The sequence below is a fragment of the Streptococcus sp. 27098_8_186 genome (genome assembly GCF_041432055.1).
In the GTDB taxonomy this organism is placed as follows: domain Bacteria; phylum Bacillota; class Bacilli; order Lactobacillales; family Streptococcaceae; genus Streptococcus; species Streptococcus dentalis.
Window position 1 is genome coordinate 1 of the sequence record NZ_JAPVYV010000001.1, and the last position, 57,671, is coordinate 57,671.

At 36.5% G+C, this 57,671-nt stretch carries 47 protein-coding genes, 1 pseudogene and 1 other annotated feature (1 of these 49 running past the window's edge); of the genes and pseudogenes, 10 read left to right on the forward strand and 38 right to left on the reverse strand.

What is annotated here, in order from left to right; all coding sequences use genetic code 11:
- From O3602_RS00005 to O3602_RS00115, 23 genes are all read right to left on the reverse strand, one after another.
- Positions 1 to 1,045, reverse strand: a 1,045-nt coding sequence (locus tag O3602_RS00005; protein WP_371610882.1) for an ATP-binding cassette domain-containing protein, incomplete at its 3' end; no start/stop codon positions are given.
- A 101-nt stretch (positions 1,046 to 1,146) separates the two neighbouring features.
- Positions 1,147 to 1,485 carry an ATP cone domain-containing protein gene (locus O3602_RS00010; RefSeq protein ID WP_003001449.1) on the reverse strand — a complete coding sequence of 113 codons (339 nt, stop codon included), beginning with the start codon at positions 1,483 to 1,485 and terminating at the stop codon, positions 1,147 to 1,149.
- A 178-nt stretch (positions 1,486 to 1,663) separates the two neighbouring features.
- Positions 1,664 to 2,599: a 4-hydroxy-tetrahydrodipicolinate synthase gene (gene dapA / locus O3602_RS00015; RefSeq protein ID WP_151379360.1), complete on the reverse strand. Its 936-nt coding sequence runs from the start codon at positions 2,597 to 2,599 to the stop codon at positions 1,664 to 1,666.
- A 139-nt stretch (positions 2,600 to 2,738) separates the two neighbouring features.
- Positions 2,739 to 3,815 (reverse strand): aspartate-semialdehyde dehydrogenase, encoded by a 1,077-nt coding sequence (locus O3602_RS00020; RefSeq protein ID WP_003001372.1) that lies wholly within the window; start codon positions 3,813 to 3,815, stop codon positions 2,739 to 2,741.
- Between the two features lie 145 nt (positions 3,816 to 3,960).
- Positions 3,961 to 4,515 (reverse strand): LemA family protein, encoded by a 555-nt coding sequence (locus O3602_RS00025; RefSeq protein ID WP_151379361.1) that lies wholly within the window; start codon positions 4,513 to 4,515, stop codon positions 3,961 to 3,963.
- Positions 4,516 to 4,517: 2 nt separating this feature from the next.
- A complete protein-coding gene (locus tag O3602_RS00030; protein ID WP_151379362.1) occupies positions 4,518 to 5,519 on the reverse strand; it encodes a DUF3137 domain-containing protein in 1,002 nt (333 codons plus the stop codon).
- A gap of 363 nt (positions 5,520 to 5,882) precedes the next feature.
- Positions 5,883 to 6,542 carry a DNA alkylation repair protein gene (locus tag O3602_RS00035; protein WP_371610883.1) on the reverse strand — a complete coding sequence of 220 codons (660 nt, stop codon included), beginning with the start codon at positions 6,540 to 6,542 and terminating at the stop codon, positions 5,883 to 5,885.
- A gap of 15 nt (positions 6,543 to 6,557) precedes the next feature.
- A complete protein-coding gene (gene cls / locus O3602_RS00040) occupies positions 6,558 to 8,132 on the reverse strand; it encodes a cardiolipin synthase (protein WP_371610884.1) in 1,575 nt (524 codons plus the stop codon).
- 105 nt (positions 8,133 to 8,237) lie between these two features.
- Positions 8,238 to 8,747 carry an N-acetyltransferase family protein gene (locus tag O3602_RS00045; protein WP_371610885.1) on the reverse strand — a complete coding sequence of 170 codons (510 nt, stop codon included), beginning with the start codon at positions 8,745 to 8,747 and terminating at the stop codon, positions 8,238 to 8,240.
- A 142-nt stretch (positions 8,748 to 8,889) separates the two neighbouring features.
- Complete coding sequence (locus tag O3602_RS00050; RefSeq protein WP_371610886.1) at positions 8,890 to 10,668, reverse strand: ABC transporter ATP-binding protein; 1,779 nt, start codon at positions 10,666 to 10,668, stop codon at positions 8,890 to 8,892.
- Positions 10,669 to 10,681: 13 nt separating this feature from the next.
- Positions 10,682 to 12,418, reverse strand: coding sequence for an ABC transporter ATP-binding protein (locus O3602_RS00055; RefSeq protein ID WP_371610887.1), 1,737 nt, complete (start codon positions 12,416 to 12,418; stop codon positions 10,682 to 10,684).
- Between the two features lie 178 nt (positions 12,419 to 12,596).
- A complete protein-coding gene (locus O3602_RS00060; RefSeq protein ID WP_371610888.1) occupies positions 12,597 to 13,046 on the reverse strand; it encodes a hypothetical protein in 450 nt (149 codons plus the stop codon).
- A 108-nt stretch (positions 13,047 to 13,154) separates the two neighbouring features.
- Positions 13,155 to 13,607, reverse strand: a complete 453-nt coding sequence (locus tag O3602_RS00065; RefSeq protein ID WP_371610889.1) for a hypothetical protein — start codon at positions 13,605 to 13,607, stop codon at positions 13,155 to 13,157.
- A gap of 147 nt (positions 13,608 to 13,754) precedes the next feature.
- Complete coding sequence (locus O3602_RS00070; RefSeq protein WP_023918201.1) at positions 13,755 to 14,198, reverse strand: hypothetical protein; 444 nt, start codon at positions 14,196 to 14,198, stop codon at positions 13,755 to 13,757.
- Between the two features lie 304 nt (positions 14,199 to 14,502).
- The gene (locus tag O3602_RS00075) at positions 14,503 to 15,714 is read right to left on the reverse strand and encodes a site-specific integrase (RefSeq protein ID WP_049473198.1); all 1,212 of its coding nucleotides are present in this window, start codon (positions 15,712 to 15,714) and stop codon (positions 14,503 to 14,505) included.
- Positions 15,707 to 15,955, reverse strand: a complete 249-nt coding sequence (locus tag O3602_RS00080) for a DUF3173 family protein (RefSeq protein WP_013903600.1) — start codon at positions 15,953 to 15,955, stop codon at positions 15,707 to 15,709. Before O3602_RS00080 ends, O3602_RS00075 begins: the two co-directional genes overlap by 8 nt.
- A gap of 96 nt (positions 15,956 to 16,051) precedes the next feature.
- On the reverse strand, positions 16,052 to 17,983 hold the full coding sequence (locus tag O3602_RS00085; RefSeq protein ID WP_371610890.1) for a DnaB-like helicase C-terminal domain-containing protein: 1,932 nt from the start codon (positions 17,981 to 17,983) through the stop codon (positions 16,052 to 16,054).
- Positions 17,984 to 18,268: 285 nt separating this feature from the next.
- Positions 18,269 to 19,192 carry a hypothetical protein gene (locus O3602_RS00090; RefSeq protein WP_371610891.1) on the reverse strand — a complete coding sequence of 308 codons (924 nt, stop codon included), beginning with the start codon at positions 19,190 to 19,192 and terminating at the stop codon, positions 18,269 to 18,271.
- Positions 19,193 to 19,793: 601 nt separating this feature from the next.
- The gene (locus O3602_RS00095) at positions 19,794 to 20,087 is read right to left on the reverse strand and encodes a hypothetical protein (protein ID WP_049473201.1); all 294 of its coding nucleotides are present in this window, start codon (positions 20,085 to 20,087) and stop codon (positions 19,794 to 19,796) included.
- 164 nt (positions 20,088 to 20,251) lie between these two features.
- A complete protein-coding gene (locus tag O3602_RS00100) occupies positions 20,252 to 21,382 on the reverse strand; it encodes a hypothetical protein (protein ID WP_049498806.1) in 1,131 nt (376 codons plus the stop codon).
- Positions 21,383 to 21,418: 36 nt separating this feature from the next.
- Positions 21,419 to 22,309 (reverse strand): C39 family peptidase, encoded by an 891-nt coding sequence (locus tag O3602_RS00105; RefSeq protein WP_049498805.1) that lies wholly within the window; start codon positions 22,307 to 22,309, stop codon positions 21,419 to 21,421.
- Between the two features lie 14 nt (positions 22,310 to 22,323).
- Positions 22,324 to 23,487 carry a hypothetical protein gene (locus O3602_RS00110; protein WP_371610892.1) on the reverse strand — a complete coding sequence of 388 codons (1,164 nt, stop codon included), beginning with the start codon at positions 23,485 to 23,487 and terminating at the stop codon, positions 22,324 to 22,326.
- 499 nt (positions 23,488 to 23,986) lie between these two features.
- A complete protein-coding gene (locus tag O3602_RS00115; RefSeq protein WP_371610893.1) occupies positions 23,987 to 24,835 on the reverse strand; it encodes a helix-turn-helix domain-containing protein in 849 nt (282 codons plus the stop codon).
- 170 nt (positions 24,836 to 25,005) lie between these two features.
- Here O3602_RS00115 and O3602_RS00120 point away from each other — a divergent pair.
- The 4 genes and pseudogenes from O3602_RS00120 to O3602_RS00135 form a co-directional block, all read left to right on the forward strand.
- A pseudogene (locus O3602_RS00120) lies at positions 25,006 to 25,173 on the forward strand (lactococcin 972 family bacteriocin); the annotation flags it as partial.
- A 47-nt stretch (positions 25,174 to 25,220) separates the two neighbouring features.
- The gene (locus O3602_RS00125) at positions 25,221 to 27,230 is read left to right on the forward strand and encodes a DUF1430 domain-containing protein (RefSeq protein ID WP_371610894.1); all 2,010 of its coding nucleotides are present in this window, start codon (positions 25,221 to 25,223) and stop codon (positions 27,228 to 27,230) included.
- 2 nt (positions 27,231 to 27,232) lie between these two features.
- Complete coding sequence (locus tag O3602_RS00130; RefSeq protein WP_003003180.1) at positions 27,233 to 27,868, forward strand: ABC transporter ATP-binding protein; 636 nt, start codon at positions 27,233 to 27,235, stop codon at positions 27,866 to 27,868.
- An 818-nt stretch (positions 27,869 to 28,686) separates the two neighbouring features.
- Positions 28,687 to 28,917 (forward strand): hypothetical protein, encoded by a 231-nt coding sequence (locus tag O3602_RS00135; protein ID WP_371610895.1) that lies wholly within the window; start codon positions 28,687 to 28,689, stop codon positions 28,915 to 28,917.
- Positions 28,918 to 29,704: 787 nt separating this feature from the next.
- On the opposite strand, the gene O3602_RS00140 is transcribed toward O3602_RS00135, so the two are convergent.
- Positions 29,705 to 30,325 carry a tetratricopeptide repeat protein gene (locus tag O3602_RS00140; protein WP_371610896.1) on the reverse strand — a complete coding sequence of 207 codons (621 nt, stop codon included), beginning with the start codon at positions 30,323 to 30,325 and terminating at the stop codon, positions 29,705 to 29,707.
- A gap of 672 nt (positions 30,326 to 30,997) precedes the next feature.
- Between O3602_RS00140 and O3602_RS00145 the strand changes: the two genes are divergently transcribed.
- Complete coding sequence (locus O3602_RS00145; RefSeq protein WP_371611095.1) at positions 30,998 to 32,293, forward strand: MFS transporter; 1,296 nt, start codon at positions 30,998 to 31,000, stop codon at positions 32,291 to 32,293.
- A gap of 185 nt (positions 32,294 to 32,478) precedes the next feature.
- Here the strand turns inward: O3602_RS00145 and O3602_RS00150 are convergent, their stop codons facing one another.
- Complete coding sequence (locus O3602_RS00150) at positions 32,479 to 32,787, reverse strand: hypothetical protein (protein WP_371611096.1); 309 nt, start codon at positions 32,785 to 32,787, stop codon at positions 32,479 to 32,481.
- Positions 32,788 to 33,796: 1,009 nt separating this feature from the next.
- On the opposite strand from O3602_RS00150, the gene O3602_RS00155 reads away from it, so the two are divergent.
- Complete coding sequence (locus O3602_RS00155; RefSeq protein ID WP_037608378.1) at positions 33,797 to 34,003, forward strand: hypothetical protein; 207 nt, start codon at positions 33,797 to 33,799, stop codon at positions 34,001 to 34,003.
- A gap of 182 nt (positions 34,004 to 34,185) precedes the next feature.
- Here the strand turns inward: O3602_RS00155 and O3602_RS00160 are convergent, their stop codons facing one another.
- Both O3602_RS00160 and O3602_RS00165 read right to left on the reverse strand, forming a co-directional pair.
- Positions 34,186 to 34,356 (reverse strand): hypothetical protein, encoded by a 171-nt coding sequence (locus tag O3602_RS00160; protein ID WP_003004837.1) that lies wholly within the window; start codon positions 34,354 to 34,356, stop codon positions 34,186 to 34,188.
- Positions 34,357 to 34,504: 148 nt separating this feature from the next.
- Positions 34,505 to 36,079, reverse strand: a complete 1,575-nt coding sequence (locus O3602_RS00165) for an ATP-binding cassette domain-containing protein (protein WP_371610897.1) — start codon at positions 36,077 to 36,079, stop codon at positions 34,505 to 34,507.
- Positions 36,080 to 36,682: 603 nt separating this feature from the next.
- Here O3602_RS00165 and O3602_RS00170 point away from each other — a divergent pair.
- Positions 36,683 to 37,150, forward strand: a complete 468-nt coding sequence (locus tag O3602_RS00170) for an 8-oxo-dGTP diphosphatase (protein ID WP_003004973.1) — start codon at positions 36,683 to 36,685, stop codon at positions 37,148 to 37,150.
- A gap of 287 nt (positions 37,151 to 37,437) precedes the next feature.
- On the opposite strand, the gene O3602_RS00175 is transcribed toward O3602_RS00170, so the two are convergent.
- Both O3602_RS00175 and O3602_RS00180 read right to left on the reverse strand, forming a co-directional pair.
- Positions 37,438 to 37,809 carry a hypothetical protein gene (locus O3602_RS00175; protein ID WP_003004846.1) on the reverse strand — a complete coding sequence of 124 codons (372 nt, stop codon included), beginning with the start codon at positions 37,807 to 37,809 and terminating at the stop codon, positions 37,438 to 37,440.
- Between the two features lie 142 nt (positions 37,810 to 37,951).
- Positions 37,952 to 41,791 carry an SEC10/PgrA surface exclusion domain-containing protein gene (locus tag O3602_RS00180; protein ID WP_371610898.1) on the reverse strand — a complete coding sequence of 1,280 codons (3,840 nt, stop codon included), beginning with the start codon at positions 41,789 to 41,791 and terminating at the stop codon, positions 37,952 to 37,954.
- 160 nt (positions 41,792 to 41,951) lie between these two features.
- Between O3602_RS00180 and O3602_RS00185 the strand changes: the two genes are divergently transcribed.
- A complete protein-coding gene (locus O3602_RS00185; protein ID WP_013903620.1) occupies positions 41,952 to 42,278 on the forward strand; it encodes a helix-turn-helix domain-containing protein in 327 nt (108 codons plus the stop codon).
- Positions 42,279 to 42,347: 69 nt separating this feature from the next.
- Here O3602_RS00185 and O3602_RS00190 read toward each other — a convergent pair whose 3' ends face one another.
- Positions 42,348 to 42,767, reverse strand: a complete 420-nt coding sequence (locus O3602_RS00190) for a hypothetical protein (RefSeq protein ID WP_049496916.1) — start codon at positions 42,765 to 42,767, stop codon at positions 42,348 to 42,350.
- Between the two features lie 792 nt (positions 42,768 to 43,559).
- Between O3602_RS00190 and O3602_RS00195 the strand changes: the two genes are divergently transcribed.
- Both O3602_RS00195 and O3602_RS00200 read left to right on the forward strand, forming a co-directional pair.
- Positions 43,560 to 44,525 carry a hypothetical protein gene (locus O3602_RS00195; RefSeq protein ID WP_371610899.1) on the forward strand — a complete coding sequence of 322 codons (966 nt, stop codon included), beginning with the start codon at positions 43,560 to 43,562 and terminating at the stop codon, positions 44,523 to 44,525.
- A 150-nt stretch (positions 44,526 to 44,675) separates the two neighbouring features.
- A complete protein-coding gene (locus O3602_RS00200) occupies positions 44,676 to 44,975 on the forward strand; it encodes a tryptophanyl-tRNA synthetase (RefSeq protein WP_371610900.1) in 300 nt (99 codons plus the stop codon).
- A 204-nt stretch (positions 44,976 to 45,179) separates the two neighbouring features.
- Here O3602_RS00200 and rplL read toward each other — a convergent pair whose 3' ends face one another.
- The 8 genes from rplL to O3602_RS00240 form a co-directional block, all read right to left on the reverse strand.
- The gene (rplL, locus tag O3602_RS00205; protein ID WP_003001622.1) at positions 45,180 to 45,548 is read right to left on the reverse strand and encodes a 50S ribosomal protein L7/L12; all 369 of its coding nucleotides are present in this window, start codon (positions 45,546 to 45,548) and stop codon (positions 45,180 to 45,182) included.
- 75 nt (positions 45,549 to 45,623) lie between these two features.
- Positions 45,624 to 46,124: a 50S ribosomal protein L10 gene (rplJ, locus tag O3602_RS00210; protein WP_003001722.1), complete on the reverse strand. Its 501-nt coding sequence runs from the start codon at positions 46,122 to 46,124 to the stop codon at positions 45,624 to 45,626.
- Between the two features lie 37 nt (positions 46,125 to 46,161).
- Positions 46,162 to 46,296, reverse strand: a sequence feature (ribosomal protein L10 leader region).
- A 61-nt stretch (positions 46,297 to 46,357) separates the two neighbouring features.
- A complete protein-coding gene (locus O3602_RS00215) occupies positions 46,358 to 47,155 on the reverse strand; it encodes a formate/nitrite transporter family protein (protein ID WP_371610901.1) in 798 nt (265 codons plus the stop codon).
- Between the two features lie 166 nt (positions 47,156 to 47,321).
- The gene (locus tag O3602_RS00220; RefSeq protein WP_003001855.1) at positions 47,322 to 48,026 is read right to left on the reverse strand and encodes a glucosaminidase domain-containing protein; all 705 of its coding nucleotides are present in this window, start codon (positions 48,024 to 48,026) and stop codon (positions 47,322 to 47,324) included.
- A gap of 149 nt (positions 48,027 to 48,175) precedes the next feature.
- On the reverse strand, positions 48,176 to 48,778 hold the full coding sequence (yihA, locus tag O3602_RS00225) for a ribosome biogenesis GTP-binding protein YihA/YsxC (protein WP_003016353.1): 603 nt from the start codon (positions 48,776 to 48,778) through the stop codon (positions 48,176 to 48,178).
- Between the two features lie 11 nt (positions 48,779 to 48,789).
- Complete coding sequence (clpX, locus tag O3602_RS00230; RefSeq protein ID WP_003001797.1) at positions 48,790 to 50,022, reverse strand: ATP-dependent Clp protease ATP-binding subunit ClpX; 1,233 nt, start codon at positions 50,020 to 50,022, stop codon at positions 48,790 to 48,792.
- Between the two features lie 208 nt (positions 50,023 to 50,230).
- The gene (locus O3602_RS00235) at positions 50,231 to 50,740 is read right to left on the reverse strand and encodes a dihydrofolate reductase (RefSeq protein ID WP_003011321.1); all 510 of its coding nucleotides are present in this window, start codon (positions 50,738 to 50,740) and stop codon (positions 50,231 to 50,233) included.
- A 146-nt stretch (positions 50,741 to 50,886) separates the two neighbouring features.
- Positions 50,887 to 57,671 carry the 3' portion of a CshA/CshB family fibrillar adhesin-related protein gene (locus O3602_RS00240; RefSeq protein ID WP_371610902.1) on the reverse strand. It continues 2,788 nt past the right edge of the window, so 6,785 of the gene's 9,573 nt are visible here — the last part of the coding sequence; its start codon lies beyond the right edge, outside the window; its stop codon occupies positions 50,887 to 50,889.

Sequence of the window (57,671 nt, forward strand, 5' to 3'; positions counted from 1 at the left end):
TGACCATACTCCCATCGACACCAGAATCCGGCTCATCCATAAAGAGGATTTCAGGGCGCGTGATGTATTCCATAGCAATCGTGAGTTTTTTCTTTTGTCCGCCAGATAGAGAAGAACACTTGGATCCTTTGACAGATTCTAAGTCCAGTTTTCTCAGAACAGATAGCACTTCTTCTTTACGAAGTTCAGGATTGTCTGCTAATTCGGATGGACCGTAGAGCTTTGCTGCATCTTCGAGATTCATATAGACCGTGTCTTCCATGCGGTAATGCTCGTCAGGGGATTGAGGAGCCAGGGTGATGACACCTTGTTTTTTTCCATCATTTAACAGATCCACGCCATGAAAATAAGCACTGGTATTTGAATGAACAAGTCCTGTCACTGCTTCCATAAAGGTTGATTTTCCAGCACCAGAACCACCCAGAATTAAAATCATTTCCTTGGGTTTAAATTCAACCTGAATATCCTTGAGGATGGTCTTACGATTTAAGAGATTTCCGACCGTTACATCTTGAATAGCAATCGTTAGTGATGAATGGGAAAAATCATTGTGCTCCCTCGTTGAAACAGATGAATCTGCAGCTGCTGCCTGAAGATCCTGGTAAATGATCTGATCTCCTAATCGGACAACCAACTGATTTGATAAGACTGCACAATCAATCCTAGCAAGCGAGGACAGATCCATCGGAAATGCATCTTTTGCAATGGTCTTCCACTCTAGAGATTGCATTTCAACAATAATGAATTTTGAGCGAAAAACATGGCCGTCGGCGTCACAAAGGTGGATAATGGAACGATGATTTAATAAAGCTCGTTCATTTTTCGGATAGGTGACACCATCCACTTCGATTATCCCTGATAAACACTCAAGCAGCCATTGACCGTTTAGAAAATGGAAAACAGCCTCAGAGGGGGACTGAAAATCATCAGCCAGATGCAAATCTGCCTGACTTCCTTGAGAAACACCATCGACGCTCAATCCATCAAAAAGTGGAATAGCTGTAAAATCCTGATTGAGATAGGTATAGATGGTTGGGTTTTGCATACATGTAAACCTTTCGAAATAAACTAATTGGCTAGACAGTCAAAACCACCCTATAAGGGTGGTTCAAACACGATGGCGTTACCTCGTGAGCACTATCTAGCTTATCGAATTTGCTCAAAATGCAAATGCACGGCGATGTGATCACCATAACCACTCCGTTCCAAATCGCGTTGCAAGCGATAAGAAATGTAGTGTTCTGCAATGGTAATATAACCTGCTCCCAGCAAGCGTTGTTCCACTAATGATTGGATCATACTGATGGTTGCGCGTTCTACTTGAGCTTCATCTAAATCCATAGCAACTTTCTTGGTCACTTGAGCTAGGTTTTGTCGCAAATCATCTGTCAAAACATAGACAACTTGCGCAGCTTTCAAAATAGCTTGGTAAATTTTATCTGGGTTGAATTCAACCACTTCTCCACTACGTTTAATGACTTCCATCGGAGTCTCCTTTATGTTTAAATTTTCATGAATACTCCATTTCCATTATAAAGAAATGAAGACCTACTACTTTATTATATAATTTTTTTGTCAAGAATCAAAGCTCTTTCAAAAAATAGCTTCATTCATTGAGATGTTAATTTATTCATGTTCAAACAAAAAATTCTGCAATTAAACATTAATAATCCGGTCTTAAAACTCCCGTAATGATCTCTTTAGATGCATGGTAATCCCCATCTACTACAACCTTGATAATGCGCTTCGCTTCTTCTGCTGGTGCTGGCACCAATGGCAAACGAGTTGGCCCTGCTTCAAAGCCCATATAGTTCAAGACAGCTTTGACAGGAGCTGGACTTGGATATGAGAAGAGAGCGTTGACTTTAGGGATAAACTGACGTTGGATAGCCGCAGCCTTTTTAATATCGTTGTGTTCAATGGCTTGGAACATCTCATGCATTTCATCTCCATTTGTATGAGAAGCCACTGAGATCACTCCATCAGCCCCAAGGTTCATCGCGTGGAAAGCATCTCCATCTTCCCCTGTATAGATGAGAAATTCTTCTGGCTTGTGTTCAATCAAATAGGCCATATTAGCAAGGGTTGTACACTCTTTGACCCCGATGATATTTGGGTGCTCTGCCAAACGAAGCATGGTTTCAGGTGTCATTTCTACTACCACGCGCCCTGGAATATTGTAAATAATAATCGGAAGATTAGATGCATCCGCAATCGCTTTAAAGTGTTGATACATTCCTTCTTGGGATGGTTTATTGTAGTAAGGGACGATAGCCAATCCTGCTGCAAAGCCACCAAAAGCATCCACTTCTTTAACGAACTCAATCGAGTCGCGGGTTTCATTGGTTCCGACACCAGCGATCAAAGGGACCCGTCCATTGACAATCTTTTGAACGGCCGCAAAGAGTTGCAATTCCTCATCGTGGGTCAGAGTTGGACTTTCTGCAGTCGTTCCAGCTAAGAGAATCCCATCTGTATGATGTGCCAAGAGGTGCTCGATCAAGGCAGGAAGAGCGTCAAAATTAATGGTTCCATCTTCATGGAAGGGAGTGATAAATGCAGTGATGATTTTACAATCTTTCAAATCATTATAAGACATAGAAAAAACCTTTCTCTATATAAGAAAGAGGCTGGGGCCTGCTTGCCTTTGCCTCATGATCTGTTTATAAAACAAGTTGATTTGCTAGTTAGCTAAGGAGAAATCAAACTCTTCGAGTTACTGATTTCTGTTTTGCTCCCTATTTCAATTCAAACTTCAATTCAGCTGTTGGTCGTACGAGTCCACGTTCATGAAGGGTTTCTGCGATTTGGACTGAGTTCCAAGCAGCTCCTTTAAGAAGGTTATCTGAAACCACCCACATGTGAATTCCTTTTTCAGCATCCAAGTCTTTACGAATCCGTCCAACGAAAGTATCGCGTGAACCGACCGCATTAACGGCTTGTGGGTAGATTTGGTGAGCAACATCGTCTTCAAGGACTGCACCTGGGAAGGCAGCAATAGCAGCTTTCACTTCGTCAATTGGTGCCACTTCTTTTGTTTCAATGTAGACTGACTCTGAGTGAGCTGACAAGACTGGAATCCGCACACAAGTTGCTGAAACGGCAATGCTATCATCTTCCATGATTTTCTTGGTTTCATTCGTCATCTTCATTTCTTCGTAAGTATAGTCATTTTCTGTGAAGACGTCGATTTGTGGAAGAGCGTTGAAAGCAATTGGGTAATGTTTTTTATCACCACCGCATGGCAAGATTTCCGCTTGGACATCGCGTGGGTTGACACCATCATTCAAAACTTCCTTCAACTCACGTTGGGTTTCAAGAATAGCTCCCATACCAGCCCCTGATACAGCTTGGTAAGTAGACACGATGATACGGTCCAAGCCCCATTTTTGACGAACCGGCTCAAGAGCGACCATCATTTGGATGGTTGAACAGTTTGGACAAGAGATAATTCCGTTATGAGCATCAAGCGCATGTGCATTCACTTCAGGAACAACCAATGGGACATCCGGATTTTGACGGAAATATGAAGTGTTATCGACCACTACTGCGCCTGCTTTCACCGCATAAGGTGCATATTTGGCAGATGTTGAACCACCAGCTGAGAAAAGGGCAATATCAACCCCTTCAAAAGCATCTTCAGTCGTTTCTTCAATGGTCACGTCTTGCCCTTTAAATTGCAAAACTTTTCCTGCAGAACGTGCAGACGCAAGGTAGCGAATCTTATCGATTGGAAGAGTAGATTCTTCCAACATTTTGATCATTTGAGCACCAACGGCACCTGTAGCACCGACAACAGCAACTGTGTATCCCATAGTAAATCCTCTTTCAAAATTTTCTAAAAATTGAGTATTTGTACTATTATACAATTTTTTGTCATAAATGAAAAGTACCAACAGTAGGAAAAAATCCTGATTCTAAGACCAGGATTTTTGATGGTTAATTATAATAAATATCTATTTAGTCAAGGTCATAATTCAAATCACTTAAATCCTTCTTACCTTGAGTATCTTCCAATAGAAACTGGACCTGTTGCATCCCTTTGATACCCGCAACTACTGAAGTTGGGAAGGTTACAATGGCTTGGTTGATTTGGCTAATATTGCTATTGACAATGCGTTTAGAAGCTGCCAAATCTTCATTTTCGTCTGCAATTTCTTTTTGCAAGGCCAAGAATTGGTTAGAAGATAAGAGCTCCGGATAATTCTCACCCACTGCTCGGATTTGTGCCAAAACATCATTTTGATTGGCAATAACTTGATTGGATTCTTGGATAGAGGCACCTTGGCGAAGGGCTACCAATTCGCTAAAGACTTTCTCTTCATGTTTGGCATAAGCCTTAGCAACCTTCAACATTTCCGAAATGGTGTCGTAGCGTTTAACCAAGGTGATATCAACCGTCCTCTTTGATTCTTCAATCATGACCTGATAACGGTTCAAGCGATTGCTTTCTCCGATAAACCACATAACAACTACTAGTGCAAAAACAATAAGTGCAATAATGAAACCTGACATCGTCATTCTCCTTTAAAAATATTGGTTAATTCATCAATGATATCAATCTCCATACAGAGTTTTTGATACTCTGCAGCTAAGGAAAGATTCTCAACAGCTTGTTTCTTTCTTGGTGTTGGAAAAATATAGCGATTGGTATACAAGGAAATATAGAGACGATCCTCTACCAAGTAGACACACATCGCATTTTGAGCAATCTGCTTGTCGAACCAATCTAACACCTTAGGCTTCAAAAATTTTCGAGCAGCAAATTCATCCGTACAATAGATATTGTAATTCTCGTTGTTCTGGATATCTTCTGTTTCAATTTGTACCTCATTTTTTCCAGGACCTGGATAGGCTCCTTTGACTTCTCTTTTGAAAAAGAGGGATTTCTTGGTCGGAACTACCCGCATATGTCCTGGGAAGGGACTCGGAGCCTTTAGAGAAAAGAGTTGACCAACGAAATCCGTCACTTCTTCTTGGACGGTTCTGGTGTGTCCATTTGAGTCTGTTTCATACCTGGTCTCTGTATGGTGAGCATAAAGGTTGGCGACTGTGAGATTACTTTCATCATGGAAGGACAGTTGATTAAAGAGATTAAACTTGGTTGACCGAGGACTAACTACCTGTAAAGCATCCATAGCATAGTTAGCTGTCAAGGTTAACTCTGCTTGAGGAAAGACTTCTTTCAGAATAGGACAGAGAAAATCGTTAATATAAATTTCATCATTGGACCTAACATTATCCCCGAATAAAGCCTGCCTTTTTTTGTATTGAGGTAAATAATAGAAAACGAGAACAGGAAGAATGATAATAACTGCTCGCAATCTAAAAAGTAGGAAAGATAGTATAGCTAAAATAATACCAAGAATGGTGACGGCCCTCCAATGAAGATTGCTCTTCATCTGTTCCTTCATAAGAAACAGCCGGTCTTGATACTCTTTTGAATTTTCCAGCTCACTAATTCGCTGAAATTTTTCTTGCGACCATCTAGTCTTTGACTGGTTTTGTTCAACTTCCATAGACATCTCCTTTCCATGGGTGGTATGAAAGATAGGGCTATATCTTTTCACCTATTATACCACTGTGATAAAATTAGAGCAAACATACTATGGTAGTCTCTTCTTTTTTAGAAGGGTTTATTGGACAACAGATTAGATAACCAATCTAATCGAAAAGCTCCTCAGCTAAGGAACAAACAAAAAAATCCCCTACCAAATGGTAAGGGATTCGAGGCACCTTTCGATGAGAACAGCCGGTTCACACAACTGCTCAAGGTCCGCTCCTGCGTTACAATTGAATGTAGACCTCCTCAGCGCAAAAGGCTCCTAAGAGCCAATCGACTCATCGCATAAAACTAGTTTACCATGAACGGCCAAAAAATGTCAAGAGGGTAGGTACTTGCTTCCTTCTCGAATGCTCAAAGGAGACAACTGATCTCGATAGCGGTCAATAAAGGCCCCTACCCAATCCGGATTAACCTTGGAATAATTGCGTAAACTCCAGCCAATTGCCTTATTTATAAAGAACTCGCTTTGACCTAGATTATTGAGGATCACTTTTTCTAACAAATCCGTATCTGTTTTTTCTTTCATCATAAGCTGGTGGTCAATGGCAATCCGCATCAACCAAAAGTCCTGATCCTTACTCCAATCCAGCATAACCTGCTTAGTTTCTGGATAGTGCAAAGTAATCTCTCCGATGATAAGGTCCAATTGATCTATACTGTCCCACCATGATTTGGTTAGAGCCAATTCCTTTAGCTTTGGAAAATCTTCAGGTCTAAGCTCCTTCTTCTTTTTATCCAGATAATCCATAGCAATATATTGAAACTCTCGGTAAGGTTGCTGCCAACATTCTTCCACAAAAGTCCAATCAATTGTATCCTTTATGAAAGGTTTAAAAAATTCTCTTTCAATCTTTTTGAGAATTGGTTTTTGAACGCCAAGAAAGCTGAATTTATTTTTCATATAAGCTTCCATTGCTGGGACTTTCGCTAGATCAGCTTGGTCTTCTAACAATTTCAAAAGAATTTTTGTATCCATATGATTCCTCCTTTTTTACATCAAAGGCCCAATTAAAGAAAAGAGATAGCCACCCAGACGATGAGCCATAGGAATTTTAGATAAACTTTCTAGAGTGACTTCCTCTGAGAGCGCCTGGGTTCTCTCAAAATCTTGTTCAATATGAAGCACTTCCAGATTTTTGTAGAGAAAAACCCCATCTTCAAAATTTTGATAGAGACTTCGGTAGTCTGTATTAATGGTTCCTACCACAGCTTGTTGGCTATCAGAAACATAAACTTTAGCATGGACAAAGCCTGGGGTATAACGGAAAATACGGACGCCAGCATCCAAGAGGGATTTAAAATAGGTCGTCGCAATATCAAAGGCATACTGTTTATCTGGAATCCCTGGCATAATGATACGAACATCCACACCTCGTCTGGCCGCAAAGGTCATGGCTCGAACCAATTCATCATCCAAAATCAAATAAGGCGTCATGATATAGACATAATTAGTTGATGTATTCAGAAGATGTAAATAAACATTTTCTGCAACCTTGTGGTAGGTCAGTGGCGAATTGCCATAAGGGAGTACAAAGCCCTGGCCCTTTCTTTGCTGAGGTTTTTCTTGTAGATAGTGTTCCATATCCCTTTTATCTTCTATTCCAATCACTGTCCACATGGTCAAAAAGAGAGCTTTCAGTGTTTGAACTGCTGAACCATCTAAGCGAAGGGCCGTGTCCTTCCAATGACCAAAGCGTTCTCGTTTATTGACATACTCATCAGCGATATTAACGCCACCAGTATAAGCAACTTGACCATCAATTACTGTAATTTTTCGATGGTCTCGGTAATTGTAATAGGTTGATAGAATAGGCTTGACTGGTGAGAAGGTCTGAGCTTTTATCCCAGCCTTGTGCAAGCGCTCGATATAATCATAGGACAAGGTAGTCATCTCATTCATCCCATCAAACATGACACGAACGTCCAGACCTGCATTGGCCTTCTCCTCTAAAATGGCTAAAATCTCACCCCACATGATCCCTTCGTCAATGATGAAATATTCCATGAAGATATAACGCTCGGCCTTTTTCAAATCCTCCAACAAGGATGGAAGCATGTCATCTCCAAGCGGAAAATAGGTAACCTCTGTGTTGCTGTAGATAGGAAACTGGGCTGGACTATGCTCCAAAAAATAAGCTAATTTCTGTAATTGGCGATCACTTTGGGATAAATAATCAGCAACTTCTGGATCGGTACTTAGATAGTCAGATGCCTGCACTGTAGCATCCTCAAGCCGTTTCTTCAAGCGTCTTACACCCAAATCAGCTAACGAAAAATAGAGCAGAGCCGTCCCAAAAATTGGAAAGAGGGCAATGATAATTATCCAGGACAGTTTGGAACGAGAATCCATGGAACGATTGAGCAAGTAAAAGAAGGTAAAGACACTCAACAAGTGTTCCCATAAGATAATGGACGGGAAATGCTCTTGTAGGCTGAGATATGAAAAGACAAGAAAGGCCAATTCCAGTAAGAAGAACAGGAGAATGGGAACCTTTCGGTTAAGTAGAATTTTGGCCCATCTGGAGGGCTTTTGGGGTAACAGTCTAGCACTTTGTTCTTGAGTCATAAAAACCTCTTTCGTATAAAAACATCTTCTATGCTGAATAATTTATGGATTGTTTCAAGTGATATGGAGCGTTCATTTCATTTAGCTACTACTCCTTAACAGCTCTTACTTGATTTTTCTCACAGGCCCTTCGATCGTCTTTTGCATCCAGACGATATCATGCCATTTGTTAAACTTATAGCCAATCTTTGGGGAATGAGCCACTTGGACATAGCCTCGCTTTTCATGCATGGAAATGCTCGCTTCGTTCGGGACTGCGATACAGGCCAGAAAGCGTAAGTAGCCTCGTGCTTGCAACTCCTCTTCTAAGGCAGTATAAAGGTCCGATCCAACCCCTTGTCCACGCGCTTCTTTTGATACATAAATAGACAATTCAGTGGTCCAATCATAGGCAGCGCGTGCATAATAGGTGGAGGCATAGGCATACCCCACAACTTTCCCATCCACTTCTGCTACCAAATAAGGAAATTGGGGCAGCGTTTTTGTGATGCGGCTTTCAAATTCCTGGACAGTCGGCACATCAACCTCAAAGGTAATGGCTGTCTCTGTCACATAAGGTTGGTAAATCGCTCGGATAGCTGCTGCATCGCTGAGCTGAACGGGTCGAATCATCATGATGGCCTCCTAATTAGATTATACCTAGTATACCGATATGCCTTCTCACTGTCAATGAAGAGAGGCAATGATCTAATAGTTTCATTTTTTGCAAAAGGACTTATAGAAAATAGGTTGAGAAATCTATCTCAACCTATTTAGCTTATTCCGCTTTTTTATTTGAAAATTGGCTATTGTAGAGCTCATAGTAGAATCCTTTATCTGCTAACAAGGATTGGTGATTTCCTTGCTCGATGATTTGGCCATCTTTGAGGACAAGGATTTTATCTGCTTCTTGAATGGTAGACAAGCGGTGAGCAATGACAAAGCTAGTCCGCCCTTTCATCAAATTCTTCATGGCTTTTTGAATCAATAGCTCTAAACGCGTATCGACAGAAGACGTCGCTTCATCCAAAATCAAGATTTTAGGATCCGCTAGGAGTGCACGCGCAATGGTAAGGAGTTGCTTTTGCCCTAGAGAAATATTGCTAGACTCCTGGTTCATTTCCATATTGTAACCACCAGGAAGCGTCCGGATAAAGTGATCGACATTGGCCGCCTTTGCGGCTTCAACAATTTCTTCATCCGTTGCCTCGAGATTACCAAAGCGAAGGTTTTCTTTGATGGTTCCTTCATATAACCAAGCATCCTGAAGCACCATTCCGAATTGTTTACGGTAATCTTGGCGAGATAGATGACGAATATCATGACCATCCACCGTAATCGATCCTGCAGTCACATCGTAAAAGCGCATGAGCAAATTAATCAGGGTTGTTTTCCCTGCTCCGGTTGGTCCGACAATGGCCACCATTTCACCTGGTTTGACTTCTAGTTTGAAATCACGAATCAAGGGTTTGTCCGCTACATATTGGAAATCCACGTTTTTAAAGCTGACTTGCCCTGTCAAATCTCCAGAGAGGGTTTCTGTCACATCTGCTACTTCATCTGGTTCATCCATGACTTGGAAAATCCGGTCTAGAGACGATTTGGCACTTTGTAGCTGACCTGCCAATTGGGTCAAGTTTTGAATGGGTTGGTTGATCTGCCAAACATATTGAACGAAGGCCTGCATATTCCCCACAGTCAAACGACCTGCCAACACTTGCAAACCACCCATCAAAGCGATAATGAGATAAGTTAAATCTGAAATCCCATTTAAAATCGGCATCATTAAGCCAGAAATGAAATTAGCCTTGAATCCTACTTTTTGAAGGTGATGGGTAATATCATGAAACTCTTCCTGAGAAGATTTTTCCCGAACATACAGTTTGAGGACATTAAAGCCTGTTAAATTTTCTTGCACAAAGCCGTTCATTGCTCCCAAAACATCTGCCTGCTCTTTAAAGTAAGGCTGAGATTTTTTCATGATAAATCGAGCACTGAAATAAGTGATCGGAATGGACAAGATGACCACTAGCCCCAGCTGGATGTTTAAGTACAAGACCATGCTGATGACAAAGAGCAAGGTAAAGATAGCATTAACGATTTGTAAGAAGGACTGTTGCAAGGCATTCGAGACGGTTTCGACATCGCTAGTAAAACGTCCTAGCAAATCTCCAAACTGATGCCGGTCAAAATAAGAAACGGGAATGTGGTTGATTTTATGAGACAAATCATTTCGCATGTCCTGAACGGTCTTTTGAACAGCATTAGTCATGAAATAGTTGGAATAATAAGATCCCAACTCATAGAGGACCCCACGGAATAGATAGAGCGTCATAATGATCGCGATATAGGAGGTGTTAAGACCAGCTCCCGCAAGGCCTTTTGCCATATCCATGAGATTTTTTGTCAACTCAGTAATCGCAAGCCCCAAAACAAAGGGTTCGACAACACTCATGACGACACTCAGAATTTTTAAGAAAATGGACAAGCAAACTTCCAATCGATAGGCTCTCAAATAAGTCCATAGTCTACTAAAACTGTTTTGTTCTTGTTTCATCTGCTTCTCCTTTCTATTCTTCTGTTAATGACGGACTATCGAGCTGCGAATTGGCAATTTCACGATAGATCTCATTGCTTTCCATCAATTCATCGTGGGTTCCTCGACCGACGATTTCCCCTTGGTCCAAGACAATAATTTGATCCGCATCCATAATGGTTCCCACGCGTTGCGCTACGATTAAGACGGTCGCATCTCCTGTGACTTCTTTGAGACGCTTCCGCAAAGTGGCATCCGTCTTGTAGTCTAGGGCTGAGAAGGAATCATCAAAGATAAAAATAACAGGATCTTTGACAACGGCACGAGCGATGGACAAGCGTTGTTTTTGGCCACCTGAAAGGTTGCTACCACCTTCTGCCAAATGCGTGTCAAAGCGTTCCTCGCGACTGTCAATAAATTCTTTGGCTTGGGAAATTTCAGCCGCTTGTTCTAGCTCTTGTACAGATGCATCTTCTTTCCCATAACGAAGGTTTTCAGCAATGGTTCCTGTAAAGAGCAAAGCCTTTTGCGGAATAAAACCAATCTTTTGGCGAAGGGCTTTCAGATTGTAATCTCGGACATCCACACCATCGACCAAAATTTTTCCTAAGGTGACATCATAGAATCGAGGAATCAACTGCACAAGCGAAGATTTCCCAGAACCAGTCGAGCCGATAAAGGCAATCGTTTCACCAGGTTTGGCTTGAAAGGAAATGTTGTGAAGAACCGGACTTTCTGTCTCACCTGGATAAGCAAAGGTGACATTGTCAAATTCCAAATAGCCACGAGACGCTGTTTCTGTTACACCATTCTCATTTGGATCAATCGAAATGGGCATGTCCATGATTTCCTTGAGACGACGGCTAGAAACCGCAGTCCGAGGATACATAGTAAAGAGATTGGCTAAAAAGAGGAAAGATAAGAGCGCGTGGAAGCTATACTCAATAAAGGCAACCAGATCCCCAATTTTCAAACTACCGTCATGAAGAGGATCCAAGGCAAACCAGACAATCGCCACAATCATAGCTATGATGATCTGCACAAATAGGGGTTCTGTCAAACCAGTTAGTTTGAACAATTTATTCGAGTTTTCTGCGTAGACTTCATTTTCAGCCGCAAATTTATCCTCTTGGAATTCTTCACGGGCAAAGGCACGAATCACACGAAGTCCAGTCAAATTTTCACGCGCAAATTGATTGAGATGGTCGAGGGTCTTTTGTTGTTTATCAGAAAGAGGACGTGTCTTAACTGCCACATACCAGACGACGACCGCAAGAAATGGTACAGAAACCGCTACAATCCACGCTAAAGAAGGACTGGTTGTCAAAATCAAGAGAACACTGGAAACCATCATCAAGGGTGTGATGACCCCCATCTTCAACATAGAATCCGCAAACTGCATCAAAACAAAGGCATCCGAAGTCAAGCGAGTGACCAATGACGATACCCCAATTTGCTCATACTCGCGATGCGAGTACTCCTGTAACTTAGCATAGAGGTCATTGCGCATATCGCGGACCATGGTGGTCGTTAGCTGACCAACCGCGTAAGACAAGATAATCCGCCCCACAATCCCAAGCAAAATAATCGCAAACATGACCCAGCCCCAGAAATACAGCCGGTCCACATCACGCGGGTTAATCCCTTCATCAATCATGCGAGCTAGAACCGTTGGCAAGCCCAAATTGACAATAACAAACAGGACCGCCGAAAATAGATTCAGGGCTAGCCACTTGGGATACTTTTTCAAGTAAGACCAAATATAAAGCATAGATGATTCTCCTTTTCCATAAATAATAACCTTGATCACACAGAAAAGAGGGAGCGAGACGAAATCATTTTCAAAGAAAATCATTCCTGCCCCAGTCCCATCTGTAGTCTCATTCATTATACCAAACTAGGCATAAAAGTAAAGCAAAAGAGCAGGTTTCCCCCGCTCTTCACTTGCATTATTTCGTGCGTTTGAGTTTAGCGTTTTTAAGAATCATAAGATCCCCTTGGTTGCTATTACTTAACTTAGAAATATCAAATGTCAAATAGTCACCATCGACCTTGTATGTAATCTTTTCTCCTCTACCATCATTTGACGAGATTGTTTTCTCTTTTTGATTGATTTTGACATCATAAGATCGCTCATTCTTTTGACCAGCGACTTCACCCGCGATGCTGAGGGTTCCTTTAGAATTTTTGATCTTAATAGAAACTTCAAAATTAATAACGTCTCCAATAGACTCTAATTGACTACCTGATAAGCCTTGATCTTCAAGAATTTTCTTGAGTTCAGTTTTTGATGGTTTGTAGACATAAGTCCCATTATCACTTTTGGCACCACATGCCACCAAGAGGACTGCTGCAAAAACTGCAACGAAAGCTAAAAGAATACGTTTAATATTTTTCATAATCAATCTCCTAATGTATTTTATAATCAGATTTTACCACTATTTTAATACCGATTCAAGATGTTTTAAAGAAGAAAAAGAGCAGATACTCTCTGCCCTTCTCTTGTATTATTTTGTACGTTTGAATTTAGCGTTTTTGAACATTTCCAAAGCGGCTTCATGACCTGAACTCTTTTCACCAGATAAATCAAAAGTGAACACATCGCCTGAAACTTTGTATTTAACCTTTTCACCTTTACCTGTTTTAGATTGAAGAGTTTTCTTTTGTTGGTCAACTTTCATATCAAATGATTGGTCTGTTTTTTGTCCCATCATTTCACCTTTAATTTTAAGGCTACCTGTTTTATCTTTAATGGTCACTGAAACTTCCAATTTAACATTGTCGATCAATGCATCTACACTTGAACTTGGAGCACCTTGTTCTTCAAGGATTTCCTTCACTTCAGTTTTTGATGGTTTGTAGACATAAGTCCCGTTATCACTTTTGGCACCACATGCCACCAAGAGGACGGCTGCAAAAACAGCTACTACAGCCAAAAGAATACGTTTAAAGTTTTTCATAACTTCTCCTTTTTAGTTAGATTCACCCTATTATATCAACAATTCAGGCACACGGCAATGAACGTTTATAAATGTCATATCCTTGTAATATTTCTTGTATCAACAAAGAAATATTACAAGGCGGAATTTAAATCCCGCCATGATTGCTTATTTAACTTTTTTGAACTTAGCAATTTTCATGTAGTTATTAAACATGTCTGTGTCACCCATCAAAGAATTCTTCACATCCTTAATCGTTAACACATTTCCTGAAACTTGATAAGTAATTTCCGCTTTCCCATACTCATTTTCTGAGACAAGAGTTTTAGCTTTTTGGTCTACTTCCAAATCAATCACTTGATTTACATTTTGACCACCTGCATTGGTGTCTACTTTCATCTCACCTTTCTTATCATTGATTGTAATCGAAATAGTGAATGAGTAATTATCACCTATCAAAGATTGAAATTCACTTGGCATAATATCTTTGATCTCATCCTTAGTAGGCTCAAACACGTAAGTCCCATTATCGCTTTTAGCGCCACAAGCTACCAAAAGGACGGCTGCAAAGACAGCTACAACAGCTAACAAAAGACGTTTAAAATTTTTCATCATCTTCTCCTTTATGATATGATTTATAGCCATTATAGCAACAAATTAGCAACATCTCAAGGGAACATAGCAAATGTAAAATCATTGTAACATCATTAAAACTGCACTATTTAGTAGGTTTAGAGAAAATAAAGAGAGCTACACATGTTAGCATTATAAAAGCCCTCTATTCACATTCTATCATCATTATTTTCAACGACAAAAAAACCGAGGCCTAAACCTCGGTTTTCATTTTGATTGGAAACTCGATTATTTAAGAGTAACTGAAGCGTCGTTGCTTTAGTTGTTCTCACACAGCTATTTTTTACTTGGTTTCTTTACTTGGCGGGATTGTGGCGGGATTTGCAATTAATCCCAGCTCTCCTAATGCCTCTGTTATCTCAGCACCACCAGTAACAACTTGTCTATCATAGAAATGAGAATAGGTGTTTAGTGTTGTAGCCTTGTCTGTTCTTCCTGAGCGGGCCGATACATACAAAACATCTTTTTTTAGAACGTTTATCATAAATGAATCATGACTATGACGTAGACCTTTCCCAGTAATAACCGGAACCTTTGCCACTAGTGCATGCCTTTTTAACATTCGACTTAAGGTAGATTTGTTCATGGGAGAGTTAAACCGTGCTAATACGAAATTATCTTCTCTATTATACACTTGTACAGTTCTCCAATTTTTCAACACTTTAACAGTTTCGTCATCTATTTCTAAGAAACGCATTCCTGCCCTAGTTTTTGTCTGCTCTTTTCGAACGTATTTCCCATTCCCTTGATATTCGAGGGTAGACTGAATATGAATAACCTTATTTTTAAGATCTATGTCTGACCACTTTAAACTAAGACCCTCAGAGACTCGCATCCCCGTCATAAAATAGAGCCAGATAGTCGTATAAAACTGCCTCTCTTCATAAACTGTCTGATCAAAAGTTTTTAAAACCTTATCAAGTTCCTCTACAGTCCAAAATTCAGTTTTCGGTTTTTCTCCTTTAGGATTGTCTAACTTTCGACAAGGATTATTCTCGATGTATTCCAAGCGTTCTGCATAATTTAAGCACTTCTTCAGTTTACACCAAAGTCCTTTTGCGTAGTTTGGAGAGTAGTCTTCCATTAAAGATAATCTAAAATCCTCGCATTCCCGAATATTGATTTCAGACAGTTTCTTGTCAGCAAAAACCTCAATAAAAGTCTTATACTGAGGATAAGCAGTTTGATAGGTTACGGACTGAACAGTTTTCTTATAATAAGGCAAATAAACATCTTCCATAAATTTTGAAAATGGAATATCTAATTGTGGCCTATTTGCACTGGCACTAGCTATTTTAGCATTGTATTCAGTTCTTATCCTACAGACTTCGTCAAAGGCTTGCTTTTCTGTTTTAAAATCAATTCCAAATTGATCTTTATAAGATTTAACCCTAAACCTCTTTCGGTCACCCGTAGAAGGATCTACACTGAATTCAACTTCATAGTAAATTTTTCCTTTCTTATTTCGACTTACGCATTTATATTTTTTACTCATTTTGTTCCTTTCTTTCAGAAAGCAACTTAAAGCCGAGTAATTCTTCTACAATATACGTAGGAGCTAAATTAAGACGAGAATTATCAAATGGTGATTTACTTAATTCTACCACATTATTCGATAAAGCTCTAGATTCTTCAAATTGTCGAACAGCAATTAACTTTGCTTGTCTTATAATATCCCGTGCCGTATGTTCAGGAAAACCTAATTTCATTAATTCTGTATGATTTATTGTTTGCATTATCTCTTCCTTCTAATTCTTAATTACAGAGATTTCCATCTTTTGATAAGGCTTATAATAGTTCAACAAATTAGATCATTAACCAAAAGCCTTAAACTACTTTTCTTTAAAATAATTGTACATCGCATAATAGTCAAATTCCATCTTAATGCCAGTTCTTCCATTACGATTTTTTAAAACCACTAACTCAATCTCTCGTGGATTTCTCGATTTAGCTTCATTAACATCAAAGTGTTCTCGTCCAGTACCTTTAAGTTGAAGTCCAATTAAAACATCACTAGAGTATTCGATGGCTCCACTTTCCTTGAAAGACTGCATACTTACAATAGATTTGTAGTTTTCTCTATTAAAAGAAGAGATAGCGATCACTGGTGTTTTAAAGTCTCGGCTGATCCTTTTCAATTCTATTACCGATCTATCTGTATTTTGTTTTTCAGTTAATCGTACATCCACCGGATATAGAATTTGTAAGTAATCAATAATAACCACGGGTACTTTTCCAGTATATTTGATATGCTTTTCAACAGTTTCCCGAATTAGTCCCACACCAATAAGTCCAGTACCTTCTACAATGTAAATATTTTTGCAGTATTGAGCGTAATTTTCTCTAGCTTTTTTAATCAAATCAATCTCTGGGGTGCTGTAACCTGCATATCTACTCCCCTCAGTAATTCCTCGTGCTGTTTTTGCATTCCTGATATCACTATTAGAGGCAATAGATTCGATAACAGTGTGACGACTAATACTTTTACTAATTATTTCCCACCTAGACATTTCAATACTAAAAATCAAAACATCTGTTCCCTGTGCTGCAATTTGATCAGCAATCTGAGTTACAAATGTTGTCTTTCCAAGGGAGGAAATTGCACCAACACAATACAAGCCTTCGTAAAGACCACCTTCTAACAGATCATCTAGACCTTCAAAATTTGTTTTAATACATGTATTATTAGAACCATTCGTAATGCCATTAAAAAACTTCGAAAGATGATTAGCTGTTGAATATTCAAGATACCGTTCTTTTTCACTTTTTGTTTGATTGATTGCATTTTCCACCATTTTGTTAAATACTCCTTTATTTTTCACTAACATTTCGTTAGGATCTTTTACATCATCAATAGTTAATTTGTAAGAAATAAATTTTATCTTCTTACTTCTAAATTGCTCTGCTAATTTTAGTTCAGCCTCTCTCCCCTTTTCATCTTGGTCCAATGAGAGAATGAATGTACGATCAACTTTTAGATCAGAAATAAGATTAATTAATTTATTTATATTTCCAATGCTCCCAAGTCCTACTGCCTTTCCACCAACTTCAACGATGCTCATGGCATCTATTTCGCCTTCTACAATAAAAATTGGATCCGTTGAATTTTTGAAGAGTTCACTTTTATTAAAAAGATCGCTTCCTCCCACTTTCTGTTTAGTATAGTTCAATTGATATTCTGGTACAATTTCTCTTGTATCACGAGCAAAATAACAACTTTCACTTAAAGGAATAATTAACCGAGGTGTTTCAGGAACATTAGGATTAGTCACATGAGGATGTTTCCATTTTTTTACGTAGCCAACTTTAAATCGGTGGACTGTTGAAAAACTCAACCCTCGTTTAAGAAAAAAGTCAGTTTCACAGAGATGCTTTGTGGCCTCATTATAAAAGCTTAAATAATTATCTTTTTTCTCTTCTTCCTTTAAAGGAAAGATAACATTGGAATTCAAACATTCAGTCCTCTGGTCCTTGAATTCATCACATTCAGTTGATAGATTAAACAACTCTCTGACACGCTTCAATTGATCCTTAAATTTATCAATTCCTTCTACATAGCCGATAAGATCAAAGATATCTCCACCTCTATCGCAAGAGAAACACTTCCATTGGGTTTCAGCGTAAATATGAAAAGCACCAGTTCTGTTTCTTCCTTCACCACTGTGGCAGAGGGGGCAAATATATGCTCCTTTACCACCTTTACGACTTGATTCAGAGATTTGTTCAATGTATGCTTTCAAATAAGATTTTTCTTCTTCAAACATTTTTTTCTCCTCTTGTAGTTTCCAGTAAAAAAATAAAATCCGGACTTTTTTTCTTACAGGCAAAATTATAGCATTGCCTTCAATACGAAAATTGAAGGCATATGCTGCTTATTAATATTATTAGTATTGAAAATCAGAGATGCTAAAATATCAGTTATACCAAGGGTGAAAAATTTTTTTACAAAATCAACATACCCCAAATTCTAATTCAACATACCCCAAATTCTAATTCAACATACCCCATAAATCCTGATTTAATCGAAGTAAATCGATAAATCAGTAAATTTAAATCCCTAAAACTTTAAAACGAATTCTAAAATTTTTAAATTCAAAAAATGATTCCATTTCTAACTGTTTATCCGATAAAGGATTGTTATTAGAATCACAGTATTCCCAACTTATCAGGATTTTATCATTGACTAGTTTAGTAAGTGAATTATCAAGGCTCTCCTCAATTCTTGAATTCCAACCACCTTTTTTCAATCTAACTTCTTCGATTGCAGGAATTTCAGGACATACATTCAATAGAACTTCAACTGATATGACTTCATTAGTCTTTTTTCTTCGATTATTATGGTTACTTTGATGGTAGATTAGTTTCTTTGCAAGAGAATAAACATTTTTACTACGCTCATCAATTTTAAAAAGTCTGATGGGGAAATTAGTAACATAAGAAGTAATTAAATATCTAACGAATTTTTCAGTCAATTGAACTGTATAAACTTCTTTTTTGCATTTGAATTCCTCAATCAGTTTCATATCTTTGAATTCTTTGATTTCCGATTTTCTCTTTTCGGCGGTACTAATAGAAAGATCGTTTAGCAAGCTTAATGCCTCTTCGATGATACGACGTACATTTTTCTTCGTTGAAGTACTTTTTGGATTATTTTTCCCCATCAGTTCTGCATACTGTTTAATTGAAAATTCAACAAAGCAGTCAACAGCCTCTTCTTCACTTAGTCTATATTTGTTCTTCTTCCCGACAAGAAGAATCAATAAATCCAACATCTTCAAAACTCGGAGTTTGAAATAATCTTTGTTAGCGTCAAAGTTTTCAATATGAATCGTACCAGTCCCTAAATGAATCGAGGTTCGATTAGTGATCGGATCCCTCACTTTGTCAACTGTTTTCGAATTAACAGAAGGTAGCAAATTCAAAGTCGGTGTATTTAAAATCTTCTCGATTTTCTTGTTTTTATCAACAGGCATTATATAACCTCTTTTTTACTTATTTGAAAAGATTTTTGAGAGCAAAAAAAAGAGTTGTAGCGATGAAGCTACAACTCTCTTGCACTCAATAAATTTTCTTTTCATACTTATAGTCTGCCATTTTTTGATGAAAGTAAAAAAAAGAAAAATCAAAAAAAGTCGCTTTTTCTACCAAAAATTGCTCAATTTTCTACTAAAATTTAAAAAGGACACTTTACAAAGTGCCCTTTAAAATAGCGGAAATAGCGATATTTTAAGGATTTTAATACACATTATAAGATCTTCCATATAGGATTAAAATTTTTTTAAAAAAATTTTTAATGACCAAATTAAAAAAATTTTTTAATTTCATACCTAGGATTATAGTTTCAACTGAAGAACACTAAATCATTCCTATACGGAGAGACAATTTGTATAGTTATTTATGATTTATTTCAATCCAAAGCCTATTTTTCTTCTAATTCCAAGATTTGATTTTACCTGAAAAAGAAAGCTGATAAATTAACATTCTATTTATGTTCACGGTGAAAAAATAAAACATTTTGTCTGTTTAGCTACCAAAATGATACCAAACACATTTTGGTAGCTAAACAGAATTTAATTATACTACAAACACATTTTTACTTATCTCAACCGCCTCCAATATTTCTTTCTCAGTAATTCTTTCTCTATCTTTTATGACAGATTCCACATGTTTTTCAATAAAATCTCTCGCGTACTTTCTACTTTCCTTTTTCTTCTGAAACATATTTTTAAGTAAGTTGTCTAACTTATCGTTAAAAATAGCTTTCTGAACTTTTTCTAATTCATCTTCTGACAATGCAACAATAATTATGATATCAATAAATTCTTCTTTTAATTGAGCAAACATCTCTACTCTATCATCTACAATCATTGAATTTCCCAAAGTTAAATTATCTCTCAGTGTCCCTTCAAATACATAGGGATCCTGACTAACGTATGCTAACTTACTTCTTATATGAAGGAGAGAACCAATTTAGTCCTCTCCAGATTGTAACTTTTTATCAAGCCACTACAGTTGACAATGAGCCTTTATTATTAATTTGACCCTAAGTCTTTTTCTACGATTCTTAATCCGATTGGAAAATCATCTTTTCCCAATTTTAATTTCTGTTTCTCAATCAACTTAGCATCCTTGAGACTATATTGTAATAAATGTCGACCAGTAGTTAGATACAACATATTTTCATTTGAAATTGTAAGAGAATTTATTTCTTTTGGTGTTTCACCTGAATCGTCATCCAACACAATGGCTTTTATAGTTTCATTTTGTAAATCAAGAACAGATAAAATATTCTTTCCTTCTACCTCGTGCTTGACGACAAGGTAATGATTATCTGGACTTGGATAAAGCATATTAGGATAAGGATTGGGTAAGGTAAATAATTTCCTTTCTCCAGTGTGCAAATCGATTGACAACAATTGGTTTCCTGCCACCTTCTCAAAAGTATCTGTATCACGAATTGCAGAGATACTTACGAATGCCCTATCTTTGACAATTGCCAAGCCTTCTAACATTTCAACCTTTTTACCATCTGAAGTTAATCGAATTCTATCTTTTTCTTTCCAATGCTCTTTTTCATTTAGAACTATTAAGTCTGAATCCAACACGCCTTCTGGACGATTTCGTTTTGGATCTTGATAAGCAATCTCAGCATATACGTTAGAATTATTTGCAACAATCTGACTCGAAATTGCTGTCATTTGGTTAAATTTTTTCTGAAAAACTTGCTTTCCATTAAGAGAAAAGACTGTTAATATTCCTGAGTTTGCATCTGTTTGAGCAGTATAAAAGTAATTAGAAGAGATACCTGATCCCATCATTGCATAATTCTTAGTATGATTTTTCCTCATCTCACCTTTAGAAAAATCAATTGAAATGATATTTTGATGATCTATTGGTGCAAAATCATCACCTTCCGTTACGATCATCTTATCACCACTGTTTAAACACGAAAACCAGAGATTAACATACGTTGCTACATCAATTTTTTCTACTCGATGTAACTCAAGCTTATTCTCTTTCTTAGTATATGATTGAATACTTTTTGAGGTGACCAAGTAAAGATTCGATTCTGGATCAACTTGAAACATTGGTGTTTGGACCTTAGAACAAGAAAGCAAAAGGAAGAATAGAAATAAAATCCCAAAAAGATAAGAGCGTTTCATAGGTTATCCCTCCTATCCATTTCACGACTCACTTTCTCACCAAGCATAATTTTTCTCACCGCATGTGACCATGGCTGCTAATAACTCCTCTGGTGTCAGTTTCTTCAAGCCTCCATAGTTTGGATCCTGTACATGTGTATCGGGGTCTAGATAATAGATTGCTGAGATGTCCTTACCATCTGCTGTCAATTCATAGCCTACTCCAATCACATTATGTTCCCCACTTTTTCCAGGATAGATTTGTGCTACATTGAAGGTGTAATAGAGAGGATACCCATCATCAATATCTTTGCGAACACGTTCTTTAAAGAGCCGGATATCTTCAGAACCTGGACGAGCATCTGTTACAGTAACCAGTCGATAACCTGCTTGGTTTCCACTTGGTTCTGGATAGCCAAATAGATTCTGATTCAAGACGCGAATGGCATCTCGATTATGCGTCCCATAGGGATTATAAGTCCCCATTTCCTTAGCTAATTGATGTTGAGAGACGCTAACTCCTCGACTAGCCAGCATCATATGGACTGTCGCAGGAGCACAGAAATACCATTCTTCTTGAAGTTTTAAAGAAATAGGCAATAGTTTTCGGATTCCTTGATTCTCTTTTGACGATGTTTCTTTTTTGACCGACTGAGAAGGTTGCGTATTCTCTTTCAATGAAGCTTGTTCCTGTTTTGAAGATGGCAATGTTTCCTGACCACCGGCTTCCGTATTGCCTTCCTTAATTTTTAATCGCTCTGCTACCTCTGCTGGCATTGGAGGATTAGGTTCTGTACGCTCCTTTGTTTTTACACTAACTGTTGTTGATGAGGAGGATGTAACCTTACGAGAGCTGGAAGGACTTGTTTGGCTTTCTTTTGGTGTCTCTGTACAGCCAGATAAACCAAGCAAAGTCAGAAGTACAAGGAATAAATGAACTTTTCTCATGATTTTTCTCCTTTCTACCATTCTTGATAGCGCATTACGGAGTTTTCATTTCGATAGATTTCACCTTTTGGAATCTCACTATCTTTCTTTTTGAATTGAATCCATAGAATCCCTTTATCCGATAGTAAAATGGGGCCATGATCATATAAATAATGAATCCGATGCCTCAAATCCCACAAATAATATTGAGATTTAACACGCTCCTCATTTCTTCTTTCTCCCATATATGTGAGATAAATATTGCGATATATGGAGGTTTCTGCCTGTGAAGTAGAAAATATCTTTTTATGGTTTTTATTTTCGAAGGTAAACGAAGCATCTTTATTATTTGCAACCAAGTAAAGGAGATTGTGCCCGTTCGTCAATAAATCGACATAATAGCGTTGATCATCCTTTGTTTGATCTATAACTTTTTTCTGCCCATCATTTAAGGAGTAGGCTACAATTTTTGTAGTTAAAGCTGTGTTATCAATTTGTACATAATACAAGTGATCTTTAAAGACAGTCGGAAAACCGCTATTTTCTGATTCAATCGTCTGATGAGTCCCTGTTTCAAGGTCAAATTCTTCAATTTGATATAGGCTATCGCCTACTTCATAATTTATAAAGAGTTTCTGGTTGGATCGAGCTACTTGAGTAACTGGAACCGTTCCAATAGGTCTCCTATCGATCAGTGTCGTTAAAGATTTGTCTTTTATCTTCCAAAGATAGTAGATCCCTGTCTGATTGAGTTGATCATACTCTTCAAAAACAACAATATCATGATCTACATAGCTAACAGCTACATGAGTCAGATTGGATGTCCTTTCAACATCTTTTATCTTTTGAAATTCCTTGGTATGTAAATTCATACTGGCAAGATAATTCTGATCTTCGTGTCCTTGGTCAACAGCCTCGCCATAAGCAATCCCATCATTTGACAGCGCGGTAGGTGTAAAGATTTTCGCATCTGGATAAGGGATAGAAATAGAATTTTTTAATAAATCTTCTGCCTTTCTTTCCTCGAATCCTATTTTCCTAGACACATTGGTACTACCGGAAGGAGATTTTTTTGTGGTCCTACAAGAGTGCAGGTTGATAAGAGGTGGTCCTACAAGAGTGCAGGTTGATAAGAGAATGATAATACCAAGGATGATAAAAGTTAAAAATTTTTGTTTGACAAGATCTTTTTTCTTCATCAGCCTATACCTCCTGACTTAAGCATTACTTCATTACCTATTTATCTACAATAAAAAGATAACGAACGATTTTAAAATTGAAATCTTTTTTTCTTTCTAGAATAATAATACACAAAATAAAAAAGCAAATGTCAAATTGTCTCTTATATACACATTTTATACTTAGATAAATGAACTCAAAATATTTTCCTCAGTATTTATTGGTTCAAACTATGCTATCAAAGTCTTCTGAACGGAAATCTCTTTATGTGATAATTGAAAATAATTGTATTTCATATTAAAATCACCTCAAATATTAGATGAACTCTAACATTTGAGGTGCAATTCAAAATTATTATTTGTTAAATTAAATGATCATTTTTTCAAATATTGCTTAACTAGCTGATCTAACGGGATAATGTGTAGGTTGCCATCCCTTACCCAATAACCATTGAGCATGGATACAACAATATGTCGATTATATCTTCAAACCGTTTTATGACTAAATCCATTTAGAAACTCATTCCTTGAAAAAACGATTCACATCTGACTGACATGCTTCCAATAGTGTTTGTTCATCCGTTAATTCGAGTAGTTGCAATCCTTCATCAACTAGCTTTTTATCACTTAAACAAATTCCAAGTGTCACTTTGGCATTTCCTAGAAAATCATATCGCTTACTTTTTTTTGCCGTATCTAACAATAGATAACTGATCCTCGTACATTTCTCCATCAAACCATTCCACAGAAAAATACTGGCTAAATTTGAGAGTAATTTATACTTGGTGGGAAGAATCTCTGTATAATCAGAGTAATCATTGAGCCTATCTATCACTTCATCACAGATAGAAATCACTGTTTCTAGTGGAAGTGTAAATAAAATAACGACAATTAATTTGAGGTCACTATGATACCAGACATCCTGATTTTTAATTTCGTTCCAAGCTTCCGTTGCCATCATTCTTACCTTTTCATTTGGACCAGATTCTCGTAAACAAAGAATGACCTCTACTCTCTTTAGTATATTTGACACAGGAATATCATTAGGATGTTTTCTTAAATAAGCTACACTCTTATTCTTCAGTTCCAATAATTTATCATTTGATTGGTAGGCATTGTTATCTTCTGCCAATAAGATAATTTCTTCTCTATCGGAATGGTGGTAAGAATGACATATATATCGAAATTCTTCGAAATCTAGGCCAACTTGCTTTAGAAGATGCTCCATCAACTCAAAACTAGGCACTACTTGGTTCGATTCAATACGCGACAAGTGCGCTCTTGAAGTGTAATCCTGGCAAACTTCCTCTTGACTAATATGTTTTGATTTCCGTATTTTTTTATAGATCGTACCGTAATCCCAACGCATAACAACTTCACCTCTAATTATGTGTATAAATGTTACATTTTTACACTTCGTTATGTATTTAGTATATCATATATATAGAAGAAGGAGGTTCAGATATGCAAAAGAAAATCACTATTTATTTTTTGTATTAATGCTTTCACAATCCAAATAACTGGGGTGCATTTTCAAATTATTACCATGATTACAAATATCACTGGTCAAGCGTAACTCGTGCAAGAGATAGTAAATCATCATATGCTTACGCTCCTTCTCATCAGACCTCAAGAGCTTTTATAAATAGAAATTTTGGTGAAACAGTATATTTTAACTACGGATTTAAAAAAATTCATAGCTCATAGAAAAGATTATATTACTATTCATGAAAATTTTAGAAAGTGAGTAAAGTATGAAGCGCTTATTTGTCATCCTTTCAAATATCTTTATAACAAGTTTTCTACTTTGGATTTGTTTTTCAACCTCATATGTGGTTATTCACAATAGTTTTCCAGCTATTAGTATTTTTTCCCAGAACAAAGAGGTATCAAAAGATCAGGTAAAATACAGTTTAGATCAATTAGCAAATGAAACAGACAGTGTGATTGGTGAACAAATTGAAACAATAGACGATAAAGGTAAGGTTCATTTTTCCTATGCAATATTTGGATCTGGCCATATCCCAAACGGCCTTGTTAAAGCTAGTGAAGAAGATTTTTACAATAGTGGCTTATTGTCCAATTATTATATTTTATCTGGAAATCTCACTCTAGATAGATTAAATCATGAACTTCAATCATTGGGTTTCACACAAACATTTGTTTCATATCCAAATATTTTTCTTAGCTTATTTACGTATATGGGAAATGGTAGTCAATTACTCGTTTTGGTCATTTTTCTACTAACTTTTATAGCCTTAATGATTATTCAAAAAACCAAGGAAATGCGAACAGTTGGGATTCGATATATTTCTGGATTGCACCTAACTCAGATTTTTGGAAACTCAATGATTAGTGATTGTGGAGATTTACTTTTAGGGATAATTACAGGGGTTTTTCTTGGAATCTGTGGTGTAAGTCTATTCCATATCACACCATTTTCTATTCCAGTTATTTTTTCAGCTAGCATAACTTATAATTTGTTACTTTTGTTCCTTTCTATACTCTTTAGCTTTCTTTATGTTTTAAGTATTAAAGCGGTACATTTGGTTTCTTTACTCAAAGGAAAGTTACCTTTGAAACAGATTATGGGTATTCTTTACTTGGGGCAATTGGTTGCTTTTCTTTTAATAGTACTTACCATTCATAGAACAAGTATCTATTCAACTATTTGGCAATTGCATCAGTCTGGAGATACAGCATGGTCAAATCAAAAAGATTGGGTATTGCTTTCAACAAATAGGGAGTTTGGGGCAGAGGCTAGAAATCAGGATAGTAGAAAAATGTTGGAAGAACAATGGAAAAGCTTCATAGAAACTGGCATTCAGAATGGAGGAATGCTTGTTCAGCATCCACTTGCATCATTCGATCTAAAAGGTCTGTCTTCACATCCCTTAATGGGAAAAATGTCGATAAATGACTACAATCCGTATGCTAATAGCTTATATGTGACTCCTAATTATCTAGATGTTCAGAATGTAGAATTAAATGAAGAAGATAAGAAGAGCATTAATAGCCTTGGAGAAGGAGAATTTGGACTACTATTGCCTGAAAAATTAAAAGATCAAGAAGATAAATTGCGTCAAATTTATGAAGATTTCCTAGCGATTCGAAACGATAAGGGAAATAAAATTCAACAGGCTATGAAAGCTCGTGTTTTCTATATTTCAAACAATAAGAAGCGTTTCGTATATAATTCTACACCAATCTCATATCAACAATTTCTAAGTGATCCTATACTTATTGTCCTTAAACCAAGCTCTTTTGGAAAAAATCGAAATGATTTCTTCACTTATCCATCTGATTATCTGTATTTTAAAGGTTTGGATGCCACTAAAAAACTAGTTGAACAAGGTGGAATAAAGAAATATATCAGTCAGTATGATCTTGCCTATTATGTTTATCGTGGTATGAGTCACAACATTCAAGTTGAAATATTGACAATCATTGCTGGTGGTTTTCTAGGTATTGCTACCTCAATTCTACTCTTTAATACAATGACAATCCTCTACTTTGAAGAATTTCGTAAAACTATTCTTATTAAGAAAATATCAGGATTAAATTTTTTTGAGTTACACCAGAAATTTTTTATCTGGCAAATAGTTATCTTCATTTTGGGAGGGGCTATTGGTCTTTTGCTAACAAATAAACTTTGGGTAGTCTTTCTAACCTCTTGCGTCTTTGGTTTGAATTCTATTTTAATACTAATGCATCGTTCTCGTAAGGAAGATAGGATGGCTAGTATTATATTGAAAGGAGCATAGAAATGATTAAAATCCATCAACTAACAAAAACCTTTGGGGACCGGACGGTATTTAGTGATTTGAACTTAAATTTTGATGCAGGTAAAGTCTATGCTCTTATCGGAAATAGTGGTTGTGGCAAAACAACCTTACTAAATATGGTAGCCAAGCTAGAACCTTATGATCAGGGAAGTATTCAATATAAAGGAAAAGATTTACGAAAGATTAAACCAACAAACTATTTCAGAAATGAACTCGGTTATCTCTTCCAGAATTTTGGACTAATTGATAATAAAACTGTTTCAGAAAATTTAGATTTGGGATTAATTGGTCATAAATTAGACAAACAAAAAAAGAGAGAGACTAAAGAAGAAGTATTAGATAGAGTAGGACTATCTTATATTCAACTAGATCAAAAAGTATATGAGCTTTCTGGAGGAGAAGCACAACGTGTAGCCTTGGCAAAGATCATTTTAAAAGATCCTCCTCTAATTTTGGCAGATGAATTAACTGCCGCTCTTGATCCTGAAACCTCACAGGAGATTATGGACTTACTCCTAACATTAAAAAATAAGGAACGTCTGATCATTATTGCAACACATAATCCAACCATTTGGAAACAAGCTGATCAAGTGGTAAGCCTAAAAATTAGTCAATGAAGAATAGGGTAATAGCACAGATTTTCATTACGTTACATATTCATTTCCTAACAAAACATCCCGAAAGTTAAGTGCACCCAAATAGTTAGATTAATAATTTATCCAAAGGATTTAGTTCTGTATTGCACAGGACTGAGTCCTTTTCTACTATTTGTATAGAAGTGTATACATTTTTAATCTATAGTCGTAGAGATTTAGTAAAACTACAGCGCAAACTTCCTCTTGACTAATATGTTTTGATTTCCGTATTTTTTTATAGATCGTACCGTAAACCCAACGCATAACAGCTCCACCTCTAATTATGTGTATATATGTGACATTTTTACATCTCGATATATGTTTAGTATATAATATATATTAAAGAAAGATGTAGAAAACGTGAAAAAAATCACTATTTATTCTTTATAGCATCACTCCCACTCTTCAACTTGTTAGATAGTTGGCGATGGTGGGGATTCCATTCATTGAAGGGATGTGTCCATAGATGAATAAAAGAAGCTTCAAAAAAATGTTTCCAATATTTATTTTAGGTATCATTGTAGGTCTATTCTTAATCCCATTACTTAGACCACTTATAGTTGATTGGCTAAAAACTATATTTGGTTAATAGTAACGATAACCTTATTTAACAAAAAAGTTTTCCCTTTTATTTTTTAATAGCATTGTTTTGACAAATTAACTTCCACGTTTATTGGCGGTAGAAGTTGGTTTGAGAATTTAGCACTTTGATGACCTTAGATCATTATAATCCTACAAGTACAGGTATGACTTTTAGTTTTAGATATTCTCATTAGTTTAATTAAAGGAGGGACTGTGTTATGGTAACTAAGTATTACAAGTATATTCCTTGGTTGGTCTTAGGAGCTATTGGATCTTATGAGTCCGCAACTTATTTTGGACATAGTACATTTGATATGCTGTATTTATCTATTGTTTTTATGATTGTTTACGTAGCTTTGTTCATTCTACACGAAAAATATCTGAAATATAAATATAAAGAAATATTTACACAGATTATGAGCAATCCTGAAAAAGATCATCATCATTAGTAAGATAAAGCATAATAAAGCCCTAGCAACCAGATTGTACTGACCCAAAAAAAGTTAGGCAAATAGGCTATCCAAAGGATTTAGTTCTGTATTTTACAGGACTGAGTCCTTTTCTACTATTTGTATAGAAGTGTATACATTTTTAATCTATCTTTGTGTAACCAAAAATGTTTTTGAGCTAATCATTGTCAATTATATACTCTATTTAAGTGAACACTGGAAATTTTAAATGCTGGTCTTATACTGTAAAATGTACTTTATTTAAGGGAAAACTAAAAATTTTTCAAATGTACATTCATACAAAAACACGGCTCATGAATCATGGCCGTGTTATATTTTACTTAAGTTAGTTAACTAATTCTCTTAGTTAATATTTACTTACATTTTATTTGCTTTAATTCCTTCATCTCTTTTAGAATACTAAAAATATAGAAACTAAATAGAACTACACCTAAAAAAGATAAAACAAAGAAACCAGACGTAAGTTTTTCGCCTCTAACAGCTAGTACTCCAAGGGAAAAAATACCGATAGCCATTATGGAAATTATGAGGATAAACCACAAGTAAATCATATAAAACTTATAAAGATAGCAAAAGGACTTATTTTTTTGTTTAGGCTTATCCTTCCAATTTAAATAAAAGAAATAAGGCATATAAATAATTAAAATAAATAGAAATCTCATCTATAGCACAACCTCTCATCTTATTCCCCTTAATCAAATACATAATTTATAGCATATTAAAACTTTTTATTTAGGCAAACTAATGACAAAATCTAAATGCAAAATCATCGATTAATCAATTCCTCAATTTCCTTTACCCCTTCAAACTCTCCAACACTTTCGAAAAGTTCTATAGCTCGTTTGAAATGTGTGTTGGCTAATCCTTTATCTTCCAAGGCTAAATAGATTTCACCTAACCCTCTATAGCTACAAGCCTGAGAAATCACATCATCAGTCTCTAAAGATTGTTCCAGTGAAAGATTCATGAATGTAAGAGCTTCATTAAGATTGTTTAATTTCAATCTCAAATAGCCTTGTTCGTAGTTATTTATAGCTTTCTTTAGATTATCATTGGGAAAATACTCTTCAATTATCTTCTCTTCATCTTCAATGAGCTTTAAAGCCTTATGAAAATCACCCTGATCTCTGTAGATCATCGCTAATTGATGTAATCCAATGTGTTCATGTTCTTTATCTTCATTTTGTTGAGCTAATAAAATGTATTTCTCAAATATACGGGTACACGAGGCATAGTCTTTTTCTGCCAATAATAAATACCCCATCAGATTTAAAAGGCTAAAATCTGTACAGGTATCAATGGAAAAATCTTGTTCAACCAACTTTTTAGCTTCTGATGTTTTTCCCTCCAGAAACAAGTTCCAAGCTATATCAATTTCAGAGACCATCTATTTCCCCCTTTCAACTATAAACAACCTTCATTAAATAAAATCACTCTAAAAGAAGATGCTAAACACTAGTTTTATAGATTTAATCCACTAGGCTAAAATATAGCAAAAAGTCCAAATAACTACTATTTGGGCAAAATGTTACTTAGTTTCTTTTTAAACGAGCAATGAGTAACTTAATAAGATAAGCTAGAACTACAAGTGCTACTACGCGTGATAATAGATAGAAAATAGAATAAACAAAATAGATTTGCATATCTGACACCTCCCAAATAAAAGAGATAAACCATCTTGCCCTCAAAATTATTATACTCTCGTTCGAAAGCGGTGTCAAGAATTGTGACAAATAGTATCAACATCTAGAATGAAGTTAAAGCCTATAAAAAGTAAAATAAAGCAATCTGTTCCATTTTGAAATCCTTTAACGATTGTAAAATATATCCTATTTTAGAAGAGGTACGTAAGAAGTTATCAATTTAGATAATGTCAAAGCAAGAGAGAAATATAATGAGTAAACATAAATACAATATTTTCTACATTTTTTAATATACTTTTATTAGTATAATTGGTAAAATCTTAATTAACAAAAATTATGTTTTATCTACTATCCCGATTACCTTACAACACAGGTTGATTGAATAGGATTAGATAACCAAAGCAATGTTGACACGAATGGAGGGGATGAATATTAAGAATTTAATAAGTGATCAGATGTCAAATAGACAAATTATCAAAGACTTTATTAGTAGTTTTATTAGTTCTTTAAGTGGAAAAGCTTTTAATTTCGCTTTAGGATTAATGTTACTGGACCAAACAAAATCGGCAATGAGTTTTGGAATCAATATGATCATCTATCCTTTAGTTAGTTTGATTTTCTTAGTTCCAATCGGTAATTTAGTAGACCGATACCGTCATAAAAAGATCTTAATTTATAATTTTATCTTTAGACTTATAACCTTTCTTCTGTTTTATGCTTTTTATTTTTTAACGAATTCATCTACTATCTTATACCTCGTAATCCCGTTTGTCATACTCCACTCTATTACAGTTAACATCAATGATACTTGTTATTCAGCCTCTATCCACGAGTTAGTAAATGATACAAAAATTCAACGATTAAGCTCTGTTACACAAACTGCCATTGCTATCGCAACCATGCTTTCCCCAGCTATTGGAGTCATTCTTTATAATTGGTTAGGCTTCTCAGGCTTTATTCTTATAGAAATCATTGCAAATATCCTTTCTTTAGGTGTCTTACTTACCATGAAATTCTTCTATGAACATGAAGAGCAAGAAGCTAAGATTAAACAGAATGAAAAGCATCAACAGGGGTTCAAAGAAATTATCCGATTTTTAAAAGAAAATCAGATTGTCAAATATATTATTCTTGTTAGTGTTGTACTGAATTTTTTCTATACTTCCATTAGCATTGGAGTACCATTTGTAGTTAAAGAGCAACTCTTATTAGATAATGCAACAGTAGGTATCCTAGAAACTATGTCTGCAGTTGGAATGTTATTAGCCAGTGTGTCGATGTCGCTACTGCCAGACAAAAAAGAAAATAACACACTTCTCTCTAATAGAATTCGCATTCCACTTTTTCTTCTAACCATCGCTATCGTTGGTTTGGGTATTACATTTGCAACTAGTAACACCCAAGTGATTATTTCTTCCGTTGGCGGTTTATTTATGGGAATTATCGCATTCACTCTTGTTATTCTAAATATTGTCGTCATGACCTATCTTCAAAGTAGTATTGAAACAAATTATTTAGGAAGAGTAATGAGTACTTTGTTCACACTAAATACGTCTATCATGCCGATAGGTACCATTGTATTTACTTATCTATTTCAAAAGGACATAAACGGAGGTCTGATATTCATATTTGGAGGTGTTTCTCTCCTGATCTATACCATGATAATGTTACCTCGAATATATAGAATACTCCAAAAAGAACACACTTATTGACATTGAAACAAAAGCAATACTAAAATGAAAAAGACAAGGATAAAGCACCTTGTCTTTTTAAAATACTAGCAACTTAGACTAAAAATAAGACTTTTTTCATAATTTAGCACCTTTTTAGTAACCCAATAAAAATACGGATGTATAGTCCAGATAAAGACAATTCAAATTAGATTACGTCTATCTATTTACTTACCTTTTATTTGCTTTAATTCCTTTATCTCTTTTAGAATACTAAAAATATAGAAACTAAATAGAACTACACCTAGAAAGGATAAAATAAAGAAACCAAACGTAATTTTTTGTCCCATACCAGCTACTACTCCAAGGGATAAAATACCGATAGCCATTATGGTAATTATGAGAATAAACCACAAGTAAATCATGTAAAACATATAAAGATAGCAAAAGGACTTATTTTCTTGTTTAGGCTTATCTTTCCAATTTAAATAAAAGAAATAAGGCATAGAAATAATTAAAATAAATAAAAATTTCATCTCTAGCACAACTTTTTACTTTCTATTTTGGATTTCCCACAAGATCTCCCAACTTCCAAATACCAAGCCAAAAAGAAATTGTTAGCATGATAAAGAATGTAAGGAACATATTATCGACTAGATTTTTACTCATCAAGCATAGTTCTCTAGCTATATAAGGAGACACGGGAAACAAAATGCACTGTACTATGGTAATTATTTTTTTCATGATTCATTAACAATACTGTCACATATGATACAGTATACTCCTTTCTAGGAAGATTTCTTTTTATCCCTATCTTTATTATAGGACTACAGCAATTTAGATTCAATTTTTTTATATGAAAGTAGTTTCAGAATTCGAACTTTAATTTTTTTATTATACCTTGATTATCATTGAAAAAAATGTACAAATCAATTTCTTAGATTTGATAATATGATGAACTATAAAATATACAAAATACCACTCCAGAATAATATACAAAACGAAAATAAAGTACACTTTTTAACGAATGTACTTTATGCTTCTAATTCAGTTGTATCAATGGTTTAGCTCTAGTTTAGTCAATTGTACACAAATTTTTAGTTTTACAGAAAAGGAATGATCTTATACCAGATCATTCCTTTTCTCTCTTTTTCTCTAAGTAATTATATACAATGTACGACGAAGTCGTCATTGCAATGCTCATCCACCACCTAAAGGGAACTTTAAACAACATTGCTAAGATAAAGAATATAAACAACGAAAATACGTTATACCCAATTAATTTTATTATATATCTCATTATTAAAAGTTAATCCTTCCGTTGTTAGGAATGGCATCATTTTGATCCCATAATTACGCTAAATAAGTCCCCGGTGATAATAAATTCATAGCGAATTCTAAAGCAACATCATTTACAAACCAACTACCTAGATATCTAGAAATTGCTGAACGAATAGCACTTTTTGCTGCATGTTTTCCTTTTTATTTGTATTCGCTTACATTTTATCATATAATACTAATGTAGTAAAGGAAGAAGGTGTTCTTATGCTAAAAAAATATTTTTCAAAATATAAATGGACTGATTTATTTTGGATTCTATTTGTGATTTTGACATGCATCTATATAGGAAACCGTGATTTGCTTCCTCTTAATCATCAAGAATTTTCTCTTCGTGGTAGTTTCTGGGGATTTGTACTTGCATTATATCACTTACTATTCATTGATAAATTTGTTATCTCTAATCGGAAGTAAAACGATACTAGGTAAAAACTCAATTTCAGGAGAAAATAAAGTAAATCACCCCACAATAAAACGCATAGTATCAAGGTTCTTCAAAACCTAATATTATGCGTTTTTTGATCCTAAAGACTTTTCCCTATTCTTTTTTATTTTGATGTATAGTCCAGATAAAGACAATTCAAATTAGATTACGTCTATCTATTTATTTTATCTTTTATTTGCTTTAATTCCTTTATCTCTTTTAGAATACTAAAAATATAGAAACTAAATAGAACTACACCTAAAACAGATAAAACGAAGAAACCAAACGGAAGTTTTCTTCCCATACCAGCTACTACTCCAAGGGATAAAATACCGATAGCCATTATGGAAATTATTAGGATAAACCTCAAGTAAATCATGTAAAACTTATAAAGATAACAAAAGGACTTATTTTTTTGTTTAGGCTTATCCTTCCATTTTAAATAAAAGAAATTTAAATTATTTATCCAACATATTGGGTTCAATATAAAATCAAGTCTTTCTTAGTTCAATGACTTGATCGTATCGACTTTCATTATCAATATGGTGAGCGATTTCTAACACCATCATCGGTAGTGAGAAAATCAAGTCTCGAACCATCTGGCTATTTTCTACGTCAAGAGCTGCAGTTACCTCATCTGCTAATAAAATATCCTTTTTACGAAGAAGGAAGCGGGCTAGTTCAATCCGGACACGTTGTCCGCCTGAAATATTTTCTCCGTTATTAGTGATTACAAAATCAAGCCCATCAGTTAGTTCATGGTCGAGTTTGACCTGTCTTAAAACAGTCTCTAATTCTTGATCTGAAAACTCCTGTCCCAAACTGAGATTGTAGCGAATAGTATCATTAAAGAGGAAAGGATGCTGGCTGATAATGCCTACCTGACGAACAAAGTGACTTGTTTTAACTCCATCCCTTGTACGACAAGTAATCGTTCCGGCATCCGGCTTTTCTTCCCCTGTGATCATTCTAAAGAGGGTTGATTTCCCACAGCCACTTGGCCCTTTGATGAGGACTTTTTCGCCTTGTCGAATGGCTAGATTAAGATCGCGAAGAATCTCTCTACCGTTATAAGATTTACTTAAATGAGAAATTTCTAGCTCTTCTACTTGGGAGATCGAATGATTATCCGATTCACTATCATCTGCTCGATTTAAAATTCCGAAAATCTTTTCGGCCGTTGTTTTGGCTCCTTGTACTTCAACCACATCATACATGATATTTTGGATAGGCCCTACCAGTTGACCAGCAGCAATATACATAGCAACCAGGCTAGCCACTGAAACATGATGACCCTGCATAGCAAGGAAGAACCCTAATACCAAGGGGAGTACTTGGCTCAGAAAGACCATAAAACCATTACAAAAGAAAACAATATTATGGGTAAAAGCAAACCTTTGAATAGCTCGTTGATAACGAAGATTGATATTCCAGACGCGCTGAGAATTTTCAGGCAAGGCTTGATTCATCCGCAAGGTCTGAGCTCCTCGAATACTATCAGAGATTTGGTTATGAACAGCTGTTCTTCCCTGAGACATTTCATCCCCTGAATTCTTTAGCTTATTATTCATCAAGAATTGTGGAATGGGACGTAAGATCGTGAAGAAAACAAAGATAGAACCCAATAAAACATTTTGGGCAATGATATAGATCGCCGTAATCAGTGCCCCAAATCCCCAACATGAAATAGACATATAGCGTTCAAAAAAGTTATCTCCTAAAAATTCCATATCCTGTGTCAGCATGGTAATCTTTTCATCTTCACTATATTCCCTGTCTTCCATTAACTTCTGAAAAAGTGCCGTTCGGATATTCATGTGAATTTCGCGTCTAAAGACATTATTTGCATGATTACAAAATAACATTAGACTATACAAAGCGAAATAGACAGAAAAACCAAAGAGGGCAAATTTCCAAATAGAAGAATAGGTAAGGTTATTTTGATCTATCGATAATGCTTTGGCAACAACCAAAGGTTGACCTAATGCGAGACCCCCATTTGCCAGTGCTCCAATAATGGTTAGGTATTTTGTTTTTTTATCAAGATATTTAAAGATATGAATCATAAATCTCTCCTAGAAAATAGAACCCTATGGTTGAGAAATATCAGATGTAATCATTAAATCTTATTACATATTATTCTTTGTGATATATTTTACATGCTCATTATACATCTAAAAATAAGTCTGGTCAATGAATATTCAAAAGTTTAGAAAAGTTTAAACTTTTAATGATATTCTGAGTTTTCCCCCGTAAGTGTTCATCTCATCCATCATAATAAAAAGTTACTGTTGGAAACATATTGGAGATATGAATCTATGATATACTAGTGATAATAAATAGTTATCGGTAGGAGAAATCTGGCGTGAATAATAAAAAAATAAGAGTTTTTTTGAGTAGACCCAATCCATTTACTAAAGAACAACAGTACTTTATAGAAAAATTAAAAAGTACCTTAGATAAGTACAATATCGAAAGTATAAAATTACAGTATAATAAAGTTAACTAGTCTTGTAAAAATTATTTTATCGTCATATCTGAGAGTTAATCAGCTATTGCGTGAAAATTATTAATCTTTGGCTGAGATACATTTGTCACAATCATAAATAGCTTATAGTTCTTGACATATAGACTTGTATATGAAAAAATACTTGTTGGAGGCTAATAATATGACTGAAAAAATCAAAAACTGGGTTAACATTTGCGTTTTGAAAAATCAAGAAATTTTATTACTTAATAGACAGCACGATAATTTTCCTGGCTGGATTCCACCGGGTGGAAAAGTTGAATTTCCTGAAAGTTTTTTTGAAGCTGCATTACGGGAACTTAAGGAAGAGACTGGACTTACCGCATTAAATCTTGAATTAAAAGGAATTTCAGGCTTTACTAATTCAATTGGTAATGAGAGATTTGTCTTCTATGACTTTTTATGTACTCAGTTTACTGGTGAACTAAGCACATCTGATGAAGGTGAGCCAAAATGGTGGAATCTAAAAGAAATCGATAAAATACCAATGCAAGATGAAATAAGAAAAAGGCTACCCCTTTATTTAAGAAAAGGAAGCTTTGAAAGTATTAACTATTGGGATGATAATAAGAAATGCATTAGCGAAAATAAAACAATTTTATTTGACTAATATTCTCTACAGTATAATCAAATGCAAAATTCTCAATCCATTAGTAATTTTTGTATAATTCAGTACTCAATACAATCTGTCTTTAATAACATATAGTTTAATATTTTACAAAACAAGGGTATCTAATAAAATCATCTACTCTAGCAACTTTTTCCTTGTATCTATAGATAGCTAAAAAGCCTTGGAATCATTCCAAGGCTTTCTCTATATTCTATTGCATCAATTTTCTTATTCCGATTTCAGTTGCGATAATTTCACGTATATTTAAAATAGATACTTAAATTATATTACTGTTTTTCAAAAGTTCCGTCTGCTACACGAAAATCACTGTTAACAGTTTCAATTGAATTAAATTGAATCTTTAAATATTTTACTTCTTTTTCATCTTTTCCAGGTAATTCAGCTTTAGCACTCGCTGCACTAGAAACCTTTAATTTGACGTATTTCCCAGCGATTTTCCAAGTTCCATCTCTAGATTCGTCTTTATTATTTGTTACTTCTAGTGTTTTATCGCTATTGAAAACGATAGTTGAATCGTGTTTACTATCATACCAAGTTCCAATAATTTGCTTCTCTGGTCCTGAATTTTGATTCAAGAAAAAGAATACCCCACCTGCAACCGCAAGTACTAAAACAACTAAAGCAATAATTTTTTTCATTATTTTTCCTCCTATAAATATCTAAAGATATTTATTATTTTTTTCATATACTTAATTTCACTAAAATTATTAGTAAAAAATCAAATTTTGAATGATAAACTTTTTTTCACTACTACAATAAGAAATACTTAACCAACTTTTATTAATCACGATGTTTCCGTGATACTGAAATACCAAAACTACAAAGAACAATTCCCATTGCAAACACTAACCAATTCTCAATTGAACTTGTATTAGGCAAGGCTCTATTTGCAGCATATTTAGCTTGATTTCCAGCATAGCTATATACTCGTTCATTAGAAGTACTTTCTGGTATACTCTTTTCTAACGCAGGATTCAGAGAAATCATCTTGTGATCTACTTTATCGTTAAAGACTTCGCTTTGTCTTGTACGAGTATTTAAATAGGCTTCCCTAACTGCTTCATATTGCGCAGTTGCATCTAATTGATCTTGTAGAAGTGATTTAAGTTTAGCTTCCTCTCTTGCTACATTCTCAAGTGCTAAACGGTGCTCTTCAACTGCATTATCATATGCTTCTTTTGCTTTTTTCAAATATACATCAGCATTTTCAAGATGATCCAAAAGTGTTTCTAAAGCAACTAAATTAGTCTTTACTTTAGAAATTTCATTCTTTATTTGACTTTCTTTAGCTTTTAACTCTTCAACCTTATTCTGACGGTTTCTGAGTTCTGCTTCATCTGTAGCTTTTACAGCTTTCAGATCTGAAAGAACTTTAAGTTCTTTATCCAATTCTGCACGCGCATCTGCTAAAACTTTTTGTTTTGTTTGAATATCTGCATTTAGATTTTCAACCGCTGTTTGGGCTTTTGCATAACGAGTCTTGGCAGCAATCAATTGTTGAGAAGCTTCATCTAGATTCTTTTGTGCAAGAGGCGTCTTATCTGAGATTGAGTTTAATCTTGCAATCGTTTGACGTGTAGTATTTAAGGCTGCCAAATGTTTTTCATGAATTTTTGTTACTTCATCTAAATTGTTTCTTGCAGTCTTATCTGTTGCTTTTGCTTTCTCAAGCTCCTCTTTTGCAGTTTCTAATGCTTTTTGCTTAACTTGAAGGTCTGCATTTAAGTTATCTAAAGCTGTTTGAGCTTTGATATATCTTGTTTCAGCTTCTTCTTTTTGTTGTTTCGCATTGTCGTATTTCTTCTGTGCATCTGGAGTTTGATCAGGAACTGACATCAATTCTGCTACTAGTTTTTGAGTTTGTTTCAGATTTTGATTTGCATTTTGATTTTCTACTTTTGCTTTTTCAAGATCAGATTTAGCTTTTACTTCTGCTGTTGTGGCCTGGTCTAAATTATCTTTTGCATTTGCTAAAGCTTGACGCTTGCTTTGAATATCAGCATTTAATTGATCAAGTGCATCTTGAGCCTTATTAAATTGGGTTTGGGCTTCATTATAATTTTGTGTAGCGATTTCCAATTTAGTAGTAGCTGCAGGTGTTTGATCAGGAGTAGCTTTCAGAGCATCTAATTTTGCTGTCGTTTCTTTGAGAGCTTTTGTACTTTTATCGTTTTCTGATTTAGCTTTTTTCAAACGATTCTGTGCAGAATCATTTGCCGTATTTGCTGTAGTCTGCTTAGCTTTAGCAGCTGTTAATTCATCTTCCATTTTTGAAGTATCAAATGGAGTAGCTAGAGGTTTAGCAATCCCTTTATCATAATAATCGTCAACAGTTACAAAATGGTATTCACCAGTTTGTTCATCTTTAACATATTCAAGATGTGCATCTTGACCTTTGAATTCAATAAAGTGCATGCGTCCAACACCACTTGGTGTGAAACTATTTGCAGCTCCAATTGCCCGAATATTTGTAGGAGCTTTCTGCCCAATCATAAGTTTCATATGTCCAAAATAAGCATGAACATCATTTGTCATAAAACTAATTACAGCATCATATACCTCACGATACAATTGAGACATTGTTGCTTTACGAGTTTCTTTAGCTTCTGAATAATACGCACCATAACCAAGCAAAGTATTATCATAGCTCATGTTTTCTCCAGTCCATACGATGGAATCTAATCCATCTTTCGCTAAAGCAGTATCGCTGTGACTTGTGCTATATGGTTTATTTTCTTCAGCATAGGCTTTTGCAATGTTTTTGACACCCTGAACAGATTCTTCAGTGACAATATAATGATGACTACCCCAAACTTGGTCTTGCAGATTGTTGGCGAGAAGTGCATAATATTGGCTCAAAGCTTCAATTTGCTTGTCAGTTAAATTGTCTAAATCTACGACTGAATCATCGATCGGCAAAACAATATCCTTGTTTGACCATTCCTTTATGAATATATTTTGGTGTTCAGGGGAATATTCTGTTAATGCAGTTCCAAAATCATATTTACTATCTTTGAACCATTTTTGAATAACGTCGTTTAAGGCATTTTTATTTGCGTCTGAGTCATCAGCAAGGTAAGCCTTATAGGCATCAATGACATCTTGAGGCAATTGAGGAATAGTGAGATTTTTAATTGCTGCAATTTGTTGATTCAGCATTTCAACTGCTTGATCAGCCTTCTCTTTATTCTCTTTTGCTTCCTGAGCTACTGATGTTGCACTCGCTAGCTCATTTGAAGTTTCATTTACTTTAGCCTCTTCTTGGTTTTTCTTAGTAGTTAAAGCTGAAATTTCTGAAGCTTTTTTAGCATCATTTTGTTTAGCTGTTTTGAGCTCTTCTTCTGCACGAATCTTACTATTTTGTTTATTTGCTAAATCATTTGCTTTACTATCACGATTTGCAATTGTTTGGGCAAGTTGTGATTCAGAAGCATCAAGATTACTTTGCGCTGATACCTTATTTTCTTGAGCTTTCTTTAGATTCTCTTGTGCTTGTTTTTGTTTTTCCTCAGCAGATGACAAGTTTTTCGCCGTTTCTTGGCTTTTCTTTATTTGATCTGTTTCGACAGACTTTGCATTTTTTAGTGCAGTAGCTTTTTTATCATCCGCTTCTTTGGCACGATCGAGTTCCTGTTTTGCTGTATTTTCAGTTGCTGTTTTAGCATCTAAATTTATTTTAGCAGCATCACGTTCTGCTACAATTTCTTCAACGCCAGTACCGTCTAAAACTTTCTGAGCAGTTTCTTTCACTTTTTGAGCCTTCACTAATGCACTCGCTGCTTCTTCTGCAACCTTTTTAGCATCTGCTAATTGTTTAGCAGAAACCTGACTAGCACTAAGTTGCGTTTTTTCATCAGCTGAAGCTTTACTGAGTTCTTCAGCTTTATTTTTGTCTTCGCTAATAGCATTTTCCAAAGCCTTTTTCGCTGATTCTTCTGCTGATTCTTTTTCCGCTACATCACTTTTTGCTTTGTCTCTTTCAGCAATGATTTCCGATGCTCCAGTACCATCAAGATTTTTTTGTGCAGTTTCTACTGCTTCCTCAGCTGTCGAAACTTTCTTTTCTTGCTCTGAAATTTTATCTTGATCTTTTTTAATAACCTCTGATTGCTGATTACGTTTCTTCTCAGCTTCTAGAACTTTATCAGTTGCATCTTTTTGTGAAGTTTCCTTTTTCTCAATATCAGCTTTTACTTCTGATATTTCATTCTTGGTTTTTTCAATTTTTTCAGGCGTAGCTGATAATTTATTTTCCTCAGCATTTATTAAGTCAACATTTGCCTCGGAAACTTTTGTTGCAGCAGTTGCTTCCGAAGCCTTAGCGTTTTCTAATGCACTTTCTTGATTTGAAACCGATTGATCCGCTTCTTCCTTGATCGCTCTTGCTTCTTCTACAACTTCAGAAGTTGGCGTTTTCGTTACAGTTGTAACCCCATTATTGATAAATACCCCGTCTACTTGTTTTATATTTGTAAACGAAGGAGCCTTCGATTCAACACTTAATGCTGACTCATTTGGCTGAGTTGCAGTTACGTCTTCTGCTTTCACAACGGAAATTCCCGCAAAAGCTGTAGCTATTGATACAGCAGATACAGTTGCTTTGATCGTTTTCTTTTTCATAATTCCCACCTTTATGATAGAGTATTGAACAAATTATCACTATATAATTATAAACAACCGAATTATACTATATTTTATCAACTTTGTAAAGTTGTAACCAACCTTTTAAGAACTAGAACCTAACCTTATAAGGCTGTAAAATAGTCTTAAGAGGTGAGCAATGTCAGAATTACAAAAGTATATAAGCAAACGAATACGGATTCTGCGGACCCAGTCAGGAATGACTCAGGAACAATTAGAAGAAAAAGCAGATCTTGGTACCAATTACGCGTATAAGTTAGAAAATTTAGAGCCCAATATAAAAATTAGTACTCTGGAGAAAATTATAGATGCGTTGAATGTTGATCTACAAACTTTTTTTGATTTAACACTTAAAGAAGAAAGTACTGACTTAGCACAGCTTATCGACACTATCAAATCTTTACCAGAGTACAAACAAAATAAAGTCATTTCAGCTATTAACACAATTATTAACGAGACAAAATAAAAAGAGTGGAAAAGGATAAGTATAAAAACGATTCCTTTCCCACTCTTTTTGTGCGTAAAAAAATGGTTATTAGCTATTGGAGCCTGCGATTCTTGGGTAACCAAACGTCATATCGAGCTCGTCTTCCTCGTAATTCTTGATCAATTCCCAGAAATCTGCAACTGATAACGCTGCAACTGATTCATGCCAATTGAATTTAAAAAACAAATCTAAGAGAAATTTAATTACTTGGTGAACTTTGGCTGTCTGTTCTACAGTATCAAATGTAATCAAAATTTTCTCACACAATGGATCAATCAATTCAATTTCAATGCTATCATTTACAAAATTGAATGACACTTCTTGATCTTGATCATTCAAGATTGAAATATACTGATCCTCATCAAATGTTGAATAAAACATTCTAATATTGACTTCTTCATTGTGATTAATTAATTCTGAAATATATTGTTGACTTGTAAAAACTACATACTTTTTATATGTTTTCATTTTGTTTTCCTCCAAATATTATTTTTAAATAAGATTTTTCATTCGTGAATTTTCACGGTGGCCTTACTCTCTTTAATATTATTATTAAACGATTGTTCCTGGGCATCTGCTACCTCCTTTATTGAGAAATAAAAAAAGACAGTTCACCACTGCCTTTTTTTATCTATACTATTATTATGCCATTTTTCTGTAAAAATAAAAACAACATTTCCATCCCTAAAATAACGATGTTTTTTCTTTGATCTTTATTTTTATCAAAATATGGCATACTATTATTGTAAATTAAATTGATTAAGTAGAGCCATTACCATTAGTCATATGGTGAGAAAGTTTGTTACTGGGCACGGTAAACGTACTTATCTCTCATATGCTAGTCATTGCAAAGGAAAAAACTAAGAAAAAAAGAAAGAAAATCTAAATGGTTATTCTCTACTGAATAACATGAAGTAAAGAATAACCATTTAGTAGATAAAAAAGTAAAGAAAAACGTGTTTAAGGTAAAATAAAAAAGGTAAAAATAAAAGTAAATACTAAAAAAATAACTAGTTTAGTAAAGCAAAAGAATAATGTAAAAAAAAAAGTAAAATAGAAAAGTTTTATAAGCTCGAACAAGCAATGACATCTTTATGATCCTTCCAAACATAGATCACGGTGAGTACTGAAAATCTATCGCAAACATTAAACTTCAAGAGTTAGCCTCGATGGGAAGTATCAAAAGCATACCCAGCTTTTAAAAAAAGGGTGGGAGGCAGTTTAACAATAATATGTAATTATTTTAGAAAGGAATGTATAATGCCAAGAAAAAGGAATTCTCTCAAGCACGATTTATTTAATGCAGCTTCAAAAAATATCACAAACAATCGAACGAGGACAAGCTATAAAAGAGCAATTACTCGATTCACAAAGTGGGCTAAAGAACACAATATTAAGAAAATTTCAGATATTACAGAAGAAGTGATTCAATTATATCAACTAGATCTAAACGATGATCCAAAACAATACTCTGTTGCTACCATTCATACTTATTTAGCACCTGTTTGTAAATCAGTTGATATCAACATGAATCGTATTAGAAAAGACAAGCGTTCTAGTGACAAAATTATCCGAGGTCGTGTAAAATCAAAAAACTCACAAGGTAAACATCAAGAAACAGACTCTCGCTTCTCTCGGCTGGTTAATTTTCAGAGGGCAGTTGGGATTCGTAGATCCGAATTAAAAAAATTAAAAGGAAAAGATATTCGAAACGATAATAATGGAAATTACTATGTTTTAGTTCAGCGTGGGAAGGGAGGAAAATTTCAACCTCAACTTATTCTTCCTCAGGATGTTCCAGTAGTCCTCGATACCTTTAAAAATAAACAAGAGGATGATTATATCTTTACAGATGTGGAAATGAATAATCTAATCAATCTACATGGGATGCGAGCCCAACATGCAAGAGAGTGTTATTACTTCTACTTGAAGAAACTCCAAGATAATCCTAATTTCAAGGTGAATTTAAAAAATTTTTTAATAGAACGTTGGGAAGTTGGCCACCAAAATTTAAGAAATAAATCATTAAAGAAATTTGAGAAACAAAAAAAAACATTCATTAATGAACTAAGAGATGAACCCTATAAAATTCGTGGATCAAACTATAAAAAAGCCTTAAATTCAGCCATGCCTACAAAATATAATCGTTTAGCCTTGATGGCGGTCTCGGTCTTCCATCTTTCCCATTGGCGTCTATCTGTTACAGTGACCAACTATATTCTTTAATGTTTCTCATTTTCTACTAAAAAATGAAGAAAAAAAACGGAAAAAAACAGTTTTTCAACGTTTTTATGGCATACTTAAAATATGGGTTGTTGTATGGCTAATAGTTTTAACACATTTTACAGACATGGTATAAATTTAAAGGAGAAAAAGATGTCAATTAAAAATCAGTTACAAAGAGAATTCAAAGGTTCAAATTTTGAAATTCGTGAAAAATTAATAACAGATACCTACTTCACTAGCTTTTTAGAATACGTTAGTTCACCTGAATCAATCTCAAAATTAATTGAAGAAGGCTATTCTGATAAAAGAAATCAGTTAGATGAATACATTGATTTTGCACTTTATCATAATTTAATTACTATGCGAAATAGTATTATTCAAGCTACTGATCTTGGTTTAGCTTGGGTGTGGTGGGCATATGCACCAGTTGAAGGCGATGATTGGATTTAGGTTAAAACATCACCATGCTTTCTGCATAAGGTAAAACTAACAAAGGAATTATATAGTCTATTTTGTTGTAGAAAAAAATCCCCGCCAAGATCTATCTTGGCGGGGATTTGGTGGGGAATAACTCCCCTCTTTAAGATTTAAATCACCTTAAGCAATTCTTAACCTTAATATACTAGGCTTTCGCATTCAATTTGCGTTACTCTATTATTTAAGAGTAACTGAAGCTCCAGCTTCTTCCAATTTACCTTTGATTTCTTCAGCTTCAGCAGCTGCAACACCTTCTTTGATGACACCAGGTGCACCATCAACAAGTTCTTTAGCTTCTTTAAGACCAAGACCAGTGATTTCACGTACAACTTTGATAACGCCGACTTTCTTGTCGCCTGCAGATGTCAATTCGATATCGAATGAATCTTTAGCAGCACCTGCATCAGCAGCACCAGCTGCAGCAACAGCTACAGGAGCAGCTGCAGTTACACCAAATTCTTCTTCGATAGCTTTTACAAGGTCGTTCAATTCAAGGATTGAAGCTTCTTTAATTTCAGCAATAATGTTTTCAATGTTCAATGCCATTGTTATTTCCTCCAAATAAGTTTTAATTTTATATTTTTATTCTTTTGTAGCTAGGCTACGCTGCGTAGCTTAAGATTAAGCTGCGTCTTCTTTGTTGTCTGCAACCGCTTTGACTGCAAGAGCAACGTTGCGCACTGGCGCTTGAAGTACAGAAAGGAGCATAGAAAGAAGTCCTTCGCGGTTTGGAAGAGTTGCAAGTGCAAGAATCTCTTCTTTAGATGCGACAGCGCCTTCGATTGCACCACCTTTGATTTCAAGTGCTTCAGCGTCTTTTGCAAAATCGTTCAAGATTTTCGCAGGTGCGATAACATCTTCGTTAGAAAATGCTACTGCAGAAGGTCCAACGAATACAGATGCAAGATCTTCAAGACCAGCTTTTTCAGCTGCACGACGCAAGATTGAGTTTTTGATAACTTTAAACTCAACTTCGCTTCCGCGAAGGTTGCGACGGAGAACTGTATCTTGCTCAACTGTCAAACCGCGAGAATCTACAACGACGATTGATGCAGCAGCTTTCATTTTTTCAGCTACCACGTCAACAAGTTCCGCTTTTTTAGCAATAATTGCTTCACTCATTAGTGTGTTCACCTCCGTAATTATTTTGCTTGGGGAATTTTCCAAAAGAAAAACGCGCCCAAACCTAGACACGAAAGTACAATACGCTTCTTTTAATTGATACGTTTTGTCCTCGGTAGGATCTTTATGAGTCGAGCTCCCCTACTGTCTTAGGCAGTTTTTTCAAACCGTAGATTAGTTTATCATATATAAAAAAAGAATGCAAGTACTTTTGCAAACTTTTTTTATATTTTTTAATCGTTGTAGAGACTCTTGATATTATTCAACCAAGCATAGGCCAGTCCCATTAGGACTCCTCCTCCTACCCAGTTGGCAAAGAAGGTGACACCATAGTGACGTAAAATATTTAAAAACTCAAAATGTGGCAATTGGCTAGAAACAGAATTAAAGCTCAATAATGAGAAAGAAGCAAAGTTTGCAGCCAAGTGTTCGTTGGTCATAAAGACAAACATATAAATAGCAGAGAGGGCTAAGAGCACCTTGGCTGTTTCATCTTTGAAATATAGATAAGAAAGAATAGCAATATTGACGAAGATATTGGCAATAATTCCTTCAAAGAAAACCACTTGATTGCTGCGTTGGAGTTTATTTTCTGCCACAGTAGCTAGGAATCCTTTTGGATCGACATGAGCAAAGGCTGTTGTCTGATTGAAAAGAAAAGCCACGATTAAAGCACCAATTAAATTAAAGAAGGTACAATAAAGAAGAATTTCCAGCGCTTTCTTCCAATGAATTTTCTTTAGATAGGTCCCCGCCGTCAAATACATCATATTTGAGGTGGTTAATTCCGCATTTAAGAATAAGAGGTAAACCAAGCCCCAGGCAAAGATGAATGGAAATAGAAAACGACCCGATCCAGGTACAAAGGTATTTAATAAGTCTGCGGCAACTGCTCCGACCGCCGTACTTAAAGTAAGAAATCCTCCAGCAAAAATAGAACGTACAGCATAGCGAGTTTTAGATTTCTGATAGAGATCTTCCTTCTTATTACACGCCACTCCAACTTTTTGAATAAAATTAGATTCAGACATACTATTCTCCTTATATAATGTTTGTGAATAAAATCATTATATCATAGAGAGAAAAGTTTGAAAAGGTTTTCAGGAAAAATTCTTAAATTTTCAGCATATACGTTTTATATCGAATATCGCAATTTGCTAAAAAACAACAAAAAACAGGCAGCTGCCTGCTTTAGTTTTAATAATTTAAACGGTTCGCCCAAGCGATATCCAAATTCAAGATTTCTTGTGAAGTGAACTGTTGGCGATATGGATTGTATACCGAACCTGTAATACCACCTTGAACATTTGGTGAATCGTATTGAGTCAAATTATAAGTTTCAATGATGTTATTAAGTTTTGCATAGTAGCTTGTGTCTGTCGCATAAACACCTGTCAAAGCTGCTGTTGCATCTTGGTAACTAGAGGTGTTGCTCTTCCATGCACCTGCAAAATGTCCTTGTTTTAATACTGCTACGTAGTCTTGCAATGATTCATAGTAAGATGGGTAAGAACGAAAAGCGTCATTAATCGTATAGGCATTTCCAGCACCGTCATCCTCCCAAGTTTGCATCACTGCGGATTGACCAGCATAACTTCCTTTAATACCGAAAAGGTTGTAATGCGGATAAGAAGACAAGCCAGACTGACCTGATCCACTTTCAAGGATAGCTTGTGCGATCATAACGGAAGCATAAAGGTCGTTCGCTTGACCGAGCTGACGAGCTGACTCACCAATTTGTGAGATGAAAGCTTCAGTAGGGTCTGAATAAGCTTGGTAAGTTCCATCATTAGCACCAACTGATGTGATGTGCTCGCTCATAGCAGCGGCAAATGTCCCCGCTGCTAATACAGAAACGAACAAACCAAATAATTTCGTTTTATTCCGTATTTTCTTTTTCATAATACAATTTATCTCCAATTAATTTTTTATCATCTTTTATCTTTATAGAGATTATAGCATATAAATAGAAGAAAACAAAGACACTTATATTACACTTGTATTACAATTGCGAGATAAATCCAAAACAAAAATGACATTTTCATGTCATTTCAATTTATTTCGTAAAATGCATTTTCTAAAATAGCATCCCATGACTTCTCTAATCCTTCCCTAGTTACAGAAGAAAAGACGATAAAGGTGTCAGCAGGATCAAAATCTAGTTTTTTCTTGATGATCGATTCATGTTTATTCCATTTTCCACGCGGAATCTTATCTGCCTTAGTCGCTACCAAGATCACAGGAATTTCGTAGTACTTTAAGAATTCATACATCTGGACATCATCTGCAGAAGGTTCATGTCGAAAATCGACTAGGCTAACGACTGCTTTTAAGTTCTCACGGCTGGTGAGGTATTCTTCAATCATCCGTCCCCACTTCTCGCGTTCTTTTTTAGAGACACGTGCATAGCCATAACCAGGTACGTCTACCAAGCGGAGTTTATCATCAATATTGAAGAAATTGAGCAATTGAGTTTTTCCTGGTTTGCCAGATGTTCTGGCCAGGTTTTTTCGATTTAAGAGAGTATTAATAAAAGAAGACTTGCCGACATTGGATCGACCGGCAAGTGCAACTTCTGGAATCTCATCTTGAGGATAATGACTCTTATTTGCAGCGCTTAAGAGGATATCCGCATTATGTGTGTTAATTTCCATATTTTATCTTTCTAGGCTGTTTCGAGAATTGGTTTTTCAGTTCCATCTACAGCTTCTTTTGTAATTCGAACAAGTTTGACATCTTCTTGACTTGGAATTTCAAACATGACATCCATCATCGTTTCTTCGATAATGGAGCGAAGTCCACGAGCTCCTGTTTTTCTTTCGATAGCTTTATTGGCAATCTCTTGAAGGGCTTCATCATCAAATTCCAATTCAACGTTATCATAAGAGAGCAAGGTTTGGTATTGTTTTACCAAGGCATTGCGTGGCTCTTTCAAGATACGGACAAGGTCGTCAACTGTCAATTGCTCAAGGGCCGCAAAGACTGGAAGACGTCCGATCAATTCTGGGATAATCCCGAATTTTTGAATATCTTCTGCAACGATTTCTTGCATGTAAGAGCTTGATTCATCAATGGCTTTATTGTTCTTACCGAAACCGATGACTTTTTCACCGAGACGTTGCTTAACAATTTCTTCGATCCCGTCAAAAGCTCCACCAACGATGAAGAGAATATTCTTGGTATCCACTTGAATCATCTCTTGTTGTGGGTGTTTGCGTCCACCTTGAGGTGGGACACTAGCGACGGTTCCTTCGATGATCTTCAAGAGAGCTTGTTGCACTCCTTCACCAGAAACGTCACGTGTGATAGAGACATTTTCACTTTTCTTAGCGATCTTATCAATTTCATCGACATAGATAATGCCTCGTTCAGCACGCTCAATATTGAAATCAGCTGCCTGGAGAAGTTTCAAGAGAATGTTTTCAACGTCTTCTCCCACATAACCAGCTTCTGTCAAGGCTGTTGCATCAGCAATAGCAAATGGGACATTCAAGCTACGAGCTAAGGTTTGGGCCAAGAAAGTCTTACCTGAACCAGTAGGGCCAATCATGAGGATGTTTGATTTTTGCAATTCAACATCAGTCTCGTCTTCTCGAGTATCGTGAAAGTTAATGCGTTTGTAGTGGTTGTATACCGCTACAGCAAGAGCACGTTTGGCACGATCTTGACCGATGACATAGTGGTTCAAGATATTGAGCAATTCGATTGGTTTTGGAACTTCGCTAAGGTCTGCAAGAACTTCTTCTGCTAGCTCCTCACGGATAATTTCTTGTGCTAACTCGACACATTCATTACAGATAAACGCGTTGTTTCCTGCAATGATTTTTTGGACTTCATCTTGACTCTTTCCGCAAAATGAACAATAAACCATCATATCATTATTTTGATTCGTTGGCATGTATTTCCTCTTTCTGTCATTTTCTGTTTCTATTTAGTTTAAAATAAGGTCATGTAAAAGGCGTGGATAGAATTCACAAGATTGGTAAAAGCATTTAGTAAGAATAAAATAGCGAGGCCGAACCGTTTTTTACGAAAGGTTTGTAAGGCGCAAATCAAACAGATGACACATAGGACAGCTGTAAAAAAACCAAAGACACTTCGCTCCATTAGTCTAAATCCTTTCTCTTATAATAGTTGATCGTAAAATCATATGGGTTCTTCTCATCTTTCGGATGATGGACTTGACGGACTCTTTCATAGCGGTTCTCTTCAAATCTCGGTGCCAATGTATCGCCATCAATATCCGCATGAATCATGGTCTGGATCAATTCTTCTAACTGGTCAGAAAAGAGCTTTAAAATCTGACTGCCACCGATAATATAAAGATTCTTCTCTTGGTTCTGGTACCAGTCCAAGACTTCTTCTTTGCTGTGCATGACGAGTACAGCATCGTTTTCAGGATCATAGGCTTGATCTTGCGTTAAGATAATGCTGGTCCGACCTGGTAGAACCCGTTTTTTCATACCATCAAAGGTCACTCTTCCCATAAGAATTGCTTGCCCCATGGTCGTTTCTTTGAAATGCTGAAGCTCAGCTGGCAGATGCCAAGGCATGACTTGGTCCTTTCCAATAATGCCGTTTTCAGTTTGAGCCCAGATACCAATTATCTTTTTCATTCTCTCATCCTTTACACTGATACTTCTATTTTATCAAATTTTCTTATAAAAGACTGATTTCAACTATCTAGTTTGGAGGATATTTTTTTAAATACAAACAGAAAAAACCGCGAGATTTTCGCGGTTTTTCTTAGCCACAAGTTAGCTTAGTCTTCTTTTTTGCGTTTTGCAAATCCGAATAATGAGAGACCTGCTAAAGCGCTAAAGATCGCAAGACCAGCAGTAGAAGATTCTTTTGTTCCTGTGTTTGGAAGTTGTGCAGTAGGATTTTGTGGATCAATATACTTCACTTCTTCTTTCGTTTCTGGAACGACAGGAATCGTTGGTTCTTCTGGTTTTGGTTGTGGAGTAGGTTGTGGTTGTGGTTCTGGTGTTGGTTGTGGAGTAGGCTGTGGCTGTGGCTCTGGTGTCGGAGTTGGATCCGGCATTGGAGTTGGTGTCACAGTCTTCTTGTAGATATGTTGAGTGTTTCCATCTTTATCTACAACAGTCTTCACGAAGTCATAACCTGGGATATCCTTCTTCGGTTGTTCCCCATCTTCTGTTGGGTTACCTGGGATTGGATCCCCATTTTCGTCTACATATGAAGTCGTAACTTTTTCATAGACGTGTTCAGTATCACCATTAGGCAATTTCTTCGTTTCTACAAAGCGGTAACCTGGAATTTCAGCTTTTGGTTCTTCTCCATCAACTGTAGGATATCCTGGGATTTCCTTACCTTCTTTATCAACAAACTTAGTGATTGGAAGGACAGTTGGTGTGTAAGTCGCAGATGCTTTGGTTCCGTTCACATCTTCGCGAACCACTGTTACTGCTGGTGCAGTACCAGTGAATTCTGGTTCTGGAGTGAAGGTTACGGTTCCATCTGCTGCTACTGTGTATGTACCAATACCTGGAATTGTCTTCGTAGTTGAACCATCTTCAAAGGTTGCTAGAACTTTGTCATTCATTGGTACACGGCTATCACCTTCTGTGAAGGTTGGTTTGCCTGTTTGAGTGGCACCCTTCTTATCAATTGAAGTAGCTGGTTCTGCAGTTGGTGTAACTGGTGTTACAGTTGGTGTGTAAGTTGCGGTAATTGGTGTACCGTTCTTATCAACACGTTTCACTGTTACGCCTGTACCGGTTCCTGTGAATGATTTTTCAGGTACGAAGGTTACGGTTCCGTCTGGAGAAACGGTGTAAGTTCCTTCACCTGGAATAACTTTAGTAGTTGATCCATCTTCAAAGGTTGCTGGTACATCATCATCCATTGGTACACTTGGGTTACCAGGCGTGAAGCTTGGTTTACCTGTTTGGGTTTGACCTTGGATGTCTGTAGAAGTTGCAGGTTCAGCTGTTGGTGTTACAGGAGTTACAGTTGGTGTGTAGGTTGCAGATGCTTTTGTTCCGTTCACATCTTCACGAACCACTGTCACTGCTGGTGCAGTTCCGACAAATGATTTCTCTGGTACGAATGTCACCGTTCCATCTGCTGCTACTGTGTATGTACCAACACCTTCAACTGTCTTCGTAGTTGAACCATCGTCAAATGTTGCTGGAACATTGTCGTTCATTGGTACACGGCTGTCGCCTTCAGTAAATACAGGTTTACCTGTTTGAGTTGCACCTTGCACATCAGTAGATACTGCTGGAGTTGCAGTTGGTGTAACAGGCGTTACAGTTGGTGTGTAAGTTGCAGAATCTTTTGTTCCATTCTTATCTTCACGAACCACTGTCACTGCTGGTGCAGTTCCGACAAATGATTTCTCTGGTACGAATGTCACTGTTCCATCTGCTGCTACTGTGTATGTACCAACACCTTCAACTGTCTTCGTAGTTGAACCATCATCAAATGTTGCTGGAACATCATCGTTCATTGGTACACGGCTGTCACCTTCAGTGAATTCAGGTTTACCAGTTTGTGTTGCACCTTGGATGTCAGTAGATGTTGTTGGCTTAGCTGTTGGAGTTACAGGTGTTACGGTTGGAGTGTAAGTTGCAGTAACTGGAGTACCGTTCTTATCAACACGTTTCACTGTTACGCCTGTACCTGTTCCTGTGAATGATTTTTCTGGGACAAATGTTACGGTTCCATCTGGAGCAACGGTGTAAGTTCCTTCACCTGGAATAACTTTCGTTGTTGAGCCATCTTCAAAGGTTGCTGGTACATCATCATCCATTGGGATTGCAGGGTTACCAGGTGTGAAGCTTGGTGTACCTGTTTGTGTTTGACCTTGGATGTCTGTAGATGTTGCAGGATCAGCTGTTGGTACAACTGGAGTGATCTTAGGTGTGTAAGTTGTCTCAGCAACTGTTCCGTTTGTATCTTTACCTTGAACTTTAACTGGAACTACTTCACCTGAGTATGATTTATCAGTTGGTGTGAAGGTTACAACACCTGTTTCTTTATCGACTGTGAAAGTACCGATCACATCACCTGCTGGTGAATTCGCATCAACTGATGCTGCTGGCTGACCATTTTCGTCAAGAAGAGTAATGGTATCCTTGTCGATTGGTGCAACTGGGTCACCTTCAGTGAAGGTTACAGTTCCAGTTTGAACCACACCTTGAGGTGCTTCTGATTCAGCTGGAGTTGCTGTTGGAGTTACTGGTGTCACAGTTGGTGTGTACTTAGCTGTAACTGGTGTACCGTTTTTATCAACACGTTTCACCGTTACGCCTGTGCCTTCTCCAGTGAATGATTTTTCTGGAACAAATGTTACGGTTCCATCTGGTGCAACAGTGTAAGTTCCTTCACCTGGAATGGTCTTCGTAGTTGAGCCATCTTCAAATGTTGCAGGAGTATCATCATCCATTGGAACATTTGGATTACCTGGTGTGAAGGTTGGTGTACCTGTTTGCGTTTGACCTTGTTTGTCAGTAGATGTTGTATCTTCTGCAGTTGGTGTAACTGGTGTTACGGTCGGTGTATAAGTTGCAGAAGCTTTTGTTCCGTTCTTATCTTCACGAACTACTGTTACGGCTGGTGCAGTTCCAACGAATGATTTTTCTGGTACAAAGGTTACTGTACCGTCTGCTGCTACTGTGTAAGTACCAACGCCATCTACAGTCTTCGTAGTTGATCCATCATCGAATGTAGCTGGAACGTCATCGTTCATTGGTACTCGGCTATCGCCTTCAGTAAATTCAGGCTTACCTGTTTGAGTTGCACCTTGGATGTCTGTAGATGTTGCTGGTTCAGCTGTTGGTGTTACTGGTGTCACAGTTGGTGTGTACTTCGCTGTGATCTCAGTACCGTTCTTATCAACACGTTTCACTGTTACGCCTGTAGCAGTTCCAGTGAATGATTTTTCCGGTACGAAGGTTACGGTTCCATCTGGAGCAACAGTGTAAGTTCCTTCGCCATCTACTGTCTTAGTGGTTGAACCATCTTCGAAGGTCGCTGGTGTATCTTCATCGATTGGAACATTTGGATTTCCTTCGGTGAAGGTTGGTTTACCAGATTGTGTTTGACCTTGAATATCTGTCGATGTAACATCTTCAGAAGTTGGGACAACTGGAGTAATCTTCGGTGTATAAGTTGTTTCTACTGTAGTTCCATTTGCATCGGCTGCTTGAACCTTAACTGGGACAACATCACCTGAATAAGATTTATCTGTCGGTGTGAAAGTAACTACACCTGTATCTTTATCAACTGTGTATGTACCGATCACGTCACCTGCTGGTGATTTCGCTTCTACTGATGCTGCAGGTTGACCATTTTCATCAAGAAGAGTAATCGAATCCTTGTTAATTTGAGCTACTTCATCACCTTCAGTGAAGGTTACAGTTCCAGTTTGAACAAGACCTTGAGGTCCAGTAGATTCAGCTGGTGTTGCTGTTGGAGTTACTGGAGTTACAGTTGGTGTGTAAGTTGCAGATGCTTTGGTTCCGTTCTTATCTTCACGAACAACTGTTACAGCTGGTGCTTTACCTGTGAATGATTTTTCAGGGACAAAGGTTACAGTTCCGTCTGCTGCTACTGTGTAAGTACCAACACCATCAACTGTCTTGGTAGTTGAGCCATCGTCGAAAGTAGCTGGAACGTCATCGTTCATTGGTACTCGGCTGTCGCCTTCAGTAAATTCAGGCTTACCTGTTTGAGTTTGACCTTGCTTACCTGTTGTTTCAACTGGTGTCGCTGTCGGTGTGACAGGAGTTACAGTTGGTGTGTAAGTTGAAGAAGCTTTAGTTCCGTTCATGTCTTCACGCACAACTGTTACCGCTGGTGCAGTACCAACAAATGATTTTTCTGGTACAAATGTAACTGTTCCGTCTGCTGCTACTGTATAAGTACCAACGCCGTCAACAGTCTTGGTAGTTGAACCATCATCAAATGTTGCTGGAACATCATTGTTCATTGGCACACGGCTGTCGCCTGCAGTAAATTCAGGCTTACCAGTTTGTGTAGCACCTTGAACACCTGTTGATTCAGCTGGTGTTGCAGTTGGGGTTACCGGAGTTACAGTTGGTGTGTACGTTGCAGTTGCCTTAGTTCCATTCTTATCTTCACGAACAACAGTTACGGCTGGTGCTTTACCTGTGAATGATTTCTCAGGAACAAAGGTTACAGTTCCGTCTACTGCTACTGTATATGTACCAACGCCATCAACTGTCTTAGAAGTTGAGCCATCGTCAAATGTTGCTGGAACAGCTTCGTTGATTTCAACAGTCTTCTCAACGCCATCAACCGTTACAGTTCCACCCTTGAATTCAGGCTTACCTGTTTGAGTAGCACCTTGAATATCTGTTGTTTCTGCTGGTGTTGCAGTTGGGGTTACTGGAACAATTTCTGGAGTGTAAGTTGTATCTACCTTGATACCGTTTGAGCTTTCAGCTTGAACCTTAACTGGAGTCACTTTACCTGTATAAGATTTATCAGTTGGAGTGAAAGTTACAGTACCAGTTGCTGGGTCGATAGAGAATGTACCAATTGGTGTTGTTCCATCTTCAGCAAAGGCTGGTGTGCTTGAAACTTCATTACCATCATTATCCAAAAGTGTGTAGCTATTGTCTTTGATCGTGATCGCTTTATCTTGACCATTTACTTGAACAGTTGCACCTTCAAAAGTTGGTGTTCCTGTTTGAGTAGCACCTTGGATATCTTTAGATGTAGCTGGGTTAGCTGTTGGAACAGCTGCTACAACTGTTGGTATGTAACTTGCATCTGAAGTGATGGTTGTTGTCTTACCATCTGCATTGGTAATCGTCGCTGTCGCTTGGACTTTCACTCCAGTTGCAGTTCCAACAAAGTCTTTTTCAGGTGTGAAAGTCACTGCTCCTGTAGTCGGATCGATTGTATAAGTTCCATCACCTTCAACAGTTACTGTTGTTTCATCTGTTGGTTGACCTGTTGCTGGGTCAATCAACTTCTTACTTGTAATTTGAGCAGTCTCATCATCACTTAAAGCGAATGTAGGCGTTTCTGTTTGAGGTACATTTTGAATGTCTTCAGAAACTTTATTGGTTGGAGTAAGAGTGACTGGATTTACAGTTGGTGTATAAGTTGCTGATGCTTTTGTTCCGTTCTTATCTTCACGAACAACGGTTACCGCTGGGGCAATACCAGTAAAGTTTGGTTCTGGAACAAAAGTTACAGTTCCATCTGCTGCTACTGTGTAAGTACCAACGCCTTCCACTGTCTTCGTTGTGGATCCATCGTCAAATGTTGCTGGAACGTCATCATTCATTGGTACACGGCTATCACCTTCTGTGAAGGTTGGTTTACCAGTTTGTGTAGCACCTTGAACGCCTGATGTTTCAGCTGGTGTCGCAGTTGGGGTTACTGCAGTAACAGTCGGTGTATAAGTTGCAGAAGCTTTCGTTCCGTTCTTATCTTCGCGAACAACGGTTACTGCTGGTGCAGTTCCAACGAATGATTTTTCTGGAACAAATGTAACTGTACCATCAGCTGCTACTGTGAAAGTACCAACACCTTCAACTGTCTTAGTTGTGGATCCATCGTCAAATGTTGCTGGAACATCTTCGTTGATTTCAACAGTCTTCTCAACACCATCAACCGTTACAGTTCCACCCTTGAATTCAGGTTTACCTGTTTGAGTTGCACCTTGAATGTCTGTTGTTTCTGCTGGTGTTGCAGTTGGGGTTACTGGAACGATTTCAGGTGTGTAAGTTGTATCAACTTTGATACCGTTTGAACTTTCGGCTTGAACCTTAGCTGGAGTTACTTTACCTGTATAAGATTTATCAGTTGGTGTGAAGGTTACTTGACCAGTTGCTGGGTCAATAGTGAAGGTACCGATTGGTGTTGTACCATCTTCTGCGTAAGCTGGTGTGCTTGAAACTTCGTTCCCGTCATTATCCAAGAGTGTATAGCTATTGTCTTTAATCGTAATAGCTTTATCTTCACCATTTACTTGGACAGTCGTTCCTGCAAAGGTTGGTGTCCCTGTTTGTGTTGCACCTTGCACATCTTTAGAAGTTTCTGGGTTTGCAGTTGGAACTGCAGGCACAACAGTTGGTGTGTAAGTCGCATCAGAAGTAATGGTTGCAGTCTTACCATTAGCATTTGTAATGGTTGCAGTAGCTTGAACGCTAACACCTTTTGCAGTTCCAACAAAGTCTTTTTCAGGAGTAAATGTTACCGCTCCTGAAGTAGGATCAATCGTGTATGTTCCTTCTCCTGCTACTGTTACAGTTGTTTCATCAGTCGGTTGACCAGTTGCTGGATCCACCAATTTCTTGCTAGTGATTTCAGCAGTCTTGTCGTTGCTCAACTCAAATGTAGGAGTTTGTGTTTGAGGAACGTTTTGAACATCCGCAGAAACCTTGTCTGTAGGAGTCACTGTGATTGGTGTGACAGTTGGAGTGTACTTAGCTGTTGCAGTCTTGATGTAGTCCTGTTGGATCTTACCATCTTTATTTCTACCAACTGGCGCTGACAATGAAACATCCACACCTTTGGCTGTACCAGTAAAGCTTGGATCTG

Coding starts and splice junctions, on each gene's coding strand:
- O3602_RS00010 (WP_003001449.1), bottom strand. CDS start 1,485: ATGGAAGTCATTAAACGTAGTGGAGAAGTGGTTGAATTCAACCCAGAT.
- dapA (WP_151379360.1), bottom strand. CDS start 2,599: ATGTCTTATAATGATTTGAAAGATTGTAAAATCATCACTGCATTTATC.
- O3602_RS00020 (WP_003001372.1), bottom strand. CDS start 3,815: ATGGGATACACAGTTGCTGTTGTCGGTGCTACAGGTGCCGTTGGTGCT.
- O3602_RS00025 (WP_151379361.1), bottom strand. CDS start 4,515: ATGTCAGGTTTCATTATTGCACTTATTGTTTTTGCACTAGTAGTTGTT.
- O3602_RS00030 (WP_151379362.1), bottom strand. CDS start 5,519: ATGGAAGTTGAACAAAACCAGTCAAAGACTAGATGGTCGCAAGAAAAA.
- O3602_RS00035 (WP_371610883.1), bottom strand. CDS start 6,542: ATGGATACAAAAATTCTTTTGAAATTGTTAGAAGACCAAGCTGATCTA.
- cls (WP_371610884.1), bottom strand. CDS start 8,132: ATGACTCAAGAACAAAGTGCTAGACTGTTACCCCAAAAGCCCTCCAGA.
- O3602_RS00045 (WP_371610885.1), bottom strand. CDS start 8,747: ATGATGATTCGACCCGTTCAGCTCAGCGATGCAGCAGCTATCCGAGCG.
- O3602_RS00050 (WP_371610886.1), bottom strand. CDS start 10,668: ATGAAACAAGAACAAAACAGTTTTAGTAGACTATGGACTTATTTGAGA.
- O3602_RS00055 (WP_371610887.1), bottom strand. CDS start 12,418: ATGCTTTATATTTGGTCTTACTTGAAAAAGTATCCCAAGTGGCTAGCC.
- O3602_RS00060 (WP_371610888.1), bottom strand. CDS start 13,046: ATGAAAAATATTAAACGTATTCTTTTAGCTTTCGTTGCAGTTTTTGCA.
- O3602_RS00065 (WP_371610889.1), bottom strand. CDS start 13,607: ATGAAAAACTTTAAACGTATTCTTTTGGCTGTAGTAGCTGTTTTTGCA.
- O3602_RS00070 (WP_023918201.1), bottom strand. CDS start 14,198: ATGAAAAATTTTAAACGTCTTTTGTTAGCTGTTGTAGCTGTCTTTGCA.
- O3602_RS00075 (WP_049473198.1), bottom strand. CDS start 15,714: ATGAGTAAAAAATATAAATGCGTAAGTCGAAATAAGAAAGGAAAAATT.
- O3602_RS00080 (WP_013903600.1), bottom strand. CDS start 15,955: ATGCAAACAATAAATCATACAGAATTAATGAAATTAGGTTTTCCTGAA.
- O3602_RS00085 (WP_371610890.1), bottom strand. CDS start 17,983: ATGTTTGAAGAAGAAAAATCTTATTTGAAAGCATACATTGAACAAATC.
- O3602_RS00090 (WP_371610891.1), bottom strand. CDS start 19,192: ATGCCTGTTGATAAAAACAAGAAAATCGAGAAGATTTTAAATACACCG.
- O3602_RS00095 (WP_049473201.1), bottom strand. CDS start 20,087: ATGATTGTAGATGATAGAGTAGAGATGTTTGCTCAATTAAAAGAAGAA.
- O3602_RS00100 (WP_049498806.1), bottom strand. CDS start 21,382: ATGAAACGCTCTTATCTTTTTGGGATTTTATTTCTATTCTTCCTTTTG.
- O3602_RS00105 (WP_049498805.1), bottom strand. CDS start 22,309: ATGAGAAAAGTTCATTTATTCCTTGTACTTCTGACTTTGCTTGGTTTA.
- O3602_RS00110 (WP_371610892.1), bottom strand. CDS start 23,487: ATGAAGAAAAAAGATCTTGTCAAACAAAAATTTTTAACTTTTATCATC.
- O3602_RS00115 (WP_371610893.1), bottom strand. CDS start 24,835: ATGCGTTGGGATTACGGTACGATCTATAAAAAAATACGGAAATCAAAA.
- O3602_RS00125 (WP_371610894.1), top strand. CDS start 25,221: ATGAAGCGCTTATTTGTCATCCTTTCAAATATCTTTATAACAAGTTTT.
- O3602_RS00130 (WP_003003180.1), top strand. CDS start 27,233: ATGATTAAAATCCATCAACTAACAAAAACCTTTGGGGACCGGACGGTA.
- O3602_RS00135 (WP_371610895.1), top strand. CDS start 28,687: ATGGTAACTAAGTATTACAAGTATATTCCTTGGTTGGTCTTAGGAGCT.
- O3602_RS00140 (WP_371610896.1), bottom strand. CDS start 30,325: ATGGTCTCTGAAATTGATATAGCTTGGAACTTGTTTCTGGAGGGAAAA.
- O3602_RS00145 (WP_371611095.1), top strand. CDS start 30,998: ATGGAGGGGATGAATATTAAGAATTTAATAAGTGATCAGATGTCAAAT.
- O3602_RS00150 (WP_371611096.1), bottom strand. CDS start 32,787: ATGAAATTTTTATTTATTTTAATTATTTCTATGCCTTATTTCTTTTAT.
- O3602_RS00155 (WP_037608378.1), top strand. CDS start 33,797: ATGCTAAAAAAATATTTTTCAAAATATAAATGGACTGATTTATTTTGG.
- O3602_RS00160 (WP_003004837.1), bottom strand. CDS start 34,356: ATGGCTATCGGTATTTTATCCCTTGGAGTAGTAGCTGGTATGGGAAGA.
- O3602_RS00165 (WP_371610897.1), bottom strand. CDS start 36,079: ATGATTCATATCTTTAAATATCTTGATAAAAAAACAAAATACCTAACC.
- O3602_RS00170 (WP_003004973.1), top strand. CDS start 36,683: ATGACTGAAAAAATCAAAAACTGGGTTAACATTTGCGTTTTGAAAAAT.
- O3602_RS00175 (WP_003004846.1), bottom strand. CDS start 37,809: ATGAAAAAAATTATTGCTTTAGTTGTTTTAGTACTTGCGGTTGCAGGT.
- O3602_RS00180 (WP_371610898.1), bottom strand. CDS start 41,791: ATGAAAAAGAAAACGATCAAAGCAACTGTATCTGCTGTATCAATAGCT.
- O3602_RS00185 (WP_013903620.1), top strand. CDS start 41,952: ATGTCAGAATTACAAAAGTATATAAGCAAACGAATACGGATTCTGCGG.
- O3602_RS00190 (WP_049496916.1), bottom strand. CDS start 42,767: ATGAAAACATATAAAAAGTATGTAGTTTTTACAAGTCAACAATATATT.
- O3602_RS00195 (WP_371610899.1), top strand. CDS start 43,560: ATGCCAAGAAAAAGGAATTCTCTCAAGCACGATTTATTTAATGCAGCT.
- O3602_RS00200 (WP_371610900.1), top strand. CDS start 44,676: ATGTCAATTAAAAATCAGTTACAAAGAGAATTCAAAGGTTCAAATTTT.
- rplL (WP_003001622.1), bottom strand. CDS start 45,548: ATGGCATTGAACATTGAAAACATTATTGCTGAAATTAAAGAAGCTTCA.
- rplJ (WP_003001722.1), bottom strand. CDS start 46,124: ATGAGTGAAGCAATTATTGCTAAAAAAGCGGAACTTGTTGACGTGGTA.
- O3602_RS00215 (WP_371610901.1), bottom strand. CDS start 47,155: ATGTCTGAATCTAATTTTATTCAAAAAGTTGGAGTGGCGTGTAATAAG.
- O3602_RS00220 (WP_003001855.1), bottom strand. CDS start 48,026: ATGAAAAAGAAAATACGGAATAAAACGAAATTATTTGGTTTGTTCGTT.
- yihA (WP_003016353.1), bottom strand. CDS start 48,778: ATGGAAATTAACACACATAATGCGGATATCCTCTTAAGCGCTGCAAAT.
- clpX (WP_003001797.1), bottom strand. CDS start 50,022: ATGCCAACGAATCAAAATAATGATATGATGGTTTATTGTTCATTTTGC.
- O3602_RS00235 (WP_003011321.1), bottom strand. CDS start 50,740: ATGAAAAAGATAATTGGTATCTGGGCTCAAACTGAAAACGGCATTATT.